This window comes from Paenibacillus chitinolyticus NBRC 15660, assembly GCF_000739915.1.
GTDB lineage: Bacteria > Bacillota > Bacilli > Paenibacillales > NBRC-103111 > Paenibacillus_F > Paenibacillus_F chitinolyticus.
Genome location: NZ_BBJT01000004.1, coordinates 1 through 57,671, shown reverse-complemented (window position 1 = coordinate 57,671; position 57,671 = coordinate 1). Strand labels below are relative to the sequence as shown.

Genomic DNA, 57,671 nt, shown 5'->3' with positions numbered 1-57,671 from the left:
TTCGTCGCCGCCGAGTTCGCGCTTGTGAAAGTGCGTCAATCGAAACTGCAGCAGCTCGTGAATGAAGGGAACAAGAAAGCGAAATTCGCTTTTACCGTCACTAAGAAACTGGACGCTTATTTGTCCGCCACCCAGCTCGGGATTACGCTGGCGTCCCTCGGACTCGGCTGGGTCGGGGAAAAAGCGATTGCGGAACTCATTATCGAACCGCTTTTCCATGCGCTCAACTGGCATTCGACTTTCCTGTCGGGGACGATTTCGCTGGTGTTATCTTTCTCTATTGTGACGTTTCTTCACATCGTGCTGGGGGAACTTGCGCCCAAATCGCTGGCGATCCAGAAACCCGATGCGGTTTCTTTGTGGACCTCGGCCCCGCTGATGTATTTCTATAAAATTTTTCTTCCCGCTATCTGGGTTCTCAACGGAGCGGCACGGCTGCTTCTTAAAATGTTCGGCGTCCAGCCGGCCAATGAACACGATGCCGCGCATACGGAGGAAGAAATCCGCATATTGATGAATCAGAGCGCCAAAAGCGGACACATCGACCGCGACGAAATGCTTCTGTTCGATAATATTTTCGAATTTTCCGACCGTATCGCTCGCGAGGTAATGCTGCCCCGCACGGACATGGACTGCCTGTTCATCGACCAGCCTTACGACGAAATTTTGCAGCATATCTACGAGACGAAGCATACGCGCTACCCGGTGGCCTTGGGGGACAAGGACCAGATTATCGGCTTTGTCCACATTACCGATCTGCTGACCGCGGACGCGACGGTTCAGGTCGAGCTGCAGCAGTTCGTGCGGCCGATTCTCAGCGTACCGGAATCCATGGAGATCAGCCAGGTGCTCAAGCTTATGCAAAAAAAGCATTCCCAGCTTGCCATCGTAGTGGACGAGTACGGCGGAACGGCGGGGATGCTGGCGCTCGAAGACATCATGGAGGAAATCGTCGGCGAGCTTCATGACGAATTCGATGAGGATGAGAGACCGAGCATCGAAGTTAAAGGAAACATCACTTCCGTCGAAGGACGGACACTGATTGAAGATTTAAACGTGCTGCTTCATCTCGAAATTGAGGATGAGGAAGTCGACACGATCGGCGGCTGGGTGTTCAAGACGCTTGAAGGCTCCCCGATCAAAGGGAAAAAAGTGGTCTTCGGCGGACACACGTTTGAAGTCGCCGAGGTGGACCGGCTTCGTATTACCCGTGTCAATATCACGAAGAACGAAAGCGAAACGCCCAAAGATCCTGCAGCCGGACTGGAGGAATAAAGGGGGAATTCTTTCACGTGTCGTGGAAAACCCTGCTTATACTGGCTTTCGGGCTTCTGCTGCTGTACGGTCTCTTCACCGTGGGAATGCCGTTTCTGCTGGCGATCGTGACCGCAATGCTGCTGGAGCCCGTGGTGACAGTGGGAATGCGGCTGCTTAAACTGCGCAGGTTTGCAGCCGTTTCTCTTGTCAGCACCCTGTTTACGCTGCTGACCCTGGGCCTTTTTTCCATGATCGGCGTCAAAGTCGTAACGGAATTTATGAACTTTTGGGGCAAAATCCCCGTTTATCTGGAGGAAACCGGCACTTATGTGGAGGATGCGGCCGCAAGGGCGAGACTCATGTACGAGTCCCTTTTCCCGGGCGATAACTCCCAAATGCAAGTCTGGCTGCAGAACGGACTGGCTTCCGCCGCCCAAGCGCTGGAACGTTTTATCCTGCTTTTGTCCGACTCGTTTCTGGGAGCGGCCGCGGCCATCCCGAATCTTCTGATTTTGTTCATCGTCTACTTGTTCTCCCTCTATCTCTTCTCCTACTCGCTGCCCGTATTGAAGCAATCCTTCCTGAATATGTTCGATGACCGTTCCCGTGAAAAAGTCGAAAAACTGATCCTTTCCCTCCGTCAGGCTTTGTTCGGATTTATGTATGCCCAAGTCATGATGTCGATGCTCACTTATGTGCTTACCTTGATCGGCCTTTTGTTTATCCGGACGGACTATCCGCTTGCGATCGCCCTGCTTGTCATGTTTATGGAATTTGTGCCGGTAATCGGAACGGGACTTGTCTTTCTGCCATGGGCGATTTACAGGCTGCTGCTTGGCGATCCGGGCATGGCTATGCAGATCATGCTGCTGTTTATCGTCATCACGCTGGCCCGCCGTGTCATCGAGCCGAAAATCCTTAGCAATTCGGTCGGGATTAGTGCGCTCGCGGCCATGGTTTCCTTATACATCGGCTTCGAGCTGATGGGAGTGGCCGGCATGTTCCTGGGACCGCTGCTTGTCATTCTCTTTCAAACGATGCGGCAGGTCGGACTGCTTCAATTCAAGATTAACCTGGATTAGAAGGTCTGTTTGGTGTACAAAAAGCCTGTCGCCCCGAGCCTTGCGCTCCGGTCGACAGGCTTTTTTTGGATGACGAGCTGAGCCGGCAGCAGCAACGGACCGTAGAGATCATCGAACCATCCGAACCATCTGAACCATCTGAACCACCCGAACCAATGAACCCTCCGAACCATCCTTGGCGAAGCTTTGACGAAATACGGATTCCGCTCTTGATCAGTTCGCTGCCTGATCGCGTTCCGCCGTGACGTCGAACTCACGGACCATGACCCACTCGGTCTGGACCGCGCTGCTTTTCAGCCGGACAAAGTGAGCGCGGAAGGGGGCGGCGGGAGTGAAATCAATCTCCCTCTGCTCCGTGAACTCCGCCAGCTTCGTCCAACTGAGGCCGTTCAGCGAAGCTTCCAGAGAAGCGCTGCGGATGAGGTCGCCTGCCTGCGGAGCTGCCGGATCGGGATGACCCAGGCTGATGCGGACCCGGCGCACTTGTGCCGTCTGCCCGAGGTTTACGCCCACGTAATCCCCGGATTGCGGAGCTCTGCCGCTCCAGAAATACGTATCCGCCCTGCCGTCGGTCATGTTCTTGAGCACATTGTTCTCCCAGGCCGGAAGTGTGCTGATCGGATCGGTGAATCCGCGATTCTCACGCCACCGGACATACATCTCGTAGGCTGACGAGACCCGCTGCAGGAAAGGCTCCATAACTCCGTCGGCCGAAACTTTTTTGTTGGGAACCGGGTAAGTTCCCTTCTCGACTGAAATCGTTACACGCCCGTCACGGATGTCCACTTTAGCGCCGACTATCGTCATGCTTTTCAGCCATTCTCTGTCTTGGCCCGAGTGAAGGCTGAGTACGTAGCCGTCGGCGGGAATAACTGAATTGTTGCCGCCTTCCCGGATGATGCGCCCGTTCACGACCGTCACCTCGTAGCCCCACTCGTTTGTCCCGGTCCTTGCCCCATACACCGGTGTATACCGGATAAGCTCGGATTCACCCCGCTCGCGATTTTCGCCGTCGATACGGCGCGAGCCTGTTCTCGGTTCCGACACCTCGATGTCGACGGTATCCTGCGCAAGAACGGTGGCGTAGGCGGAGTACCGGGCATCGGCCTCTTCACCGCTGTCCCGCATCATCGCCAGGAGCAGGGAGACGGCGGATTCTCCGGCTTTTCCGTAAAAGCCGATTTTTTTCAGCCAGTCCGCCGTTTCCCTCACGAAATCGGGATTGTGCATTTGAGTCAATCGTGAGGCTGCCCTGCGCATAGAACCGAAGTAAGCGGTCAAACGAGCGGCGGCTTTCTCCGGTGCACCCTTCTCGAAATCTTCCCAGAAAGCCGCAAGAAGAGCTGCGAGATTCGGAGATTCACCGGTATGGACGGCGGAAGACAAATGGTTCTCCGCCAAAATCCGCAGCTCCTTATGCAGGGAGCCTCCGAATTCTTTGAGCGATCTTTCCCACGATTCCCAAGGCCGGTAAGCCTCCGGCTTCCAGGCATACTCGGCTGCCGTGAACAACGCGATCAAAGAAGCTTGCAAATGCTCCATCGGATTGGACAAGTAACCGAATTGGCCGTGCTTGTGCAGCTCGGGGTCGCGGCCCTCCAGAGGCCCGAGAAACAGCTTCTCGCGCACATAATCCGTCACCGGGTAGTTATCCCACAAGAGCATATCGTGATTGAACACCTTGTGAATCCGTTCGGCTTCCCCGGAGGTGATAACCGCCGGAGCGATGCCGATCCCCGTCCAGCAGACGAGGATGCCCGGATCTACCAATTCGGCAAAGCGTTTCCGGTAAGGGCTGGAGCCGTCCTGGTAATATTCGGTCGGTGCCGTAATGAGCCTGGAGGCACCGGGATGCGCTTGCACGAACTCGCGGTTGAACCGGTTCAGCAAATAGGCCTGCGCTGCCGCAGCGGGGCTCTCGTCCCCGCCGAACTTCTGTACATCGTCCGCACAGTTCGGGTTCTGGAAAATATCATCCATAAGCAGAGAGAAATGGCGGACTCCGAGCGTCCACATCTGGCTCGCTTTGGCAGCCAGCTTTTGAAATTCCTCGTTCGAAGAGAAACAGATATCGAGCCCGGGCGAGAGCGCATAAACGAAGCGGACACCGGCTTTTTCGGCTGCATCCACATACCTGCGGATATGGCGGAGCTCACCCTCCGGGTACGGCTCCCGCCAGCGCCCGCGCAGGTACGGATCGTCTTTGGGGGCGTATAGGTACGTGTTCATTTTATGATCGCCGAGGAAAGCGATCAGATTGACCCGGTCGTCCGGAGACCACGGACCGCCGTAGAACCCTTCCACAACGCCCCTTACGGGGAACGCGGGGAAGTCCCGGATCGTGACTGCCGGCACGTTGGCCATCATCGGGCCTTTGCGAATGAGCTGCTTGAGCGTGCGGACGGCATAGAGTGTGCCGGTATGATCCGCGCCCGCCAGCACGATCATGCTGCCGCCGTGTTTGCTGCGCCGCGCCGCAAGGGTGTAGCCCTCCTCGGGTATTCCGAGGGGATCGCCGCTGCGCCGGCTCCGGAATTCCTGCTGTACGGCGGGATCGGCCGGCAGCTTGCCGATATAGACGGACAGAGGCATTTTGGCGGCGGAATGCCAGTCCTTGCACGGAACGACGCGCTTGACGCCGGCTCCGATAAGCAGACCCCGCAGCTCCAGCAGAGCTTCGGGGGACGTACCCGTACCTGCCAATATCCCGGTGGTTGCATACAAAGGGACGGTGTACCCGGCGTATTCCACCTGCTGCGGGGGCGGGGTCAGAAGGGGAGCTTTCAGATGATGTGTCATGCCATCTCACTCCTTTTAAAGGGGAAAAAGCTTCCCGGATCGTCTCTCTTTCTATCATAGGATATTCATAGAGACGGTAGAGATGACAATCTTGCGGATTATTCCGCGTTTATTTCGTAAATCTGGGCGGCTGCCCATACCGCTCCTGGGCGGATGCCATATGGTATTGCAGAGCACACCATTACCGGTTACAAGGAGGAAGCGCATTGAATCCTGAAGTTCGCATGTATCATCCTTTCGTGGGACCGTTCGACCCCTGTCCGCCGAAGCTCGTCAAAACGTATGTAACTCCGCCGAACCTGTTCATCCAGTTCCAGCCCATGTGCCTGCCGCAGTTTAGCCCTTACGAGGCTTTGAGGCTGGGTACCCTTTGGCCGGAGCTGTACAGCAGCTACGAACCCAAGTGTTAATCCGGACCGAAAGCGAAAGAGAGGGGAACGACAACCGTATGCATAAACAACTGGATGAAAATTATTACCGGCTTCTGCACGACCTGCAGGCGGCCGATTTCGTACTGGTCGAACTGACCTTGTACCTGGACACCCATCCCGAAGATGCCCATGCTCTGCAGCAGTTCAACGAATTTTCCCAAAAACGAAGGCAAATCGCGCTGGAATACGAGTGTTTGTACGGACCGCTTCTGCAATACGGGCAAAATGCGCTGCCGCAGCAGACTTGGGAATGGGCCGAAACTCCTTGGCCTTGGCAGGTGTGACATGTGTAGAGGAAACTGTATGAACGGCCTGGACAGAAAAACAAGCACGGCTGTGCTTAAGGAGACGGGGGATTCCGATGTGGATTTACGAGAAAAAATTGCAGTATCCGGTGCGTGTAAGCAAATGCGATCCGCACATGGCCAAACTTCTGATCGAGCAGTACGGGGGTGCGGACGGGGAACTTGCTGCCGCGCTGCGTTACTTGAACCAGCGGTACACCATTCCGGACAAAGTGATCGGGGTATTGAATGACATAGGTACCGAAGAATTCGCCCACCTGGAAATGATTGCCACGATGATCTACAAGCTCACGAAAGACGCTACCCCCGACCAGCTGAAAGCCGCGGGCCTGGGCGACTATTACGTCAACCACGATTCGGCTTTGTATTATCAAAATGCGGCCGGCGTACCGTGGACGGCAGCTTACATTCAAGCCAAGGGCGATCCCATTGCCGACCTGTACGAAGATATCGCGGCGGAAGAAAAGGCCCGTGCTACCTATCAGTGGCTCATTGATATGACGGACGACGTCGATCTCCAAGATGGGCTGAAGTTCCTGCGTGAACGTGAGATCGTCCATTCGATGCGTTTCCGCGAAGCGGTCGAAATACTTAAAGACGAAAGGGCGGCACAGAAAATTTTCTAGCGCCCTGGACAAAAAGACGGGGAAACCCGTCTTTTTTCTGGGATTTTTTGAGATACCCGAGCCGGTGATTTCAGTAGATATGGAAAAATTGAATAAGATTACTAATTTTTCCGGAACATTTCCCCTTCTGAAGGTGTCTTACTTATATAAAGGTTACAAGTAAACAGTCCGTTTTAAATGGTGCAGGCTTTATAGGAGCAGTTGTTAGGAGCTGGGTATTGGCAAAAATTATGTCGTACTTACGAAATACCTTAAAAAGTTCGTCAGCTTTTCGCGAAAAATACCACATTTTTCCTATAAACATGATAAAATGGAATAAGTTAGCAAGAAACTGAGAGCGAACTTATATTTTTGAATAAGGAGGAGGCTGCTATTATGGGAATCACATTAAGTCTGTTGATCGGCATGTTAGTTCTTTTGGCGGCATCATTAGGGCTGCGCAAACCGAAGGAATTCGATCGGTCCGATAACTTGCCGTTTCGTCCTTTCGATGATATTTACGAGGGGAAAAAGAGGCCGACTGTAGAATCGGTACAAAGCCAGGCAGTGGTCAAAATAGAAGAAAAGCCGAGAGAAAGGAAACGAATCGCCAAATAAAGGTTTCCTCCTATGGGATGAATTACCTGGACATATGGTGAAGAAACCGTGTCTTTTATGAGAAACAAATGAGAATTACATAAGCGTTTTGTGAGAACGGAGTTAATTTTCTCTCTCTCGTTTGTCCGGCCGAAAGAGCGGGCAGGATTCAGATAGGCTTGACGGAGCCGCTTTTTACAGTGGGTTCACCTTTGGATTAAAAAAATGAAAAGGTTGTTTTTTGCCAATTTGTGTGTGTTTGTTTCTAAAGATGTATGTGATAGCTTGTGTAGAGAGCCGAAACTTCTTCCGTTTCCCGGATTTTCCAGGAGAGGATGAGGTGCGGGGGATGATTTATTTCGGAACCGTATGTGTATGATTGCGGCGTCCGATAGGGGTGAATCGCTGTCATCAGCGTGGGCGACTTCTCAGTCCGAACCCGACAACTAACCTCGTAGGCAATACCGAGAAGGAGCGTACATCAACTATGGCTTTAAGGCATCATTGGAAAAAAACATGCGCTACTCTGCTGCTGGGTGCAGTGGTGGCGGCATCTTCCGCATTCCAGTCGCAGGCGGCTGAAACGGAAACGGCTAAAAACGACGGCTTGTTGTATTGGAAACTGGCCAAATCTTATCAGGAGCTTGCAGCCGGAGTTACCGATACGGCAGGACAAGCGGCCGGTTCGGAACTTACGCAATCTTTCGTGACACCGGAAAATCAAATCCTGGTACTATCCGAGCCCAATTCCATGTGGAACTTCGCTTCCCAAATGAATATGGACGTTCTTGACCTCTTATCGTTAAATCCCGATGCGGATCCGCTTAGCCTGCCGGCAGGCAGCGAGTTGAAAATTGTGGGGGAAGCGGCCCTTGAGCAGCTTAAAGCTTTAAAAGCGACGGTAAAAGTCCCGGTCCAGGCACCGGCCAAAGTTCAGCTTGCATCTGCCACGCCAAGTCAGACGATTAACATAAAACCTTCGGAGGCTCTTCAAAAGACCGGCAAGCCGCAGGCTCCCGAGCCGAAGAAAAGCGCGGAGAAGAAGGCAGTTAAGAAACCGGCTGTCCAAGCGGCAGCGGCTTCCGCAAAATCCGGCCAGACGCTGACAACCGCGGCGGGCAAACAGATTCAATACAAAAAAGTGCTGAATATCAAGGCATCGGCCTATTCAGCTGACCCGAGCGAGAACGGCGGATATGCCGGCATCGACTATTACGGCAACAAATTGACCGTCGGCACGATCGCGGTCGATCCGGCCGTAATTCCGCTCGGCTCCACCGTATATGTAACGGGTTATGCTTTCCCGGGCCTTCCGGCCAAGGGAATGATCGCCAAAGCTACGGACATCGGCGGCGCGATCAAAGGCAACCGGATCGATATCTTCGTTCCGGGCTCCAAAGATAAAGTAAACAACTTTGGCTATCAAAGTGTGAAAGTATACATTCTTAAATAACCATTAGCCGAAAAGAAGGCGGGAGCGAATGCTCCCGTCTTTTGTGCGTTATAAATCCTGGGGAATTCCCATTAGTTCGGGAACCGTGACCAGCTTGTATCCGCTCGATTTCAAGGAACGGATCAAATCGGGAAGGGCCGTGACCGTGCCGCTGAGATCGTGCTTGTCGTTTCCTCCAGCGCTGTGCTGCAGAATGATTGAACCGGCCCGGGCGTTGTCCACAATATTGTGGTATACCTGCTTGCTCGACAGTCCTTTCCAGTCGAGAGAATCCACGTCCCAGTTCACGGCCAGCAGGTGATGGTCGGACATCCAGCGCACCTGCTCTTCGTTGATGGCTCCGTAAGGAGGCCGCACCAGTCTGGGCGTATAACCGGTCAACGGTTTAATGACCTCTTGGGTACGCATAATTTGCGAAGAAAATTCCGAGGCGGTCAGTTTGGGCATAAAAGGATGGCTGTACGAGTGGTTGCCCACGACATGACCCTCCCGCACCATCCGTCGGATAATCTCGGGGTGTGATTGAGCGCGGCTTCCGATCACGAAAAAGGTCGCTTTCACCTGATGCTTTTTCAGAATATCGAGCACTTGCGGGGTATAGTTGAGATCAGGCCCGTCGTCAAACGTGAGCGCGACTTTTTTTCCTTGGGAGGTTCCTCTCATCCGGAAAACCGTCGGGTATTTGTGATGAATCTCGGCTAAGCTCAGCTTCCGCTGTTCCGTTTTCTGAACGGCGTTTGCCTCCTGATGATTCTTCTGAACGGGGACGTCTTTCTTTTTCGGCTCCGGTTTGGGAATGGATGCGTTGTTAAGCTTTTTTGCGGGCACGGAAGGCGTAGGAAGCGGAGCTGCCGATGATACCGAAGGAGCCGCAGCGGTTTTTTCCTTGATCGCCGGAACTTTCACGGGCTGGAATTTGGCCGGACCGGGTGCGGATGACGGACCTGGATCTTCGCTTAGAGTGTGCGGGATAAAACGGTTTTCGTCCAGCCGGGAAGAGGCCGAGCCCTCGTCGGGCAGCTTTGCCGGAGAGCATGCGGAGACGAAGGCCAGCAAAATGGCGGATGAGACAGCCAGGGCTGCACGTTTCATGGAGAACCCTCCTCTAATGGCGTTTTCACTAGTTTTGTTTAGAGGGAGGAATTTTATCCGGGATTTGTTACAAAATAGACACAACAAAAAGGGTTGTCCGATTATGTAAATTATGTTAACCTTTCTAGGAGTGTCTTTGACACAATTTATACAAAAGCCGAATCCGGTGAATCAAAGCACCTGTACGGGGGACTTATTTCTGGGGTGAATGCCTGTTATTCTTCAAGCTAGGGAACCTCTTTCCCGAACCCGTCAACTAACCTCGGAGGCCCAAGGAGGAAAATCGTTTTGAAGATTTGGGTACAAAGCGTTGTCGTTTCATGCGCCGTACTGACGGCCGGTCTATTCGCGGCCTCGGATGCTCATGCCAATGCCGCTCGTTCCGCTAAAGTGCAGGTCAACGACCAACTGGTGAATACCGAAGGTACCGCACCTTTTATCGATTCCAGCAATAACCTGATGATTCCGCTTCGTCCTGTTGCGGAGAAATTGGGAACTCAAATTGGATGGGAACGTGCAGGGACTCAAATGAGTATCTCGGTGACCGGGAACGGCCACAAGATTACGTTTACTACGGGGGAGAATCAAGCTCTCGTGGACGGCAAGAAGATCGACTTGCCAAGCAAAGCGCAGTTTTTGAACAATACGGTCTATGTTCCGATGAGATTTCTTGCGGATTCACTGTCTGTCCGTGTGCAATGGGATAATGTGAATACGATTGCAATTTTCGATGCCGATGGACAGTACCATGCCCCGGCTTGGTATGCAACCGTGCCTCAGAAGTCGCAGAAGGAAAATACGATTGTAGCAACAGCCAATCAATACAAAGGCGTTCGTTACGTGTATGGCGGATCTTCGCCATCTGGATTTGACTGCTCCGGGTTTGTGCAATATGTGTACGATAAGAACGGGGTAGACCTGCCTAGATCTTCTGCAAGTATGTATGCCAGCGCAGGGGTTAAAGTATCCAACCCGCAGCCGGGCGATCTTGTATTCTTCGCAAGCAATTCCAAAATGCAGCATGTGGGTATTTACGTAGGGGCTGACAAATTCATTTCCGCGACAGATGATGGAGTGAAAGTGGACAGCTTGGGCAGCGCTTACTGGGGCTCTCGTTATGTTGGAGCTAAACGCGTCATGTAATCATACAAATTGTAATTTTTATGCCGTCCGGGTGTCACCGGGCGGTTTTTTATTTTATTTGTAAGCACTAGCCAAGCGTCGTTCCTTTCTACTGCCAGATTCATAGAGTGGTAGAGAAAGGAGGGATTAAGATGAACCAAACGATTTTCGGAAGTTTGGCGGCTTTCGGCGCCTCGCTCGTTACGTATGCGTTTGGAGGATGGTCTGAATTGCTTGGATTCTTCCTCGTGGCTATCGCAATCGACTATGTAACCGGAGTTGCGGCCTCTCTGAAAGAAAAGTCCGGGTTGAACAGCAATATCGGCTTCTGGGGTCTCGCCAAGAAAGGGCTCATACTGCTCATCATTTTGTTGGGCCACCGGATGGACATGCTCATTGGGAGCGACGTCGTAATGAATGCCGCTATTTATTTCTATCTGGTCAATGAGCTAATTTCCATTACGGAAAATTATGGCCGGCTCGGTCTGCCTCTTCCCGATAAAATCAGGGGAGTCATCGCTCAACTGAAAAATTCGAAGCAAGATTAAGAATTAATACCCGCTCCAAGCCGCTGTGAAACTCTTCCATTAGAAAAAGTTTCCGTTTGTTATTAAATTTACGATCGGACAAGGCTCTCGCGCAGGCGGGAGCTTTTTTTTATGACTTGGTCCTAATTCCTATTGTATGCGTTAGTGAGGAAAGAAGGGTAACAAATTGATGACAAAATGAAATAATTGTAATAAAAACGAAATATATAGTCGCTTGAAATAAGTAAGTAAAAGGGGTATGATAAAGCAAAGAATGCGTAAAAAATAAGATCAAGAATTTAGCGCGATTGTACTTCGCAATCAACTATCGTAACAGGGATATCCCGATGGCTCGAAAATCCATAAACGGCAGGACAAGCTTATATTGAAAGGTGTGTATGACAATGATCAAGATCTATCCCGCTTCATCCCGGTATTCCACGGATCACGGCTGGCTGGTCAGCCATTTTAGCTTTTCGTTCGCGGATTATTACGATCCGGACAATACCCGTTTCGGTCCCATGAGAGTGCTGAATGACGACACGGTGCAGGGCGGACGGGGGTTCGGGGCCCATCCCCATCGTGAGATGGAAATCGTGACTATCGTTCTGGAAGGGCAGCTTCAGCACGAAGACAGCTCCGGCCACCGTGCGGTTACGACCTATGGAGGCGTTCAGCGGATGACTGCGGGAACCGGCATTATTCATTCGGAAATGAATCCGGGACAAGACGACGTTACGCTTTTGCAGATGTGGTTCGATCCGGAAGAGCGCGGTCTGGAACCTTCCTATGAGACGACCGAGTTCCAGGTACAAGCGCTGAAAAACAATCTGCTGCCGGTGGTGTCTAAACCAAAGGCCGGTCCCGGGGTCGCCGGCATCCATCAGGATATGAGCATTTACTTATCCGAATTGGACGGTGGAAAATCGGTTACGTTCGAACAGCCGGAAGGCAGAAGGATTTTCTTCATGGTCTTGGATGGCGAGGCCGCGCTTAACAGCGGGACGATTTTGGGTAAAAGAGATTCGGCACGGATCACGGAAACTCCGTCGCTCACGATCAGCAGCGAGGCAGGCGCGCGTTTTATGCTGATTGATCTGCCTTGATACGCGGCAAAGAGGGGGAATACCTATGAGTGAAGCTCACCGTTTATATGTGAAGCATGCAGTTGGCAGCCGGACGCTGCTGGATACGAAGGAACTAGGCGGATTTCTGCATCTGTCCAAAGTTCCGGGAGGCTGGCGCTTTGAAATAAGCGGAGTCGATCTGGACGCGGCACGCGAAATCGCGGATTTCAGAGAGGAGCTTAACCTCTTTTACCTGGAGGAAGGAGAAGGGGAAGAACGCCAAAAGTGGTGGTATTACGGCCATAAAACGCCGGAGATCGACTATGAGGCCAACGGCCGAGTCCTCCACATTACTGTGGATACGCGAAAGGGTTACAGCAACCGGCACGTCTGAGGACGTCCGGTTATTTTTGTTGCGGATTTTTGGGATTGGCAAAAGAAGGCCGATTGCATTTTTACTTTCCGGGAATTATAATAAGAACAAATGTTCCTATTTTAGTTCGGAAAATGTGATGACTCTAAAGGAGGCTGGCCGTTTATGTCAACGTTGGAGCGATACCTGGGAAGGAAAGTAGAGATTATCTATATGGACCGGAAAGGAGCGATCAGCCAACGCGACATTCGGCCGCTAGCTATAGCCGGCGATAAGGTCAAAGCTTATTGCTACGCGCAGCAGGGGCTCCGCTTCTTCCGCAGCGGCCATATTCTGGCCTGGGTACCGCAGCCCGAGGAAGAAACTTCAGGCAAACCGGAGTTCTACCCCCGCAGAAAAAAAACGCCGGGAAATCCCCGTCTTTATGGTTGACATCGTCACAAAGACGGTTTAACATTTAAATCAAAGTGAACATGATTTCACTTTTTTCTTTAATTAATTAGTTTTTCCGCTGGAATAATTAATTCTCAGGAGGACTTACTCATGAAAGTATCAGTAGGCGGATTTTCTTTCAACCAGGCTTTTCTGAACGGAACGATGGATGTATTCGGCTACCTGGAAACGGTCCGGTACCGTTACGGGCTTAGCACCGTCGATTTATGGAACGGACAATTCGCGGACCGCTCTCATCCGCTGCTTAAACTGCCGGACCGGGAGTATTTAAAGAAAATCCGCCAGGCGATGGATGAGAAAGAAATGACGCTCGTGAACATTGCCATTGACGGAGCTCATCTGTGGGACCCCGATGCGGACAAAAGGGAAGCGCTTCACAAAAATGCGCTGGAATACCTGGACGCCTCCATTTTACTGGGCGCGAAAACGGTCCGGATCGATACGGGTGGCCGCGGACAATCCACTTTCTCGGACGAGGAACTGGATTATGTGGCGGGCCGCTACCGCGAATATTGTCAAATCGCGCAAGAAAACGGATTTACGATAGGTCCCGAGAATCATATGGGCCCGTCTCTCGTGCCGGGTGAAATGAAACGTCTAGCCGAAGCCGTGAATCATCCTTCCTACGGATTTCTGCTTCATATGCACCGCTGGGATCAAGACAGGGAGCAGGGGGACGCTATCGTGGCCCCGTGGACCGTACACACGCATTTCGACGCTCAGACGGCCGGAGCGGACGATGCGGTTGAAACCATACGCATGCTGAAAAAAGCCGGCTACGACGGTTACTGGGGCGTTGAGCATCATGCTCACAAACAGCCTTATCTGGAAGTCGAATGGATGCTGACTACGGTCAAGCATCTGTTGCTCATGAGCGAAGACGACAACAACGGGGAGGAACAGGTTTAACATGAACGCAATTCGGATCGGCATTATCGGAGTTGGACAAATCGGCAAAATTCATCTCGATCAATATAAATTAATTCCGGACGCGGAAATCGTGGCGGTCTGTGACGTGAATGAGGCGGAAGCGCGCCGTGTAGCGGACCTGTACGGAATTCCGGAGGTTTACACGGACTATAACGAGCTGTTAAAGCGCGACGACCTGGATGCGGTGGATGTTTGCCTTCACAACAACTTCCATGCCCCTATCTCGATTGCCGCGATGAAGGCAGGCAAGCATGTTTACTGCGAGAAACCGATAGCGGGCACCTACGCGGACGGCAGAGCGATGGTAGACGCTTCCCGCGAATTCGGCAGGCTGCTGCACATCCAGCTCGGCACGCTATACCGCAAGGAGACCAAAGCGGCCAAAGCGCTGATCGAAGGCGGCGAACTGGGCCGCGTGTTCCATGCGCGTTCTACGGGCTACCGCAGACGGAACCGGCCATTTGTGGACGGCTACGGCACTCCGGCTTTTACGCGCAAGGAGACGGCTGCGGGCGGTGCGCTTTTCGATATGGGCGTCTACCATATCTCGCAGATGCTGTACCTGCTCGATTTACCTAAAGTCGAACGGATCTCCGGCAAGCTCTACCAGGAGACGGACATGGACCCCGGTCGCCGGGAATCCAGCGGTTTCGATGTGGAAGAGCTGGCGATCGGGCTGGTGCGCTTCGAGAAAGGCATCACGATGGACATCATCGAATCGTGGGCCGTTCATATGAATCCGTTCGAAGGAAGCTCCGTTCTTGGGTCCAAAGGCGGCTTGCGCCTGCCGGTTAACGGGCCGGACGGCAACAAGCTGACGCATTACTCGACAAGATGCGACATGGATATGGACACGACGATCGATCTGGACGCGGCCGATTTGCGCTGGCATCGTCTGCGCGCCGACGAAGAAGCTTACGACTCTTCCCAGCATCACTGGATCGCAGCTCTTCAGGGGAGAGTGAAGCTTCTGCCGACGGCAGAGATCGCTCTGCAGACCATGCTGATCAGCGAAGGCATGTACCTCTCCGACGCCCAAGGCCGCGAGGTTTCCGCGGATGAAGTGGAGAACGGGCTTAAAGCTTAAGCGAAGCATCGGCCAACCGGACAGCAGCTCTTCCGGCTGAGCATACAAAGAAGCGGGGCAGCGGGAGACTCGGCAGGATGCCGTTATCCCGTACAGCCTAAGCCGAAGCAGGGAGGCTCGGTATACGGCGGCAGCAAAGGAACCTCGTTTCCTGCCTGCCGCCGTTCCTTCCGCTTGGCGGAGGCATGCTTGTTTACCTGCAACCGAATCGCAAAGGAGTTTGCTCATCATGACAACCGGAGCCGCCGAACGGCGCTCATTTACGATGTTTAAGCTGTATATTCTTTTTTTGTACGGCGCTTTTTCACTCCTGTTCACCTATGTGCCGCTTCTGTTTCTGGAACACGGCTTGACCCGGTTTCAGATCGGCATGCTGATGGCGGGTGGTCCTTTCGTCTCCATTCTGGCCAATCCGTTCTGGGGCTATTGGAGCGACCGGATGCAAAATGTGCGGCGTACGCTCATTATTTTGGTCATTTGCAACCTCGTCGTGGTTCAGCCTGTTTTTCACCTGCATTCGTTCTCCTGGCTTTATCTGGTCCTGCTTCTGTACTTTTTCTTTCAAAGCCCGACCTTTTCCCAGAGCAATAGTCTCATTCTAAGCACAATTGAAAATACTCCTTACAAGTTCGGCACGTTCCGCCTCTGGGGCTCGCTCGGTTGGGCGATTGCCGCCGTTGCGGCGGGACCTGTGCTGACTGCGGTTGGCATAGAACAGCTTTGGTGGCTGTACAGCGGTGTTCTGATGATCTCGCTTTTGTTCGTTTTCAGCATTCCGCAGCCGAAACCCGCTGCTGCGAGCGATGCGCTGCCGGGAGGCGGATTCAAGCAGCTTCTGGGCAACCGTCCGTTTGTGATGCTGCTTTTGCTGGGAGTTCTGATTTCGGTCCCGAACTCCATTAATTCGACCTTCGTGTCTATCTACCTGACGGATATGGGCGGGTCTGCGACATGGATCGGCTGGGCCGCTTTTCTTTCTTCCGTTTTCGAGGCACCGGTATTTCTTTTGCTGGACCGTTATCTGAAACGCGACTCCAGAACGATGTTTGTTTGTCTCGCCTTGGTGAGTCTGCTTTTCAGTATTCGCTGGCTGCTCATGATGCTTGTGGACAGCCCCATGCAGCTGATTTTTATTCAGCTTTTGCACTGCATTACATATGGAGGCTACTATTATATCGGAACGAACCTGACAGGTCATTTGATTCCGGCCCGTATGCGGGCGTCCGGCCAAGCGGCGTTTGCGCTTACTTGGGGTGGAGTGTCCGGAATTTTCGCGGGATTCGCGGGAGGCTGGATGTACGATACGCTCGGAGCCGGTAAAATGTACGGGATCGGAGCGGGAGTATCCTTGATCGGAATGGTCGGATTTCTGCTGATCTGGCGCGGAATGCGGCAGTCGGCGGCTGACCAGGGAACGGATGCGGCTGCAGGCGTTTGACAAATCCGGAAACATTTTAACAGAAATGGACCTGACACGGATTCGTAAGGAAAACGGGAAGCTTCCGGCATTGCGGGAAATCTGAAGCCCGTGGCACAATGATAGTGGATGAAATAAGGTTTGCAGGGAGTAGAGGATGATGAATCAGATTGGAAATCAACAAATGCTGCGGGAGATTAACAAGTCTCTGCTGCTGAACAATATTTATGAGCAGGGTCCGATTTCGAGAGTGGATTTGGCCCGGAAAACAAGACTAAGCCCGACGACGGTTTCCGTCCTGATGGAAGAAGCGATCCGCGAAGGGCTTGTGCGCGAGACAGGCACGGCCGGTTCGGGTGTCGGCAGGCGCATGACGCTTCTCGACATCAACGCCGCCGGCGGCTGTGTGCTTGGCGTAGATCTGTCCAACGCCCCGGCCCGCTGCGTTCTGCTGGACCTGCGGGGCAATTTGCTCGCATCGCAGCCTCTGCAGCCGGCGCAGCCTCTCTTTGGGCCGGAAGCGATGTGCAGCGAGCTTCCCCAGCTCATCCGCGCCTTCCTGGAGGAGCAGGAGACGCCGCTTGCCACCATCCGGTGGATGGGCGTATCGATTCCGGGGCGGATTGACGAGAAGCGCGAGAACGTCGTAAATTCGACCGTACTGGGCCTGGAGAACTTCCCGCTGAGAACGAAGCTTTACGAGGAGTTCAACATCCCGATGCATCTGGTGAACGATCTGGATGCCGCGGGTTTCGCCGAACGTTTTAACGGAACGGCCAAAGGTCTCCAGACGATCGTCTACATCCTCATCGATTATGGAATCGGCGCGGGTCTTGTGCTGAACAACCAGATCTACCGCGGCCGCCATGATCGTGCGGGACGTATCCGCGAGTTCAGCCGGTTCAGCACGGCGAATCTGTCCAAACGTCTGCTGGAGACGTACCCGGACACCTTCGGCGATGTGAGAGACGAAGAGCCGCTCGTCGTCCGCCGTTTCGTGGACTTGGGAATGCAGGGAGCGGAGCCCTTCGCGGGAGAGCTGGAGGAGATCATCGAGACGATCGCCTCCTACTGCGGGCACGTCCTGCAGCTGCTCAGCCCCGAACAGCTCATTCTGGGCGGCTGGATAGGCGAGAGCGAGCCGTTCTTCACGCGGCTTGCGGAGCGCATCCAAAGCCGCGAGCAGGCGAGCGTGCCGACGCCTGTCCATTCGCCCCGGTGGAAAGAGTACGGCGCCTCCATCGGCGCCGCTACGATCGGCCTCCACCGGATGTTCAAGTCGCGGACCATGAGCTGACCGCGATGCGCATAAAAAAAACCTCGTGCGGAACGAACGTAACGTTCCGCACGAGGTTTTTTGGTTTGAGGACGGAAGGCCTAAGCTTCCGTCACGAGGGAAAGTTCGCGTCCGAGTACCCAGGCGCGTTCGAGATCCAGCGACGGGCTGACGAGCAGGAAGTCCGCTTGTTTGCCGCGTGCGATGGAGCCCATGCGGTCCGCGACGCCCATCTGGCGGGCAGGGTTGCCGCTGGCGTATTCGCTCGCTTGCTGTACGCTGACTCCGATTTTGTTGACCATGAATTTGAAAGCGTCGATCATGGTCAGCGTGCTTCCGGCGAGACTTCCGCCTTCTTTCAGGCGGCAGATGCCGTCCTTCATGATCACATCGAGTCCGCCCAGCTTGTAATCGCCGTCTTCCAGACCCGCGGCGGAAATCGCATCGGTGATCATGATGAGGTTATGCTGCTTCTTCGTCTGCGTCAGCAGCTGGACGCCGGCCGGATGCACATGAACGCCGTCGGCGATAATTTCCGCATGAATCCGCGGATCGGTCAGCACGGCGCCGGCCGTGCCGGGATTCCGGTGATGCAGGGGAGTCATGGCGTTGAACGTATGAACGGCATGGCTCAAGCCGTGTTCAACCGCGCGCTGTATCGTCTCGTAGTCGGCATCCGTATGGCCTGCGGCCGCAACGATTCCGTGATCGCTGAGCCACTGGATGACGTCCATCGCTCCTTCCCGTTCGGGCGCGAGCGTCATCATTTTGACCAGGCCGGGGAAGCGGGTCTGCCAATCTTCAAGCCACTCGGATGTCGGCAGGGAGATGAATTCCGGGTTCTGGGCGCCGCTCCATTTCGGAGAAATGAACGGACCTTCCAGATGAACCCCGATCAACTGGGCATACGGCATTCCGCCGCGAATATAAGCGTCTGTGGAGGTGATAACCGCATCCAGCGCTTCGCGGGAGGCCGTGACGGATGTGGCGAGCATCGCCGTCGTACCTTTGGTGCTGTGGAAACGGGTGATCGTTTCCAGGGACTTCGCGGAAGCGTCCATGAAATCGGCCCCGTAGCCGCCGTGTACGTGAACGTCGATAAAGCCCGGCAGCAGCCAGCTTCCTTGGGCGTCTACGGCGCCGGTCAAATCAAGCTCCGCGAGTTCATGCGCCTTGTAGATGCGTTCGATACGGCCGTCTACGGCGAGCAGTGCGCCGTTGTCGACGATCGTATTTTCCGTCACAATCCGGGCGTTAACGATTAATATGCGCTCCTGCGCGGAAGTGGACCGGCTCATACGAAATTCCTCCCTGCTTCGGAATCGAGCAGAACGATCAGATGCGGGTGTGTCTGCAGCAGGCTTGCCGGACACTGGGTCGTAATCGGGCCGGTCAGCGCGCGGTGTACGATATCCGCTTTGTCGGCGCCGCGGACAACGAGAAGAATCGTTTTGGCTTTAAGAATCGTTCCTACCCCCATCGTGAGAGCATGCGTCGGAACGTCATTAATGGAAGGGAAGAAGCGTGCGTTGGCTTCGCGTGTTTTGTGGTCGAGCTCGACCAGATGAGTGCCGCTGTGGAGCTCGTCCGCCGGCTCATTGAAGCCGATGTGGCCGTTGTGGCCGAGTCCGAGAATTTGCAGGTCCACTTGTTTGATCTCGTCCAGCTCGCGATTGTAACGTGCGCACTCCTCCTGCGGGTCGGAGGCGTTGCCGTTCGGGATGCGGGTGCGCTCCGGCTGCACATCGATATGGCGGAACAAATGCTCGTTCATGTACGTACGGTAGCTTTCGGCATGACCGTCGGGAAGTCCCACATACTCGTCCAGATTGTACGTGCGTACGTTTTTAAAGCTCACGCGTCCCTTGTTGTAAGCCTTTACGATTTCTTCGTAAATGCCGATCGGGGTGCTTCCCGTAGCGAGACCGAGAACCGCATCGGGCTTCGTCTGTACAAGAGCGGTAATAATCCCCGCGCCCGCCTCGTTTAATTCCTGCTGATTTTCAAACTTGTGAATAATCATGGTTTACTCTCTCCCTTTGCTCCGGTATTTGCGGACCATGTGGTAGGTCCGTTCCAAACGGGTGACATGCTCGTCGAACCGGTCGCTGACCAGGCTCGTAAACAAAATGTCTATCACATGAAGCTGTGCGATCCGGGACGCCATATCTCCGCGGCGCATGCCTTCCTCCAAGGTAGAGGCGAACAGCTTGATGTCCGAAAGATCCGCCAGCGGATTGGAGCCGTATTTGGTCAGGCTGATCGTCGTGGCCCCCCGCTCCTTGGCGCAAAGCAGCGCCTGAATCGTTTCAGGCGTATCGCCGGAGTAGGAAACCGCGAAGGCGACGTCGCCCGGCTGAAGGTTGGAAGCGGACGTGATCTGCATGTGAGGATCCGACCATGCGGTCGCGTACCTCCCGATCCGCACCAGCTTCTGGTGGAAGTCGAGCGCTACGACGCCCGAAGTGGCGACGCCGTAAAGGTCGATCTGCCTGGCGCTCTGAAGCGCGTCGACCGCCGACTGAACCTGCCTAAGGTCCAGCAGACGGGTTGTATCGGCAATAGAGCGCAAATGGTTGGCTTCCATAGCCGACACGATTTCCTCCAGCGGATTCCCGGCGACGATATCTTGATAAGACTGGCCGGCAGGTTGAGTGGCGAGCTCCGCGCCGAGCTGGAACTTGAAATCGGTGTATCCCTGGAAGTGAAACGTTTTGCAAAAGCGGGAAATCGTAGCGGGACTCGTCTTCGACTGTTCCGCCAATTCCGTTATTCCCATGCGCACCACTTGACTGGAATGCTCGAGAATATAAATGGCAAGAACCTGTTCCTGGCGGTTCAGCCCGTGCTTCCGTTCTTCAATAGCCCGAAGAATGCTGGACATAGGTTTCCGCACCTTTTTTGAAAAAAATTTTAGTGGAATTGCAGTTTATAAAGAAAAACATTTTCATATTCATTCTAAAATATTTTAACATTAACATCAATAGGAAGTCCTAGTGAAAAGCGGACGAACAGCGGAAAAATTTTCCGCGGGACAAGTTGACAAGCCCGGCACGGTTTGCCATCCTTAAAAGAAAACCTTTAGGATGTGGAGTCCAGCTATGAATCAGTCCCCTGCACCGCAAGCGATGCTTTTTGATTTGGATGGAACGCTCTTCAAAACGGAAACGCTTCTTCTGCCGGCCTATCATGCGGCTTTCGACGCGCTTCGCCGCGAAGGGGTTTATGAAGGTCCTACGCCGTCTGACGAACGTATTCTCGGTGGGCTCGGCATGCTTCTCGAAGAAATTTGGGAGCGGGTTCTGCCCGATGTCCCGGCCGCGGTTCGCAGCCGCGCGGACGAGCTTCTGCTCGCCGAACAGATGGACCGGCTGCTTCGGGGAGAAGGCATGCTCTACGATGGCGTCGAGGAAACGCTGCAGGCGCTTCATGCCCGAGGGATCCAGCTTTTCGTCGCGAGCAACGGGCTGGAGGATTATGTCCGGGAAGTGATCCGGATGAAGGGGCTGGCGCCTCTTTTTACCGGGTTGTACAGTGCGGGCGAATACGCAACGAAGTCCAAAGTGGATCTTGTCAAACTGCTTCTGGAGCAGCACGGCTTACAAAGCGCCTGGATGGTAGGGGACCGCTCTTCCGATGTGGAAGCGGGTCACCGCAACGGGCTTAAGGTGATCGGCTGCGATTATGCGGGTTTCCGTTCCGAGCGTGAGCTTGACGAAGCCGATGTCCGGATTACGGCATTTCCGGAGCTGCTCGGCCTTCTTCCACGCGTGGAAAACTGATCAGACGATCCGACTTTTATGAATGAGCTGAATAAAGAAAATCCCCGGCGGGACAAGTTTTTATCCATCTGCCGGGGATTTTTGTTTCTAGGCGAAAGTGATTTCGGTATATATAGGATAGACCGTCCCGCGTTCCCGTATTTATTTTTTACGTAAAATTGACCGGACGCAGCATGGCCGTTGACGTTTCTCGGTTATGCTGGTACGACGGAAAGCGCAGCGGCGCTTTGAATGGAGTTTCTTATCAATTTTTAAGAAATGAAACCTTTTTAATCCAGCCTGCGTTATAGGGACAGGAAGAATACGGTAATTGGGGAGAGGGAGAAGAGCGTGGGTGCATCCCGGTTGTGGAAAAAAATGCTGATTGTGTTCATCCTGGCTTTGGCGCTCGGCCTGAGGCTATTTTACATACTGGGAGAACAATACGAGCCTGTGGAATACGATCAAAAGAACTATACGACGATGGCGGTACAAATGCTTGAAAAAGGGATTTACGGCTATAACGAGGCCAAGTCCAACACGTTAGTGACTCCCGGATTTCCCGTATTTCTGGCGGCGATTCTGGCCGTATTCGGATACACGGATATTGAACGCACGTTTATGGTGGTACGGGTTTTGCAGGTTTTTATCTCGCTCGGGGCCATTTGGTATATCTACAAGATCGGGCTGAGGCTTTTCAACCGGACGACCGGTCTGATTGCGGCGTTCTTCGCTTCCGTATACGGGACCTTCATTGTCGTGAATTCGTTGATCCTGACGGAGGTTATATTCCTGACGTCGTTTATGGCGCTCATTTATTATCAGGTCAAAATCGTACAGGAAAACCGCACCAGGGATCATCTCCTTGCCGGACTGCTCCTTGCCCTGGCCGTTCTGATCCGCCCGAATACGCTGGTGGTGGCGCCGGTTCCTTATATTTTCCTGTGGTTTCAGCACAAGAAGCCTTATTTTAAAGAAATCAGCTTCGGGGTCCTCGCTTTTGCGCTGGGGATGCTTCCTTGGTGGATACGCAATGCGATCACCTTTCATGAAATTATTTTCATTTCCAAAGGAGGAGCGGGAAATCCGCTGCTGGGCGGAACCGATCCTTACTACCGGGGAACGCTGGACTGGAGCAAAATCGACTTCAGCAACCAGCAGGGAGAGGCGATAAAACGCATCAAAGAAGGGCTGCAGACCGATCCGGCTCTCTGGATCCGCTGGTTTACGGTGGGCAAAATGAAAGAGATGTTTCTGAACAAACTGTACATAGGAGATTACGGCTCTTCGGTGCCTGCCTGGTATGCGCCTTGGATTCCAAGGTTTCACAAGTTTCTGGTCTATGCGGGAATGGGAGGCTCCCTGATCGCCTTCTTTATCCATAAAAGCTACCGGTACCTGATCACCGTATTTCTTATCCTGCTGGGGACGCAGCTTATGTTTATCCCGGAAGCACGTTACACGATCGGCATGATGCCGTTTCTTATGCTGATTATTTCCGCGCTGCTGGTTCAGGCGGTTTCCTATGCGGCAGGGATGGTCCGCGGCCGTAACAAGACGGGAAGCGGGGTCCGGAAAGATGTCCGCTCGGAAACGGACAGAAGTAAGGCCGTCTGAGGCGGTGCTGCCGCAAGGACTCTGCTCTGTTAAGCGAAAAGCCAAGGCCGGCGAACTTCGGAGGGGGCATGCCGGGATTCCTGTTCGCGCCTTCTGCCGGAAAAAGAAAATAAAAAAGCACTCGCATGGAGTGCTTTTTCATTACGTGGGGAGGGCGGCAGCTCTCCGCCCCCATGTCGGTTGATTCCGGCCGGGGACGATCAGCCCTGGTCCGTTTCGTCTTCCTTGGCGGCGGCGATTGCCCCAACTGCGGCTGCGGCTGCGGGTGCGGGCTCCAGCTCCGCGGTCAGGGGCGCGGGCTTCGCTGCCGGCTTGGCGCTCCTCGACGTCAGGCCTTTGATAAGCCCCTCGACGTCGATTCCGGAGACGTTCTTGAGCATCTCGGGCGCGGTAGCCATCAGCGAGGTGACGTAGTTGCTGATGCGCGCGGCTCCTTCGCCGTGGCCCGTATCGACAACGGTCAGCTTGTCGATGCCTTTGATCGGTTCGGCGACCTTGCCGGCCAGCTCCGGAAGCATCTTGACGATGATGTCCAGCACGGCCGCTTCGCCGAACTTCTCGAACGCCTCGGCGAGCCGCTGCTTCGCTTCGGCCTCGGCCAGACCGCGCAGCCGGATGACGTCGGCTTCGGCCGTACCGCGAGCCCGCTCGGCATCCGCAAGGGCCAGACCGTCAAGCCGCTTCTGCTCGGCCATCGCCTTGGCTTCCGCTTCGATGCGGAACTGGAGCGCTTCCGCTTCGAGCATTTTGCGCGACTTCTCGGCTTCGGCGGCCTGCACGACCGAATACCGGTCCGCGTCGGCTTTCTTCTTCACCTCGGCGTCGTACTGCTTCTCGCGGCGTAGAATCTCTTTGGATTCGAGGTCGATCTCGCGCTCTTTCCGGACGAGTTCCACGCGCATCTGCTCCTCTACTACGCTTTGCTTGGAGCGAGCTTCTTGGATGTGGTAAGCCTGGTCGGCTTCGGCCTTGGCCATATCTTGGTCTTTCTTGAAGGCCGCGACCTTCAGTTCTTTCTCCTTGCTGGCCTCGGCGATGTTCGTATCCCGCAGAAGCTCGGCCTTCTGCCCTTCTTCTTCGGCTTTCGCCTTCTGGATACGGGCGTCACGGTTGGCTTCCGCTTCGGCGATATCCGCATCGCGCTTAACGGCCGCGATTCTCGGCTTCCCGAGGGCATCGAGGTAACCGTGCTTGTCGCGGACGTCTTTGATCGTGAAGGAGACGATCTGCAGGCCCATTTTTTTGAGGTCCCGCGCCGCAACGCCCTGAACTTCCTGGGCAAACCGGTCCCGGTTGCGGTATACTTCCTCGACCGTCATGGAGCCGAGGATAGCCCGCAGGTGGCCTTCGAGAACCTCCTGGGCTTCGCTTTTCAGCGCTTCGGTCGGTTTTCCGAGAAACTGTTCGGCCGCGGTCGCCACATCTTCGACGGAACCGCCGATTTTAATGATGGCAACGGCGTCCGTCATAACCGGCACTCCCTGCTCGGTGTACACTTCCGGTGTCATGACGTCCAGCTTGTGGGAGAGCAGGGAAAGGAACTGGGCCTGCTGGAAGATCGGCAGAATAAACGCCCCGCCGCCGCGCACGATTTTCATTTTGCGGCCGGAATCGTCGATGCTGACGTTTTTGCTCCCCAGAAAGGAGCCTGTGACGATCATCGCCTCATCGGGGCTGACCGTTTTGTAACGGGCCCAGAAGGCAATACCGAGAATAAGGATGACGCCGACTATGATACCGGGGATGAGCAGTACATCTGTGTTTGGCACGGGCAAAACTCCTTTGCTTGGTTAGTTGAGAGGATCGGAATCCAGCGGAGAGACGAGCAGCACGCTGTTCTTTACCTCCACGACGACGACACGGAGGTGGCTCGGGATGCTCCGTCCGTCTAAGCTTTCCGCGATCTGATTGGTCACGCCGACGCCGGTCCGCACCATGACTTCGCCGTAACCGGAGGCGGGCACGGGCACGGTGACTTCACCGATTTTGCCGACCAGCTCCTGCAGCGAGAAGGCAACCGAATTTTCGCTGTTTTCCATCGGTTTGACGTAGACGAGGTACACCAAGACGGATAAAACGGCGGCTATCAGCAGAGAAAGCCCTCCGCTCTGCCAGGAAGTGAGTTCCGTGTACCTGGAGAGCAGAATGCCGGCCCCTCCGAAGGTTGTAATTCCCCCAACGAGAACCGCCGGCTGTAGGAATGGCAGGTGGTGTCCGGAGGCGGAGTCGAGCATACCCGAGAGATGGCCGAGAACTTCGCCGAAAATGAGGGTAGCCAAGGCAAAAAGAATGCCGGCTATAAAAAGGCCCCAATACCAGGATTCCATGTCGTCCCTCCCTTATCAAATACTGGATATTGGATATAGGATTCTATACGGGCGAGACGGAGAAGGGTTTCGGTCCGGAATTAACGGGGTTAATGATTCAGGGGTTGTTCTTTCCAGCAGGAGGGATATCCTTTATACTGAATAAAGCTGATTTTGAACAAAATGATCGGGATTTTAAATCGTAGAGATTTCAATTTAACCGACTGCATAAGATAAATGAACAGCTGGACAAGGTGATTGAAAAGCAATGAAGGAGGAAGCAAGAAGGTTATGTCCAGACAAAGTGATGTACTCATTATTATTCCGGCTTATAATGAAGAAGACGCCATCGAACAGACCGTCGATCATTTGCGGGAACACGTTGAGTACGATTATCTGATCGTGGATGACGGCTCCAAAGACCGTACGGCGGCGATTATCCGGGAGCGGGGCTACAACGGTGTACGTCTGCCCGTCAATCTCGGCATCGGCGGAGCCATGCAGACCGGGTACCGTTATGCCGCGAGACACGGCTATAAATATGCGATCCAGCTTGATGCGGACGGGCAGCACGACGCCCGGGACATAGACAAGCTGGTGCGGGAGATCCGCGAGTCCGGCAACGATATGGTGATCGGATCCCGTTTTGTCGAGAAGAGTTCTTACAAAAGCAGCCTGCCCAGACGGATCGGCATCTACTATTTCTACATGTTGATCCGCATTCTTACAGGGAACCGGATCTTCGACCCGACGTCGGGATACCGGATCGTCAACAGCAAGATCATTAGGGAATTCGCCACCTATTATCCGGTTGATTACCCGGAAGTGGAAATTCTCGTCTCTATGGCCCGCAGCAAATACCGGATCAAAGAAATCAGCGTGGAAATGAAAAAACGGCAGGGCGGCGTTTCGTCCATTAATCCGGTCCGTTCCGTGTATTACATGCTGAAGGTAACCATGTTTTCGATCATCCGGAGAAGCTTCTAGGGAGGGCAATTATTTTGATTCAGGCTATTACGATCGGGGTTACGGTCATTTTCTTGTTTCAGATTCTTTTCTACACCAGCAAGCATAAATTAAGAGACCGCCATGCGTTCACTTGGATTATGATCGCCCTGGCGGGACTTGTCACGGGCATTTGTATCCCGCTGCTCAACCGTTTCGCTCTCTGGATCGGCGTGTCATACATGCCGTCGCTGATCTTCCTGATCGTGATCGTGGTCACCTTGAGTCTGCTCGTCCATCAGACGATTCTGCTGTCCAAGCAGCAGGAGCAGATCAAGACGCTCGCACAAGAGCACGCGTATCTGGAGAACGAAGTGATGCGGCTTAAGGAACAAAGTCGAAACCAAGATAGTTACACAGGAACGGAGAGACGGGAAACGCCATGAATCCGTTACATATCGGACTGATTTTGCTGAATACGCTTATGCTGGTAAGCGGTCAATTTTTGTGGAAATTCGGGCTTTCGCGTAAAGCGGACCCTTTCGAAAGCCTGCAAAGTATCATTCATCTTATGTTTTCCCCGTTTATTCTGGGGGGGCTTTTCATCTACGGGCTTGCAACGGTTTTATGGCTGTTTATCCTGAATAAAGTGGACATCAGCATCGCCTACCCGATGCAGAGCATCGCTTATCTGATCACAGTCATCGGGGCGTATTATATTTTCAACGAACAAATGTCGTTACTTAAAATCGCCGGATGCGTGGTGATCCTGATCGGCGTGGGAATGATCGGTTTATCGGCGCGTTATTCGTAACGCGCTTTTGATTTTTTACGGAAAGCGGGGAATGCATCATGCCGCACAGGCTTCGATCTATACCGGTCCGGGGCTGGCTCTGGATGGTTGTGCTGCTCACTACACTGTTGAAGCTGGTGGTGGTGTTTAAATACGGCTCCTCCTACAACTTGGGATCGGATGACCAGTCTTATCTGGAAACCGCGCGGATCTGGCTGGAAAAAGGAATGTTTACCTACAATGACTCGTCGAAGCCGACGGTGTTTATTACGCCTGCTCTTCCGGCTTTTATCGCCCTGTTTATGAGCGGACTTGGAACGGGGTACGTGCTGGAACAGACGATCCGGGTCGTTCAGGTCCTCATGGTTTCTTTCTCGATGATTCTTTTGTTCAAAATCGGAATCCGGCTGTTTAACGAGAGAACCGCGCTGATCGCCGTCGTTTTGACAGCCGTTTATCCGCCAATGTGGAACATTTCGTTTTATATTTTGACGGAAGCTTTGTTTGTGCTCGCTCTGATGCTTCTGGTGCATGGCGCGCTGAAAGCGATGGACAAGCCGACCGCGGGAAATGCCGTCTGGTTCGGGCTGATGTGGGCGTTTGCCGTTTACGTAAGGCCGACGATCGCGCTTTGGCCGGGATTTTTTCTGCTGCTGCTCATTTACTGGCGGGCGATCCCGTGGAAAAAACTGGCGGTTTGCCTGGCGGTCTCCGCTCTGGTATTTGTCCTCTGCCTCATGCCATGGTGGGTCCGCAACTACGAAGTGTCCGGAGGGCAGTTTATTCCGCTGACGAAATCCAGCGGTAATCCGCTGCTCCTCGGCACGTTTCCTTACGGGCCTCCGCCTGTAGCCGAACAGCGGACGTGGCACGCATCAAGCGATCTGTGGGTCAATGACGCGTTTGACACGCAGTGGGCCAAGGAGCGGATCCGGACGGGTTTTGCGAAGCAGCCGCTGTATTACCTCCAGTGGTACACGATCGGGAAGTTTGCGACCTTCTGGGGGGACGTGTACTATTGGAACGCCGTAAATTGGGTTAGTCTCATTCTGCCCGTAGGGATTCACTATACCATTCTCGGGTTCGGCATTCGGGGAATCTGGCTGGCGAGAGGGAAGCGGCTGACGTACCTTCTGACCGTGCTGTTCGCTTACATGTCCTTGCTTCACATGATTTATTTGGCGCATTCGCGGTATTCGGCTCCGTTGATGCCGTTTATGGCTCTTTTTGCCGGCTATGCGATTCTTCAGGCGTGGGAACGCAGAGGAAGAACAGGCGCGGCAGCCGGCCGCAAACATCAAAAACCATCCCTGCCGTAAAGCCGGGATGGTTTTTTTTATGGGTTCATTTGGTCTTGTTTTTGTTTGCCAGATATACGCTGTAACCGATAATGCGCGTCAGCGATTTTTTGCGGATGTGGGGTTCGTCGAATTTCATCGGTTTGGAATTGGCTTCGAAAAACCAGATGCGTCCGTCGAGGTCGACGCCCAGATCCATCGACATCTCCCCGAGCTTCTGCTTGGAGGTTTGTTCCACGCTGTTTGCCATAAGCAGTGCGGTGCTGCGCGTCCGCTGGAGAATCCGCTTGGCCTTGAGCGGACCGAATGATTTCTCCAGCAGCCTTGCCGGATCGTCGATGGAGCCTCCCCGAGGCACATGTGTCGTAATGCTCCGTTTGCCGGCGACTCTGGCTCCGATTCCGGTTACGCTCCACGTGCCTTTCGACGTCTTCTGAAGAAGCGCGCGCAGATCGAAAGGACGTTTGTTAAAGTTTGAAAGGAGGATTCCCTGTTGAATGATATAGTTTTCATCCTTTTTGTTCTCGGCGATCCGGTTCCAGACATCGGATAAGTTCGTGAATAACTCGTAATGCGAGTCCGCAGTTTCCTGCATGGTCAGCTTGTAAGTTTGCGCTCCGCTTTTCTTCGTGATCCGTTCCAGGCGCATGATCCCTTTGCCGGCTTTCCCTTCAACGGGTTTGAGGTAGATGAAAGGGAACCTTTTGAGCATCGACTCCAGGACGGCCTGGCTGCTCAACTGTTTCGTAACCGGCACGTATTTGCGGATTTCGGGAGACTGATCGAGCCATTCGAAGAGCGTCCATTTGTCGAAAAAGAACGGGTTGAACAAATGGACCTGCTTGCTGCGGATGCAGGCCTGGATCGTCCGCTGCACGTCGCTCTGGATTTCGAGCCGGCGTGTCGGGATCCGGTTGTAAATGACATCGGGAAGAGGCATCAGCTGTTTGTTCCATTTTTTTGAGGCAAGCTGATAACAGTAGGCCTGAACCTGCTTGCCGCTCAATTTCAGATCGGATGTAGTGACTACATAAACGAGAGCACCCTGTTCGTAGCCGGCTTTGATCAAATCAATGAAATTTTCACGATTTCCCGAGAATTGGCGTTTTGGATCGGGTGTTGTTAATATTCCGATGCACAGAGGCTGCTGCTTTTTATGGGCGCTAACGTCCACTAACCATCCCTCCCCGCACGAAAGCGGCTTAAATAGACGCAGTGCTCATAGATATAGTTAAGGGAAGCTTTATCCTGGGATTTCAACCCCGGGTGTTTGAAGATGGAACGTCCCGGCTTCGCGTTCGCTTCGAACATCCACGTCTTCTCGTTCTGGTCGATGCCGAGATCGAAGCCGAGTTCCCCCAGACGGTGGTTGTAGTTTGTTTCGATCGCTTCCGCAAGCTCGATGGACGTCTCTTTCATGCGGGTCAAGACGGCGTCGCTTCTGTTGCCGTACACCTGCTTCAAGGCCTGCTCCGCCGTCATCAGCTGGCCGCCGTTGCGCAGATGGGTCGTAACGCTTCCCTTGCCCGCCTTTTTAGCGCCGATGGCGGCAACGACCCACTGATTGCTTCCGTTTTTGGTCAGATGGAAGCGGAAATCGATGGGGCAGCCGTCGATCTCGATCAGCCGGATTCCCTGCTGGGTTACATAGCTGTTCAGCTTGCCGCGGTTGATGCCGAGCATTTTGACGAGCCCTTCGTATTTGTTGAAGCGCAGCAGCACATTTTTGCCGTTGCGGCGGTAGCGTACGAAATACCCGCGGTCGGTTGAATACGTGATGCGGTAAATGCCGATGCCGAGACTTCCCGCCGTCGGTTTCAAATAAATGAATTTGTGGCGGGTGAGAAGATCTTGCAGCTGTTCCGCCGTAGGGTCCAGGACCGATTCCGGCACGTATTTAAAGGCCGGATCGTTTTCAAGCAGCCGGTACACATCCCATTTATCGAAGAAAGCCCAGTTGAATAAAGGGATATTTCGTCTGACGAAGCGCTGCTTGAAGTCCTCCATGGAGAGCAATTTCTCCGCTTTACGGCTGGGAAGCCGGTTGTAAACCACATCCGGAAGCGGAACGGTTTTACGGACCCAGCCTCCCTGCGGTTGAAGCATATAGCCGTTTACAGTGCCCTGCTGCCAGTTGACATCCTTAGGCGAAAAGGCGATGTGGAACGATTTGCGTTCCCCCGGCTGCATCAGCGAACGGATAAACGGTGTTCTCGTTCCGAAAGGACCGGCCGTGGTGCTGGACACATTCGTGAGAATTCCGATTACGGGACCGAGCCGGATATCTCTGCCGCTTCCGCTCGCTGCCAGGCACGGACCGATCCGCGGAAGTTTCACGGAAGTAATGACGGACTGGGGCAGATAGAGGTGGAGTCCGCTTTTTTTGATATACCGGGCCGGGAGTGTAATGGATTTGGAGCCGACCTGGAGCTGCAGCGTCTTGTTTTTTGACAAGCGCAGCGCCTTGGCCAGTTCACCGGATACCAAAATATTTTTTTCCTGTTTGGAATTTACGTGAACCGTGCACGTCGTCAAACTCATTGGGTTACCCTCCTAAACTTGTTGCCCCTGCCGGTTCCCGCTGCGTTCTCAGCAAATAGGCGGCGTACCGGACCGGATTAGAGGCGGCTGAGCGGGCGGTTTTCCCGCCGTCAATGCTCTGGAAGGCTGCTCTGCCGGGCTTGGAATTAACCTCCAGAATGTGGATGCGTCCATCCCGGCAAACGCCGAAATCGATGCCCAGCTCGGCCAGACGCCCATGCGACGATTCCAGAATAAGCGCAATTCGATGGGATAAAACGGACAGTGTCTTCATTAGCCTGCCGGACGCCCCGCCGGGAAAATGTTCCCTCAGAAAAGCTTCGGCCTCGCAGGGGATGCCGCCGCCGTGGAGATTGGACGTCACGCTTCCCGGGCGGCCCGAGCGCACAACCATTCCGGTCAACTTCCAAAGGCCGCGTCCGTCTTTTTGCATAAGAGAACGGATATCGTAAGCCGTACCGTCCGGTGTAGTCAGCGGCAGGTACTGCTGGAGCAAATAGCGGCGTTTGCCTATGAAATCGCGGACCCAGCGCCGCATTTCCAGCGTCGTGCCGAAATCCTGCCGCACCGGACGGTTCGCCCGGTCGCGGCCGCGTACGCTCCACGAAAAGTCCGTTCCGGGACTGCAGTAAATATGCAGGGTGCCTTTGCCGTGCATGCCTGCTTCGGGCTTCAGAAAAGCGGCCCCGTGCAGCTCAAGCCACGGTTCAAGCTGGTGCGGGTCAGTCAGGCGCCGGGTAAGCGGCAAATGCGGGGCGAGGGCCGGGTCGGCCGCCAGCAGGCGCTGGACGTCCCATTTGCCCCGGAGGCCTCCGCCCAGAAACCGGATACCGGGCAGCCGGTGAAGCCGGTTCAACTGCCGGCGGTAAAGACGCTGCTCTGCGGAATTGGAGCAAAAGCAGCGGTCATAAAGGACGGCGGGAAGAGGGAAGGTGCCTTCTCTCCAAGCGGAATCCGAGGGACTGTACAGGAAGCCGTCTACCGTCTCATATTCGAAAGAGATTCCGTCCGGGCTGAACACGATGACCTCGATTCCTTCGGCCGCCCCGTTCTGGCTCAGCCTCCGGAAAAAGGATTCGGAACCTCCGGCGGGCGCCGTTTTGCCCGGCGAGGCCAGAACGCCCAGACACCGATTCACTGTATGATCCATACGACCCACCGCCTTCTTGTTCTACATAAAGCCGGCCAAATAAACGGCGTAGTCAAGGAGACGCCGGACGGACGGCCGCACAAGCGTTTCCTCAGCCGGGGAGGGAAGGGAGAATTCCTCACGGGAAGGCTTGGAGTTCACTTCCAGCAGTTTTACCTGCCCGGCGGTGTCCAGAGCCAGGTCCACGCCGAGCTCCCCGAACGTTCCCTTCACGTTTCTGCTGATGGCCTGAGCGACTATCAGCGCCGTACTTTTTAAAGTACGCTGAATGCTCCCTTTGCGTGAGGCCAACGAAGTCCCGGCCAGCGCTTCCGGGACGGCTGTCATCGTTCCGCCTCTCGCAAGGTTGGATACGAAGTGCTGCTCCGCCGCGATCCGGGCCACGATGGAGCTCAGAACCCATTCTCCTCCGCCGTCTCTCTGAACGAGGGCACGGAAATCGACGGGGCGGCCGCCGATTGTCAGCAGGTCCAGGCCTTCCTGGATCTGATAAGCCTGTGTCCGGATTTTTCCCGCCATATGGAAGTAAGCCTCGAATAGATCGGGATAGGGAAGGACGACGGTCCCGCTGAGCGCGGAGAACCGGACTTCACAGCTGCCGTCCTCCCGGACGTGCAGGCGGAAAATTCCTTTGCCGAGACTGCCGGAGGCCGGTTTTATAAATAAGGTCCGGTGCCGGGCGGACATGGCCTTCAGCATGTGGTAGTTGGAGAACGGATGAGACTCCGGCAGGCAGTTCTGAAGAGCGGTCTCACTGCCCAGGGCGGAGAATACGGCGTTCTTATCGAGGTATTTATCGTTGAAAATATGCGTCTGGTGACGCAGTTGAACGGCTTTGAGGAAATGCTGGACTTCCGGTTTGTTTTCGTATTTGCGTGAAGTCAGCCGGTTGTAAATAACGTGCGGGACGGGAAAAATTCCTTTTTTCCATTTCTCGTCGTAATACAGGCCTCCCAGATCGGGAAAAGTGTGTATTTCTTCGGGAGAGAAAAAGAACAGGCTGACCCCGGCTTCCTCGCCTGCTTTGGTCAGCTCCCGGCAGAAGGTTGTCATGGAGCCGAACGGCATTTCCTGAGACGAGTAGAGCCTGCTGAGCAGAACCCCGACGAGCGGACCCGCGTAAAGCGTGGCGGCGGAAGGCTGATAAACGAGCGAGAGCCTGCACCCGCCGTGAATGCCGAGCCGGCGCCTCAGCGCCGGATGAAGGCATAGCTCTTCGTCCGGACTCGCGCCCGGTTCTGCAGCCGGCCGGACCACCGCTTCGCAGGACGCGGAACCGAAGCGGAGCTTGACGGCGCTGTCCGGGGCCAAGCGGCATGCCCGGATCATTTCCGGGCTCAGCAGGACGGTCCGTTCGTCTTCGTAGAGAGCGGGATCGAGGCTGCGGACATGGAAGATGCGGGTCATGGGAAAACTCCTTCGCTTCGCGGTATAAGCGGTGCCGGCGGCTGCAACTAAAGAATTACTTCATCATATGAGGACATATATCCCTTGGTGCAAGGGCGAATGCGGGGTTTCGGCCTTACGCCCGCCATGCCTTAGCGGCAGGAGGATACCGGCACAAGATGACAAATATGGACAAAGTGTTAACAAAAGGATTGACGAGAGACAAAAGTCCTTGTAAGATGTAAGTAATTTCAATATTATCTTCATCCCGACAATTACATACCCAAACTTTAACATGTTACCGAAAGGGCATTAGTTAAAGAAGTGATTTTGCTTCTTTGACTATGCCCTTTTTTTGTTCTCTCGGGATCGCTAAGGAGGTGAGGAACTCCCGGTAAGAAGGCGTTGGTTGACAAAGCATCAGGGGGACCGCTTCAGTTTGTAACCGATTACAAAAGAACCTTTAAGGAGTGTTTGTACACATGAAAAGAAACAAATGGCTCAACATGGGAATTTCTTTGATGATGGTAACCGCAATCGCGGCAGGGTGCAGCAAAACGAACACAACGACTACGCCGGCAGCTACTCCGGGAGCGTCCTCGAACGCGAATTCGGGAGAAGCGGGCGGCAAAAAACTGACCGGCGAGTTCGAGATCCAATATTTTGTCGGCGGCTACGGCGACACCTGGTGGAAGGCGGCCATCGACGAGTTCCAAAAGGCTAACCCGGACCTTAAGATCAAACAGTCCGCAGGGGCCAAAATCAACGATCAAATGAAACCCCGCTGGATTCAAGGCAATCCGCCGGATGTGGTTTATATCGACGGAGCGGGCGCCAACGCGAGAACCATGTATCAGGACGGCCAGCTCATGGACATTACCGACTGGTTGAAAACCGCCAAAAACGCGGACGGCAAAAACATTATGGACATGTTCATTTCCAAGCCGGAAGAGTACGAAGCAGGCAAATACTACGATGTTCCGCTCGTCTTCGGATCGTGGGGAACGTTCTGGGACCGCGCCGAATTCAAGAAAAACAACTGGGAAGAGCCGAAAGACTGGGAGAGCTTCTTGGCTGTAGGCGACAAGATCAAGGCTTCCGGCAAGATGAGCGTCTACATTCATACCGGCGTATATCCTTATTACATTAACGGCGCGTTCCTGGATTCCGCAACCGTGGTGGCGAACAACTACGATACGTCCATCATCAAAAAAATCAACAACATGGAAGAAGGCGTATTCAAAAGCGAACCGGTTATGAAAGCGCTTGACAAGATCATTGAAATGCGTGATAAGGGCTTCATCGACAAGGGCTCCGTCGCTTTGAACCACACGGACTCCCAAACGCAGTTCCTCCAGCATAAAGCGGCCTTTATCCCGAACGGACTCTGGGTTGAGAACGAAATGAAGAAGGACGTTCCGCAAGGTTTCGACTTCGGATTCATTCCGTCCGTTACTCAGGAAAAAGGCGGCAAAAACGTAGCGATTCCGACTACGGCCACGATGGGTATCGCCAAAAAAGCGAAAAACCCGGAAGCGGCAAAAGCGTTCATCCAGTTTATCTTTACCGAAAAACAAGCGGGAAAATGGGCGGAAGCGACAGGCGCTCTGCTTAACGTAAAAACGAACCTCGACAACACGTCCGCAAGCAACCTGGCAAAAACGGCCATCAAATCCTACAGCTCTCCGGAAACGGTTGTAGCACCCGAGCCGGTTATTCCGGAAGACCTCAAAAAAGTGCGTAACGATTCCACGCTGGCTCTGACTCAAGGCACGATCACCAAAGAAGAGTGGGCGAAACGTATGGAAGACGAAGCAGCCAAACAGCGCGCCAAATTGAAAAAATAAGCACCCATATCTCCGGAGTGATAATAAGGGAATGCGAATTCCCTTATTGTCGTTCCCAGGAAAGCGGAGGTTCACGCATGAAAGGAACACCTGTCACTAATCCGGCCGGAGTCATTACGGCGAAAAAGCCAAAGAGCGGACGCTCCAAGGTAAGGCGCAATCTGTTTATTGCGACCTTTATTCTTCCGACCCTGCTGCTCTATCTCGTATTCACCGTCTATCCGATGCTCAAAGGCATCTACCTCAGCTTGTTCGACTGGTCCGGCGGCTCCATGGATTACAATTTTATCGGGCTGGACAATTTTAAAGAAATGTTCAAGGACCCCATTATTCCGAAGGCCCTGCTGAATGATTATTTCCTGGTGGCGGGCAAAGTGATCGGCTTTATGGTGCTCGCCCTGTTTTTTGCGGTGGCGCTCACCCGTCTTAAGATCAAAGGCTCGGGGTTTTACCGGGCGATCTTTTTTCTTCCGAACGTAATCTCCGTCGTAGTCGTCGGCGTGCTGTGGCGTTACGTGTACAACCCTAACCTGGGCTTCCTGAACTCTCTGATCGGCAAGATCAAAGGCGAGCCGTTCATATTTCCATGGCTGGGCGATGCGGCAACGGCGATGTGGTCGCTGCTTCCCCCTTCGATCTGGGCCGGCGTCGGTTTCTGTACCCTCCTTCTCATCGCGGGAATCTTGAGCATTCCGGACTCTCTGTACGAAGCGGCAGGGCTTGACGGCGCCACCCAATGGCAGCAGTTCTGGCACGTTACGCTTCCGCTCACATGGGAGCAGATTCAGACTTCCGTCATCTGGATCGTGATGACTACGCTCAACGGCTCCTTTATCATCGTCTCGATTATGACCGAGGGCGGACCGGACAATGCGACCCAGGTACTGGGCTCCTACTTGTACCAGCAGGGCTTCAGGCAGTATCACCTGAGCTATGCGGCCGCGATCGGCGTATTGACGCTCGTTGTATCTCTGGTAACGACGGTTGCCTTGCAGCGGATTATGAAAAGAGAACCGTTAGAAATTTCGTAGAGGGGTTATATGCATGAGTGATGGACTGAAAAACCCGTTTTGGCGCATAGTCGTCAACCTGCTTTTAATCGTGTGGGCGATCATGGTGCTTTACCCGCTCGTCTGGACCGTCCTCGGTTCCCTGAAGGATAACCAGCAGTTTTTCCAAGGTAATCCGTGGGATCTTCCCCAATTTCCGCTGTTGTTCTCCAACTTCAGCTACGTTTGGGATAAATACCAGTTCGGCGGCTATTTTATGAACTCGATCATTGTTACGGTTGTCAGTGTCTTGGCCGGTCTCGTGCTTTCCTCAATGACGGCTTACATTCTGGCCCGGTTTGCCTTCAAGGGAAGCGGCGTCCTCTATTACGTGTATATCGCTTCGATGATGATTCCCATGTTCCTCGGAATGATTCCCCTGTTCTTCCTGATGAGCGATATGGGATTGACCAATTCCCTTCTTGGGCTTATCATCGTATACACAGTTTCTACCATTCCGTTCAGCGTGTTCGTCCTGGTCGGATTCTTCAAAACCTTGCCGTCCGAAATCGAGGAAGCGGCCATGATGGATGGCGCCTCTTACTACGGCATTTTCTTCCGCATTATGATGCCTCTCGCCAAACCGGGACTCATTTCCGTCAGCATCATCAACGTGCTGAACACGTGGAATGAATACATTCTCGGCGTCGTACTCAATAGTGAACCTTCCAAATACACCCTTCCTGTGGGCATTGCCGTTATGCAGGGGGAGATGCAGTACCGGACGGAATGGGGTCCGCTGTTTGCGGCGCTTCTCATTTCCATGGTGCCGGTCATGATTTTCTATCTCATTTTTCAGCGTCAAATTGCCAGCGGAATTACAGCGGGTGCGGTTAAATAACGGCCCGCCGCTTTTTTCCGCAAGATGAAAAAGGTGAGCAAACATGCTGCATACGCTTCAAAAAATCGGCCGGTCTCTCATGATACCGATTGCCGTCCTGCCGGCCGCCGCAATTTTGCAGCGGCTCGGCGCTTTTACTTTCCAGGATCCGTTTCTGATCTTCATCTCGAAAATATTCAGCACCGGCGGCAATGCCATTGTGGATAACCTTCCTCTGCTGTTTGCGATCGGCATCGCGATCGGCATGACGTCCGGTCAAGGAGTGGCGGCGCTCGCGGCTACGGTAGGATACATCGTGTTTGTGAGAGCGCTTGCGACTTTTGAAAGCGTACCCGTAGAGCAGACGACGCCTGGAGCCCATTTGGATATGGGCGTCCTCGGAGGGATGATGACGGGGCTTATCACCGTGATGCTGTTCAACCGGTTTCATAATATCAAGCTTCCGGATTACCTCATGTTTTTCGGGGGCCGGCGTTTTGTGCCCATCATTACCTCGCTCGTTATGGCAGGAATGGGAGGAATTATGGGCCTGATCTGGCCTCCTGTACAGGATGTGATCCGGGATGCGGGCCTCTGGATCGTAGATGCGGGGGGAATCGGCGTATTCATGTACGGGTTTCTGAACCGGCTTCTTCTGGTTACGGGGCTGCACCACATTCTGAACAGTATCGTGTGGTTTCAGGTGGGCGAGTTTATGACAAATACCGGAACTTATGTTCATGGCGATATGACCCGCTACAACGCCGGCGATCCGAGCGCGGGCATGTTTATGAGCGGCTTTTTCCCGACGATGATGTTCGGCTTGCCTGCAGCCGCTTTGGCGATGATCAAATGCGCGCTGCCGGAGAAGCGGAAAAAAGTGGCCGCTCTGCTTTACAGCGCCGCACTTACCTCGATGCTCACCGGGGTGACCGAACCGCTTGAATTTTCGTTTATGTTTGCGGCACCGCTGCTGTACGGAGTTCATGCGGTTCTGAACGGACTTGCGATGCTGTTTATGCATCTGTTTAATATTAAACTCGGTTTCAGTTTCTCGGGAGGATTTATCGATTTGTTGTTGAATTGGAAATTAAAGGAATTCCCTTTCGCGTTTCTGATCATAGGAGTTGTCTATTTTGTCGTCTACTACGGATTGTTCCTGTTTCTGATTAAAGTTTTTAAATTGAAAACCCCGGGCAGGGAAGAAGACTTTCCCGGTTTGACCGCGGCGATCGTATCTTCGGCTCTGCCCCCGGAGGAAGAACGGATTACGGCTATCGTGAACAGCGTGGGCGGCATCGACAATATCGTCAAAGTGGACTCCTGCATAACCCGGTTGAGGCTGTGGCTTAAAGAGGCTGAGGAAGTGGAGGAAGAAAAACTGAAGGAACTGGGTGCATTCGGAATTATGAACATGGGAAAGGGACACGTGCACGTTATTTTCGGGACGGACTCGGAGCTGATTAAGGAATCCATTGCCAAACGTTTAGCTGCATAGATGGAGGAGAACCTTTATGATTCAAAGAAAAATCATTCACGTGCTTTCCCATAATGTAGTCATGACGAAGCTTTCGACCGGCAAAAATTCAATTGCCTTCGGCAAAGGAATCGGATTCAAAAAACAACCGGGCATGATTATAGAGGACGCCGATATTTCGCAGGAATTTCTGCTGCATACTTCGGAAGTGCTGGAACATTACGAGCACATTCTTCATGCCGTCGACGTCAAAATTATCGGGATTACGGAAGAAGTGATCGCTTACGCGCAGGGGCATCTGGAAGGGGAGTTTTCCGAAACGATCCACGCCGCGCTGGTCGATCACATCAACTTTGCCGTGGAACGCTGCAAGCGGGGGGTTCATATCCTCAATCCGTTCGCTTACGAAATCAAGCACTTGTACGAGGAAGAGTACCGGATAGCCAGCAAGGCGATCGATTTTCTGAATCAGCATCTGGATGTGAAGCTGCCGGACGATGAAATCGCGTTTCTCGCGATGCATTTCCATACCGCCCGGACCAAGGTGGAAAAAGGAACGGCGCTTGCGGTGGTCAGACTGGTCGCCCAGGTAATCGAGAGAGCCAAGGAGCTCGGTCTGGATTTTGACAATTCGTTTTCGACCGTCCGTTTTATTTCTCATTTAAAAGCGCTTATCGACCGGATCATGGAACAAAAAACGATACGGAATCCCCTGCTGGGTAAAATCAGCGAGGAATATCCCCTCGCTTTTCAAAAAGCGGTCCTTTTGGCGGAGCTGCTCAAGGCGAATCTCCAAAAACCGATTCCGATGGATGAAATCGGCTTTCTGGCTCTTCATCTTGAACGGCAGATGCAGCGCTCGGGGATGGACTAAACGCCTTCTCTGCTGCCGTAGGGAAAGTGGCGGGCTCCGGTCGGAAGCGGCACCCCCGCATTTTCTCGACGGCAGCAATCGTGATAAGATCGGAATGAGGAGGGATGATCATGACAGATTCCGCATTCCGCGCTTTGCAGGTCGATAAGACCGGGCAGGGCGTTTCACTGGGTATACGCGAAATGACGGTGGAGGAGCTCCCTGAAGGCGAGCTGCTGGTGAAGGTTGCCTACTCCGGCGTCAACTTCAAGGACGGGCTTGCCTCCATGCCGGAGAGTAAGACCGTCCGTTCTTATCCGATGGTACTCGGCATCGACTTGTCCGGCACCGTCGTTTCATCGGCAGATCCGCGCTATAAGGAAGGGGACGAAATCCTCGTCACCGGCTACGCGCTCGGGACCGGCCATTTCGGCGGCTACAGCGAGCTGGCCCGGGTGCCGGCGGACTGGGCGGTGCCCGTGCCGGAAGGCCTGACGCCGAAGGACGTCATGGCGCTCGGCACCGCGGGCTTCACGGCCGCTCTCTCCATCCAGCGGCTGGAAGACAACGGCCTGCGCCCGGGCCAGGGTCCCGTGCTTGTCACGGGAGCTACCGGCGGCGTGGGCACCGCCGCCGTCTCCATGCTGGCGGGTCTCGGCTACGAGGTAGCCGCCAGCACGGGCAAAAGCTCCGAGCACGCGTACCTGCGCGGACTCGGAGCAAGCGAGGTGCTGCCGCGCGAAGCGCTTGCGGCAGAAGACGGCAAGCCGCTCCGCCGCGAGCAGTGGAGCGCGGCGGTAGATCCTGTGGGCGGCGCGTCGCTTCCGTACGTGCTCGGCACGGTACGGTACGGCGGCTCCGTCGCCCTCAGCGGGCTCACCGGCGGCGGGGCGTTTCCCGCCACCGTGTACCCGTTCATCCTGCGCGGCGTGAACCTTCTGGGCATAGACTCCGTCTACTGCCCGGAAGGTTTGCGCAGGAAGCTGTGGGAGCGGCTTGCCGGCGACCTTAAGCCGCGCAGCCTGGGGGACATGATCCAGCGGGAAATCACGCTGGAGGAAGTGCCCGCGGCGCTGGGAGACATCCTGGCGGGCCGCATGCGCGGACGCGTCGTGGTGCGCCTGTAGCGCACACGAGCCGGTGCGGCGATGCCCGCCGCGTAACATTTTCAGGGTCGTGTGTTCCTAAACGCTCCGCCCAAAAGCGGACGCTTATTAAAAAAGCAGTCAGATGCGGATTCCCGCGGCTGACTGCTTTTTTTTGCGTACTATCTTCCTTGCACGTGGCGCTGGTCTCGTCCGGCGCTGTTAGGGACTCCATGCCATCACAAGCACATAGCTCCCTTGGGATAAAAATGCACTACCCGGCGCTGCTTCTCTTCCTGAGCTCATCGTCTTTTTTACGGCCGTTCGTCTGCGGAATCCGGGACCCGGAGGCCGCTCCCGTCAACGGTTCTATCTCCCTCGTCAAGCGCTTCCTCGCCGCCTCTCTCTCTTAAGAAAAGATGACGGTAATCGACCCATCCCTGGCGATCTGCACGAACGCCACCGATCGAGGAGTGAGCGGCGACCTGGAACGTTTTTTTTAATAAAAAAAGCAGAGCCGTTTCCGCGTGGAGCATGTCCTCGATCTTCAGCAGCTCCGCTGCCTGCCGTTCAAGGGAGGACTCGCGCTGGATTTGTCCCACCGCGTTTTGTATGCGGCTTTGGAGAGCGGAGCTCATATGCCTGTGGATATAGTTAGTCGTTTGAAGGAGATAACCGAGAAAACCTAGCGGAGAAGATGAAACCGGCATGAACATGCACATGTCCGCCTGATGGACATAGTCCCCGTCTGTAAAAGCGGCGATAGGCATCGTTTCGACTTTCACGCTTAGGCCCGCTTCCGTAAGTTTTCCGGCTATCCAGCGGGCATCTTCACCGTGCTGGGCGTACGCAAGGAGCCGCAGCGTCTCACCATCGTATCCCGATGTCCGGATCAGCTCGTCCACGGACAAAGACGTGCTGTCACGCGCATATCCGGCGTTCAAATCGGGTACTTCCGGAAGCCGGGAACCTTGCTTCAACTGAAAATCCCGCATAATGCCGGACGAAGGCCCGATCCGGTTATATCCGAGCTCCCGTGCCATGGCTTCACGGTCGATAAGCCGGTCGATAGCCTGACGGAGGAGCAGGCTGCGGCACGGACCGCGTCTGGTGTTGAATGTGAGCACAGTGCTTCCGTCGAATACATGGTCCTCTTTGGCAAGAAAGCCTTGATCTTTATACGTCTCCGCAGGCATCGGGACATCCCCGTGGGAGACGATGAGCTTATCTTTCCCTTTCGGACGGTAGGAGGCAAGCTGTTCCGGTAAAATCCACATCTCGATCACATCCAGATGAGGCCGTACGCCGTAATAGCCGTCGAAGGCATGAAGCCGGCAAATATATTTGTCATAAAACTCCATCCGGAAAGGTCCAGTACCTATAGGGGAACGGCCGAAAAGGGAGGGACTGTCCCGGACGATATCTTCCGGCACGATAGAAGCTGCCGGAAACGTCAGGAAGAAAGGCAGCAGATGATTGGGCCGTTTGAGCCCGATCCGAAGAATATAAGGGGTTCTGGGAGTGAGAGACACCACATCTTGGATGAACCAGGACCAACTGGAGCCGGTCGCGGAATCGGCAAGCCGTTCCAGCGAGTATTTCACATCCCCCGCATCCATTTCCCGGCCGTGGTGGAAATACACTTTTTTGCGCAGATAAAAAGTCCACTCGGTGCCGTCCGCACTGCATTCCCAATAATGGGCAAGCTGGGGGAGCAGATTTCCCGTTGCGGGATCGAGTTCGAGCAGCGTCGAGAACACATGGCTGATAAGCTGGCAGTCCGTGGCATAAATGGCGTGGGCGGGGTCGAGCGAAACGGGATGCCGGAACAAGGGCAGGCGCAGTGTATCCAGGACGGCTCCCTCGGAGGAGGCGGCGGTAAAGCCGAAATATCCGGACATCCAGTCCAGAAAACTGTCCTTAAGGGCGTAGTGGCGCCCGTAGGTGTGGATCAGTTCGACGGCAGCTTTGAAGTCGCCTTTGCGGGTTAAGTCCATCGCGGTCCGGGAGATGAGATCCGGAGCCGGGATCACGAAAGTAAGCAGCGAAGAACGGCCGCGTCCGCAGCCCGGCTGCCAGCGGATCCAGTCCAGCTGGGCCATTTTCTTAAGCAACAGCTTTACATTTCGTACGGTGCAGAACCAGTGGCCGGCCAGCAGATCCAGGGTGATCGGAACCGGCTCGCCTTCGCGCGCATGCGGCTGGCTGACGCGCAGCTGCAAATAATAATCGTAAAGCTGCATAAAGTCCGGTCTCCTTTTAGTTGTAAAAAAGGGGAAAATATTAAAGGTAATTATACTCTTTTTGTTCCTCTTATTCCATCTATAATCGAAGATAGCCGGCCGCTTCACACAAAGAAAGGGGTTTGACGCATGTATCCGCAACCGTATTATTTGGAAAAAGAAATGGAACAGCACAACCGGGACCTGGATCGCAGACTCCGGGACTATACCAAGTTCGGACGTTTTCTCCACTCGAAACTTATGAACAGCAAGAACGGAACGAAGAACACCAGTACAACCGCTAAATCCGCCGTATAAAACGTACTCATAAAGCTCCTGAGCCTGTCATAGGATGTAGTACAGGGCGGCATGTCCTTCAAGCTGCTGAGGGCAGAGGCTCGAAGGCGGGATGCCGTCACTTCAGGGGGAGCGTGAACAGTCGTGAAAGGTTTCAAAAACGTGATTTTTATGAGCCTCGCGCTTGGAATGCTGTTGTACTCCGTACCGCAGCTTGATATTGGGGGAGGCTTTACCCTGCCGACGGTGTTCGGCGCGCTTTGGATCTGTTTCGCCCTGCTTATCATCGCGGCTCATCTGCACGAACTGCTCGGTGTCGACGAGGAGACCCGGCAGGAAATCGTCCGCGTCAAGCGGATGAAGCGCTGGCGGATGGAGCAGCGGCTCCAGGGCAAGAAAATACTGGGCCTGCGCAAGTAGAGTATCCGGCGGGCACGGCGAGTGCCGGGGTACCGCGAATACTGCAGACACCCCAGACGCCGTAAGTCCCGCACGCGGAGATGATACAGGCAGCGAAGAAAAACCAGACGGACGGCGCCTTCCGCGCTTTTCGTTTGGTTTTTCTTCGTCTATAATAAACTTAACAGACTAATACAGCGAATCGGACGGGGGTAGTACAGTTGGATGAAACGGGAACAGAGTCGTTAACGAAGCACGAGCAGATTCTCCGCCATATCGAAAGCCTGAAGATCGGAAGCAAGATCAGCGTTCGCAAAATTGCGGATCAGCTCGAAGTGAGCGAAGGCACCGCTTACCGCGCTATCAAAGAAGCGGAGAACCAGGGCCTTGTTTCCACGAAGGAAAGGGTCGGCACGGTCAGGGTCGGCAAGCGGGAACGCCGCAATATCGATAAGCTGACCTTTGAAGAAGTCGTGAACATCGTGGACGGCGAAGTGCTCGGCGGCATGAACGGTCTGGAGAAGACGCTGCACAAGTTTGTGATCGGGGCCATGGAACTCGATGCGATGATGCGGTATGTGGAGGCAGGCTCGCTTCTTATCGTGGGCAACCGGGAGGAAGTGCACAGGCTGGCTCTGGAGCAGGGGTCCGGTGTTCTGATAACGGGCGGTTTTCATACGAGCCCCGAGATGACGAAGCTGGCGGATAAGCTGGAGCTTCCCATCATATCGAGCAGCTACGACTCCTTCACCGTGGCTTCAATGATTAACCGCGCCATTTACGACCGGCTGATCAAGAAAAAAATTCTGCTCGTCGAGGATATCCTGACGACGAACCCGCATGTTTTCGCTTTGAAAGCGAACAGCTCGGTCAAGGAATGGCGCGCGCTGGTCGAAGAGACGGGGCACAGCCGGTTTCCCGTCACGGACGAGTGGAACCGCGTTATCGGACTTGTGGCCCCCAAAGATATGCTGGGCGCCGATGCCGGCCAGACCGTCGACCGCCTGATGACGCGGAATCCTCTGACGGTCAGCCCGCAGACCTCCGTCGCTTCCGCCGCCCATATGATGGTGTGGGAAGGGATCGAGCTGCTGCCGGTCGTGGACGGCAACCGCAAAATGCTCGGCGTAATCAACCGCAATGACGTGCTCAAGGCGATGCAGTATATCCAGAAGCAGCCGCAGAACGGGGAGACGTTTGAGGATCTCATTTGGGGAAGGTTCGAGGAGTTCCGGGACGAACAAGGGAACGTGGTGTTCCGCGGAACGATAACGCCCCAGATGACGAATCACCTGGGGACGGTTTCGGAAGGGGTCCTGACCACTCTCATGACGGAAGCGGCGTACCGCGTCGTGCAGACCGTCAAGAAGGGGGACCTCGTGATGGATAACATGTCGACGTACTTTATCAAACCGGTGCAGATCGAAAGCGAAATCCAGATCCGGCCCAACATTCTGGAAGTGAGCCGTAAATTCGGCAAAATCGATGTGCAGATTTACCATGCGGGCACTTTGGTGTGCCGGGCGATGTTGACGGCCCAGTTTATCGACGGCGTCTGATCAGCGGGACATGCGGGAGAAGTACAAATAATTGCGGATTCCCGCAAACAGGTTAAACAGTCCGAGCAGCAGGCAGACCGTCCCGAATATTCGGCGCACCGGCGTGTCCGAGAGGAAGAACAGCTGCGTTACGGCAATAAGAATAAGCATCAGCCCCATACTGATATTCATCAGGGCGGCGTTGGTGCCTCTTTGCTTTGGATCGGTTTTCCGGCGGGAGCGGAAGCTGAAGACGACCGAGAAGAGCAGGGTAATAAAAATAAGCGTAGACAGTACGATTTGAACCGTTTCTAACATGTACGGAAAGCCCCCTACAGATTGTTTTGCCTTAACTGTACCGATTTTTCCTGGAAAAAGCAACGAAGCCGGGGCCTCTAAGGGCAACCGGCTGTCAAGAGTAAAGAAGGGATTCAATTCTTTCTGTCGAATAGATGTCTAATCATTAAAGAAGACACAACACGGGTTAGTTGCTTATCTCTAATTTTTGCTGCAGTTTCTCCCAGGAGGATTCCAGCTGCAGCCGTGGTACTTCCACAGTTTCGAACTTTTCGATCAGCGTATCTTTGAGAAGATCTTCAAAAAAGTTATCGAATTGGTACTGGGTCATAAATAACACTCCTAAGTTCTGGTCTATGGATAAAAATGTATACTTTTATATTATCTTTAAAACCTTACAGAATCAGCGCAATTTTGTTTCGCAAGGATGCAAAATAATTTTCACTGATGCGCAAGAAAAGAAGGATAATAATGGAAAAATTAGGTCCTGGATTAAAGACGTACCCGGGAACGGATGTCCTAAAATCGTGTTCTGTGGTGCAATCAGCCCTGTTCCGTGAACAAGTACGCAACCAAGCTTGCGCATATATGCAGTCTAGTGCATATGAACTATAAAAAAAGATTGCTTACCAGCAGTGGGCTGATAGGCAATCTTTTTGTTTTTTGCTATGATGTGGATAGGTTTACCACATCATATATCTAACTTCCGGTTTCTCGCTGGAAACCGCTTTTTGCAGTGATTCTACTTCGAGTTCGGACAAGGATGCGGAGGATACGGGAGCCGCTTTGGAACTTACAGCTTCTTTAACAGCTTGCTTCAGTTCACGGGACCATAGTACTGCCGTTTGCATGACAGACACCTCACTTTGAAATTAATATAAAACTTATTTCCTATATTACCTTAAAAACTTGTACTCGAAAAGGTGGATTTTATGAATTCCAAAAAAAAATGGATGATATTGTTTTTTATAGGTATCATCTTCCTTCAGTTCTGGTGCTTAAGGGTAGCTTACCGGTATCCGTATCTGGGTATTATCGTCGATCAGAACCCCAAGCAGGAATGGGTAATCACCCAACTGGAGCGGGTCAGCATAGGCTCCAAAATCGGATTCAAGCCGGATGACAAGATCCTCAGCGTAGACGGGAAAAGGCCGGAAGAGCATCTGACGGTCAAAAAATATTACAGTATCGAGCAGGCGGACGTCATTACCGTGCTTCGCGGAGACAAGGAACTGACCTTTACGACGCGGGACCACGCCACGTCCATGACGGTCGATATTTTATCCCTGCTGGGCGAGATCATTGCTTTTGTTTTCGCGTTTCTGATTTACAGCCGGCTTTCCAAATCCCGCTCGGCCCTTATGCTATCCGCCGTCTTTCTGAATATCGGGCTTATCTTCATGTGTCTCGGCGCGTCGACCCGAACCGATATTCTCGCCAAGGGGATGACGACAAGCCTGGTAGCGTGCCTGCCTTTTCTGTTCCTGCAGTTTCTGATTATGTTTTTCCAGGAACGATCCAATTTCATTTTCTCGACGCGTTACATGAAATACGTGTACGCCGCCATCGGGTTCTCTTCGCTGCTGCAGCTCAGCATGTTTTTCCCGGAGGCTAACTTCAAGTTCTACAAAATCATTTATTACGGCACGATGAGTTTCTTCATAGCCGGCTTTATTATGAATATTTATTTGCTGGCCCATTTATACAAGAAATACAGAAAATCGAACGATTATTTATTTACCATCATTAAAACGATTATATTTTGTTTGGGCTTGTCTTTCTGTACGCTGGCGTTCCTGAACTTTATCCCGAGGATTCTGTTCCAGACGGAACTGGCATTTTCCTATTACAGCGGCTGGTTCATTCTCTTCTTCCCCGTCACCTTCGGCTATCTCATTATGTCCAAGCAGCTTTACGATCTGGACATTATTTTGCGGCGGGTTTTTTACACGGCTGTGATCTCCGTTCTGCCAAGCGCCGTGCTCGTAGCCGTCAATTATTTTATTTTCCAGAAAGACGCGACGCTGAAACATATGGTGATCAGTTTTACGACCACAATGGTTGTGCTGACGTTCGTCACCTACTCCTTGGAGTATTTCGCGACTCGTCTGGAGAAGATCATGTTTCCCAGGAAATATTACCTGCAGCAGGCGCTCAAAAAAATCGCCAGCGCCCTCGGCAGCATTACGAATTTCCGCGAGCTTAGGGATATCGTGCTGGTGGATATCGTGGATATTTTACAAGTATACGGCGGGGCCATCGTGATCCAGTATGCGTCCGGAACCCTGGAAATCATCAGCGAAGGAAATATTGACGAGCAGGATGTGAAAAGGCGGTTCCTTACCGGCGACTGGTTCGACTCTGAATATACGCGAACGCTGATCAAAGGGCACGAGGAATACGTAAGCTACCTGGTCATGGCCAAAAAGAAAACCAATACGTTTATGAACCGGGAAGAAACCCAGTGGCTGAGCCTCATTATCTCGTATTTATCCGTCAGCCTGGAGAACCTGTATCTGATCCGCAAGCTGAACATGAAGCTGCTGGAGCTGGCCTCTGAGCTTCCCAACCAGGAAGGCAGCGAGGAATATGTCTGGTTCCGAAAAACGATGTTCGACCTTCAGGAGAAGGAACGGACGCGGATCGCGACCGATCTGCACGATACGACGATGCAGGATATTTTCTTCGTTCAACGGAAATTGAAGAATCTTCAGAAGCAGATGCTTAATCCCGATGAACACCGGCAGCTTAAAGATATTTTGAATCACCTGGAACTGATCAATATGAATTTGCGGCAGTGCTGCTTCGAGCTGAACCCTTATCTGCTTAAAAATATCGGGCTTGTCCGGGCCCTGCAGAACCTCGTGGATACCGAATCGAGTCTCGGCGATTACGAAATTCAGTTCGTGACGGAAGGAAAGACGACGGCGATGGAGAATCTCGATTATGAGGCGAAACGCCATATTTTCCGCGTCATTCAAGAATTGATTACAAATGCGAAGAAACATTCGCAGGCCAGCAGGCTTTTCATCCGGCTTGTCGCAAGCGGAAACGAAGTTACCATTCACTATGAGGACGATGGTATCGGATTTAAACCGAATTCGTCGTCAGGCAAGACAGTCGGCCGTTCCGGTATGGGCCTGGAGCAGATGAAAGGCCGGGTCCTGCATCTAAACGGGCAGTTCACAATGGAATCCATGACGGGTAAAGGCGTTGAAGTCAGAATTCAGATCCCTATAAAGGAAGGCATACCGACATGAACAAAATACAACATATCCTAATAGTTGATGACCACCCCGCCATGGCTTACGGCACAAAGTTTATTCTGGAGCAGGAGGAGAATATTCAAGTGGTCGGCGTCGCGACGACCGGGGAAATGGGCGTCGAAATGATGGTGGAGCTCAATCCTTCCATCATTTTTCTCGATTTTCACCTTCCGGATTTAACGGGCATGGAAGTCGCGGTCAAGATGAGGGAATTGAACAAGGACGTTCAGATCGTGATTTTCACGGGCATCGATTATATGCCGATTCTGAACAATCTTCTGGAGCTCGGCGTTTGCGGCATCATGTCCAAAGACTCGAGCGAGGACCAGATCCGCAACATGATGCGGGCCTTGAAGGAAGGCCAGTCCGTCATACCGATCTCTCTTCTGCATCAGATGAGGCTCAGCCACCCGGACGATGATTTGTCGAGTCTGACCGACGAGGAAATCAACATCATGAACCAGATCGTCAAAGGCGCCACCAATGAGCAGATTGCCGACGAGATTCATATGAGCAAGCGGTCGGTGGATAACTACGTGCGCAAGATCTACGACAAGTTCGGGGTGAAATCCCGGGCTCAGGCTATCGAGAAGTTTTTACAAATCAAGCGTTGACCAATCCCGAAAAGGCGGTGCAGTATGAAGGCTGAAGTTTGGAGCGATATTCAGGATCTCATTGAAACTTATTTTACCGTACCTTCCTTGAAAGAATTGCTGTTAAAAAGCGTGGCGGACAAGAAAGAAGAGCATTCCATCTGGGGGGAACTCACCTGGAGTGTTCACGATCTGCTCGGCGGAAGCAATCCGGCCATTCACCGGGCCGCCGCATTGACCGAGCTTATGCTGCTTGCGCTGGATATCATGGACGATATCCAGGATCAGGACAATACGGAGAAGCCGTGGATGACCGTGCCCCAGGAGCAGGCGCTGAACGTATACACGGGACTCGTGACGGCGTCCGTCTCCGAACTCGGAGCCTTGCGCCGCCAATACCCGGCCGCCCCTCTGCCCGATCCCGCCAAAGTGTGCGAATTTATTACGGAGGCGATTAACGGCCAGCACCTGGACGTGACGAATGCCGTGCAGACGGAAGAAGATTATGTGGGAATGGTTCAGCGCAAATCCGGTACCCTGGTTCAACTGGCTCTGTACATGGGCTATGCCTGCACGGATGCGAACGCCGATGAAGATACCGTCGGCAAGCTGAACCGTCTGGCCGTCTATATGGGACTGATGGCTCAGCTTGACAACGATTTGAGCGATCTGCTCCGCTTCGATTACAAGAACGATCTCGTGCAGAAGAAGAAAACCATTCCGGTCCTGTTCCTTCTGGACGAGGAAGACACGGAATTCCCGGTTATCCAGCAGTATTACAACGGTGAAATCGACCAGCCTCAATTTTTAAAACATAAGCCGCAGTGCGTCCAGTATGTCGTGGACTCCGGCTGTATCGAATACACGCGTACGATTCAGAACTTGTATCTGCACCATGCGGACGAGCTGTTTGCCGAAATTCCGGCCGCTTCCGCGAATAAAGAGGCTTTCCGGGAGATCGCTCTGGCCCGTTTCGAGCTGTAACGCCCGTTTGCAGCCTGTCCTGCCTATTTTAATAGGAAAGGCTAGTAAGAGCCGTTAAAGGCGTCGTGATCCGGCACGATCGTTCCTTTGTCGGGAAGAGCCTGCTTCTTCGGTTCGTCCGCCGTAATCCACACGGTCAGCTCCGATTGTACGAGCGCCATCGCTTTGACATTGACGATGTAGTCTTTATCGATTACGCCGTAATACGTTTTGTTCGCGATAAGGCGTTCGTACAATTGGGGCGAATCCCGGATTTCCCCCAGCTTCTGCCCTTCGACGATTTTCAGATCCCTTTTGACCCGGTCTTCCAGCGCTTTCTGAACATGGCTTTCCAGCGGATGCTGAATATCATTGTACAAATGGACGGTCACACGCGTGATCAGTCCTTGTTTGTTTTTGAATTTGTTTAGAGTCTCGATATCCAGTTGAAGTCCGTTGTTTTCTTTTTTCAGGTTCCAGTTCTCGATCACGAGCACGTTGTAGGTATGATGATACAAGCTTAGAAACACGGCGCTGCCCACAATCCCCCCCGCTAAAAAAAGCCCGATACCCGCGAGAAAGCGGGGGTAACGGTCGAAGCTGGGCATTTTCAAGACTGCCCGCCTCCCTTGCAGATCAGCTGGATGAGCGATGTGCCCATATGCGCCCCGATATAGGCGCTGATGATCAGCAGAATTTGCTTGAAGGCGGGAGAAAGCTGCCCGTCCTGAAAGTTGTCCTGGATCATCCGGATGGGGTCGATCGTGCCCCCGATTGCGGCGACCATCGCCCAAATTTTAATGTTCTCGGCGATAAGCAGCATCTTATAGGTCGGGGGCTGGAGCGACAGAACCGAGCCGATTCCCGCCAGCATGCTGCCTCCCATAACGACGCCGAAAGCTACGAAGAAATTGAGTATCGCGGAAGTGACAAAGCCCGTCACCTGATTTCCTTCTTTCTTTTTTGGACTTCTGTGCGGTTTTATTAGGGTCCCTTTGGTAAAGTCTATGAAGTTCTTTGAACGTTTATGATAGAGAAAAGAGACAAAGCCCGCGATTCTTGCAGAACGGCTGCGGTCTCTATTTTTTTGCTAGAATCTCCGGGAAATTGCGTTATACTGATTAAAAAGAAATTTTACCGGAGATCGCGAGGAGCAAAGGAGGCAGGTTTCTTGTACGCCAAAGCCCACATTCACAGTATGGCTCCCTACATACCCGGCTTTCAGCCGGAAGCGGAGCAGCAGGTTATCAAGCTCAACTCCAACGAAAATCCTTATCCGCCCTCACCCGATGTGAGGAAGGCACTGGCAGGTTTCGATTACGCTTTGCTGAGGCGCTATCCCAATGCGACGGCCGAGCCCGTAAGGGAAGTGCTGGCGGAGATTTACGGGGTAAACCGCAATCAGGTGTTCTGCGGCAACGGTTCCGATGAGATCATTTCCCTCCTGTTCAAAGCATTTCTGGAGGAGGGAAGCACTATCGCCCTGCCGTATCCGACCTATTCACTCTACCGGACCGCGGCGGACATCCACCGGGTACACTGCGAATTCGTACCGACCCGGGATGATTTCAGCATCGATACGGAAGCTCTGCTCGCCGTGCCTTCCCAGGCCATCATTCTCGTGAATCCCAATGCCCCTACGGGATTGCTAGTGTCCGTGGATGTGATTGAAGAGCTTGCCGGCCGTTACAATGGGCTTCTGATCGTAGATGAAGCTTATATCGATTTTGCCGATGGAGAAGCGAGCGCCTTGAGGCTGATCGGACGCTGTCCGAACCTGCTGATTCTGCGCACGTTATCTAAATCGTATTCGCTTTGCGGAATTCGCTTCGGCTATGCGTTTGCGGACGAGGCTCTGATCGAGGCGCTCGACAAATGCAAAGATTCCTACAATGTAAGCATGCTCACGCAAACAATCGCGGCCGCCGCGCTGAGGGACCGGTCCTATTTCGACGAAACCGTCGGCCGCATCCGCGCGTCCAGAGGCAGTTTGGGCGGCAGTCTCCGCAGACTCGGTTTTGCCGTTCCCGATTCGGAGACGAATTTCCTGCTCTGCACGCCTCCGGCCGGATCGGGATTATCCGCAAGAAGGATTACGGAGTGGCTCGCGGAGCGGCACGTGTACATCCGGCATTTCGATTCCCCGCTGCTTGAGGACAAAATCCGAATCAGCATAGGCACGGAGGAGGAAAACAGCAAGCTGCTGACACTCCTTGAAGACCTGCTTAACAGGCCGGAGGATGAAACGGTACCATCGGGAGATTAAATTTTCTTTTCGTTTACAAAAATAAAATGTATTAAAGGAGCAACGTTATGACATCTCCAGCGAAAGGCGCAATTTCCGAAAAACTCGCAGGCCAGCTTGAAAAAGGCTCCTGGATCCGTAAGCTCTTCGACGAAGGGAAGCGGCTGATCGACATTTACGGAGCCGACGAAGTGTATGATTTCTCGCTTGGAAATCCGATAGTCGAGCCGCCCGAGGCTTTCCTGAAAGCGCTGGCCGATACGGTAAACAGCGGCGAGCTGGGCAAGCACCAGTACATTCCGAACCAGGGGCTGCCTCCGGCAAGACAGAAAGTGGCGGACTATCTTAACGGCCGTTACGGAGGCAGCGTCAAGCCCGAACATATCGTCATGACGGTCGGTGCGGGCGGAGGGCTGAACGTGGTTCTGAAAAGCATCCTGAATCCGGGCGATGAAGTGATTCTGCTGACGCCTTACTTCGTGGAATACGACTACTATGCCGACAATCACGGCGGCGTCGCGGTTCATGTTCCCCTCGCGGACGATTTTAGCGTCGATACGGAACGTGTCGCCGGGGCGATCACGGAGAGAACACGCGCGATCATTATCAACACACCGGGTAATCCGACCGGCACGCTTCTTACGCAGGACAATTTGAACGAACTGGGAAAAGTGCTCGCCGAGGGCGAGAAAAAACACGGCGGCCTGATCTATATGGTGTACGACGATCCGTACAGCCAACTGGTCTACGACGCGGTTCCGCCGAACCCGTTTGCCGCATACGGGCGTACGATTCTCGTCAGCTCGTTCAGCAAAGACCTCGGAATCGCCGGAGAGCGTCTCGGTTATGTCGCGGTAGACGCTTCGGCAGACGATGCGCAGCTGCTCGCCCAGGCGTTCGTTTTCAGCAACCGCACGCTCGGATTTGTCAACGCGCCGGTTATGATGCAGCGTGTCATTACGCGTATGGATACGCTCGCCGTCGAGCAGCAGGAATACCGCAAGCGGCGCGATCTTATGGTCGGCGTGCTGCAGGAGGCCGGTTATGAATTCACCGTGCCGCAGGGAGGCTTCTTCATCTTCCCGAAGACGCCGATTGCCGACGACGTCGAGTTCTGCCTGAAAGCGGTGCAGGAGCATCGCCTTCTGATTGTGCCGGGAAGCGGCTTCGGACGAGGCGGGCATTTCCGGCTGTCTTACAGCGTGCCCATCAAGCAGATCGAGCGCTCCGGCAAAGTATTTAAGGCGCTTCTGGATTCTTACCGGTAATCAAGCAGCGAGAGTGAGGCATCGAGAAAGCAGGAAAGGCAGGCTGCTTGCCGTTTCCGGCGTGGCGCGGCCGTGGTTGACCACCGTCATGTGACGCCGAGCACCATCGCGCTGGGGTCTTCGCGCGGAGCGGAAAACTCCGGGTGCGCATTCCGGCGCCGAGTGCCGAACTGTCAAACCCGGAACAAAGAGAAGCTCCCGCTGCTGCCGTATGGGAGCAAAATGACAACCAAAACCGTCTGCCCTTTCGGGTGCAGGCGGTTTTTTCAAGATAAAAACGGGCCGGAGGCTAAATTTTTCCGGGGCGAACGCATTTTCGCCTTTTTGAAAATTGTGATAGAATAGAAGAAAGGAAGTTTCGGAGGAGTAATGGCCATGAATTCGTTTGTACATCTGCATGTTCACAGTGAATACAGCCTGCTTGACGGGGCCGCCCGCATCCAGGACCTCGTGGAAACCGCCTCGCAGTTGGGCATGAAGTCACTTGCGCTGACGGATCATGGCGTCATGTATGGGGCGGTACCGTTTTATAAGGCATGCCGGGCCAAGGGCATCAAGCCTATTCTGGGCTGCGAAGCTTATTTTACGGAAGGGACGATCCGCACCAAGGGAACGCGGCAGGAGCAGCCGATCTATCATCTCATTCTGCTGGCCAAAAACATGCAGGGCTATCAGAACCTGATGAAGCTGTGCTCGGTCGGTCATCTGGAAGGATTCCACTATAAACCGCGCATTGATCACGACCACCTCGCCCGCTATTCGGAAGGGCTTGTTTGTCTGAGCGCATGCCTGGGGGGAGAGGTGTCCCAGCATCTGCTGCACGACCGCAAGGAACAGGCGAAAGCGGCCGCCGAGCGGTATCGTTCTATTTTCGGCGAAGATTTTTATCTGGAAATTCAGGATCACGGGTCCATCGAGCAGAAAAAAGTCATGCAAGGCATGATCGAGCTGAGCCGAGAGACGGGCATTCCGCTTGTCGCCACCAACGACGTGCATTACGTCAGGGAACAGGATCATGTGGTGCAGGATGTGCTTCTGTGCATCGGAACCGGCAAGACGGTGGACGATCCCCAGCGCCTCAAGTTCGAAACGAGCCAGCTTTACCTGAAAAGCGAAGACGACATGCGCAAACTGTTCGCACATGTACCCGAGGCGCTCGACAATACGCTGCTTGTGGCGGAGAAGTGCGAACTGGTTTTGAATTTCGACCAGTCCATCCTGCCGAAATTCAAACCGATCCCCGAGGGGCTCAGCGCGGGAGAATACCTCAAGGAGCTGTGCACGGAGGGGCTTGCCCGGCGCTACGAAAATCAGCCGGGCTGGAATGACCTGCAGGGGGAATACCGTCAGACGCTGGAGACGAGGCTTTCGTACGAGCTTGGCGTTATCGAGAGCATGGGCTTCTCGGATTATTTTCTTATCGTCTGGGATTTTATCCGCTTCTCGCACGAGCACGGTATTATGACGGGACCCGGAAGGGGGTCTTCGGCAGGAAGTCTCGTTGCGTACGTGCTCCGGATTACCGATGTGGACCCTATTCGGTATAAGCTGCTCTTTGAGCGTTTTCTGAACCAGGAGCGGATCACGATGCCGGATATCGATATCGATTTTAACGACGAGCGGCGGGACGAAGTTATCGATTATGTCGTGGCGAAGTACGGGCAGGAACACGTCGCTCAGATCATCACGTTCGGGACGATGGCCGCCAAGGCCGCCGTACGCGATGTGGGCCGGGTGCTGAACGTTCCGTACAACGAAGTGGACCGTGCCGCGAAAATGATTCCGGGGCAGCTCGGCATGACGCTGGAAGCGGCCCTGAAGGTGAACCCGGATCTGAAAGATCTGGCCGAGAAGCAGCCTAAAACCGCGGAACTGCTGAATATGGCGAAACGTGTCGAGGGCATGCCCCGTCATGCTTCGACACATGCCGCGGGAGTTGTCATTTCGCGCGAACCGCTGACTCATTATGTTCCCTTGCAGGAGGGAACCGGCCAAACACCGCTGACCCAATATTCGATGGAGCATCTGGAAGCCATCGGTCTGCTGAAGATGGATTTTCTCGGTCTGCGGACCTTGTCCATCATCGAACGGACCTTGAAATCCATTGAGGAGCAGGAAGGCATCAAACTGGATTTGGCGAAGCTGGACATGGATAACGACCCTCTGACGTACGAGCTTCTCGGGAAAGGGGAGACAACCGGTATTTTCCAACTGGAGTCTCCGGGAATACGCAAGGTGCTTCGGGATCTGAAGCCGTCGGGATTTGAAGATATCATTTCCGTTAACGCCTTGTACCGTCCGGGTCCGATGGAGTTTATCCCCCGGTACATCGAATGCAAGCACGGACTGACGGAGCCGCAGATTCCGCATGAAGCGCTGGTGCCGATCCTTAAGGATACGTACGGCATTATCGTCTATCAGGAGCAGATCATGCAGATCGCTTCGGTCATGGCGGGATTTTCGCTCGGCGAAGCGGACCTGCTCCGGCGTGCCGTTTCCAAGAAGAAGCGCGAAGTGTTGGATGAGCAGCGCGCACACTTCGTGGAAGGCAGCGTCGGGTTAGGCTATAAGGAGGAAGAGGCGAACGGCGTCTACGACATGATCGTGCGGTTCGCGGATTACGGGTACCCGCGTGCGCATGCAACCGCTTATGGCGTACTGGCTTTCCAGACGGCGTACTTGAAGGCACATTATCCGCGGCATTTTATGGCTTCCATGCTGACGGCCGTCGTCGGTAATCACCGGAAAACGGCCGAGTATGTCGACGAATGCAGACGGATGAAGCTTGAAGTGCTTCCGCCGGATGTGAATGAGAGCGGCGTTAATTTTACGCCTGTCGCTCCTAAAGCAACCTTGCAGGTTGAGGAAGGGACAGACGAAGGGCATGCAGGGACGGACAACGGAGATAAGGACCGCGAGGAAGCCGCCGTTACGGCCGAAAGCATTCGTTCTAAGGGAGAAGACCGGATAATCGGGGATTCCGGGGAATCTGCCAAGAACGATGCCGGCGCTTCTCCCGGCGGTAAGGGTGCCATCCGCTTCGGTCTGGCCGCGATCAAAAACGTCGGCACGAACGCTATCGAAGCGATCCTCAAGGAGCGGCGGGAGAAACCTTACGAGAGTCTGCTCGATTTCTGCCGGAGAGTGGATCTGCGCGTCTGCAACAAACGCGTGATCGAATCGCTCATTCAGGGAGGGGCGCTTGACGGCTTTCCCGGTCACCGCGCCCAATTTGTCGCTATGCTGGACGATACGGTGGAGGCGGCGGTGAAATGGCGGAAAGAGCGGGATGATCTGCAGCTTCACTTATTCGGCTTCGTTGAGGAACCGAACTGGGAAGTGGAGATTCCGCAGGTTGCCAAGCTTTCCCGCACACAGCAGCTGGAGTATGAACGTGAACTGCTGGGACTTTATATATCCGGTCATCCGCTTGATGACCATCAAGAGCTGCTGCAGGAGCTGGAAGCGGACCCGCTGCATTATTTGCAGGATTATGCCGATAACAGCGAAGTTATCGTGGCGGGTATGGTTGTCTCCAGCAAAACGATCGTCACGAAGAAAGGCCAGCCTATGGCCTTCATGGATCTGGAAGACCGGATTGCGCGGGTCGAAGTGGTCTTGTTCCCGGAAGCGTGGAAAAAACATGCTCCGCTCGTGCAGAAAGGCAGCGTCGTCCTTGTCAAAGCGAAGCTTCAACTGCAGGACGAAGACCCGCCGAAGCTGCTGGCGGAGGCAGTGGCCGCGCCGGACGATCCGGCCGTCCGCCGCTGGCAGCGCCGCCC

The 57,671-nt window shown here is 53.9% G+C and carries 54 protein-coding genes and 2 riboswitches (1 of these 56 running past the window's edge); of the genes, 37 read left to right on the top strand and 17 right to left on the bottom strand.

Annotated features, from left to right (window positions below; all coding sequences use genetic code 11):
* Positions 1-1,275, top strand: partial view of a hemolysin family protein gene (locus PCH01S_RS10190; RefSeq protein ID WP_174446803.1) — the 3' portion only. 39 nt of this gene lie to the left of the window's left edge; the window shows 1,275 of its 1,314 coding nt (coding positions 40-1,314); its start codon lies beyond the left edge, outside the window; it ends in the stop codon at positions 1,273-1,275.
* 17 nt (positions 1,276-1,292) lie between these two features.
* Positions 1,293-2,339 (top strand): sporulation integral membrane protein YtvI, encoded by a 1,047-nt coding sequence (gene ytvI, locus PCH01S_RS10185; RefSeq protein ID WP_042229016.1) that lies wholly within the window; start codon positions 1,293-1,295, stop codon positions 2,337-2,339.
* Positions 2,340-2,552: 213 nt separating this feature from the next.
* On the opposite strand, the gene PCH01S_RS10180 is transcribed toward ytvI, so the two are convergent.
* Entirely contained in the window at positions 2,553-5,138 is a 2,586-nt protein-coding gene (locus PCH01S_RS10180; protein ID WP_042229015.1) for a beta-N-acetylglucosaminidase domain-containing protein, read from the bottom strand.
* 224 nt (positions 5,139-5,362) lie between these two features.
* Between PCH01S_RS10180 and PCH01S_RS10175 the strand changes: the two genes are divergently transcribed.
* The 5 genes from PCH01S_RS10175 (at position 5,363) to PCH01S_RS10155 (ending at position 8,529) form a co-directional block, all read left to right on the top strand.
* Complete coding sequence (locus PCH01S_RS10175; protein WP_174446802.1) at positions 5,363-5,548, top strand: spore coat associated protein CotJA; 186 nt, start codon at positions 5,363-5,365, stop codon at positions 5,546-5,548.
* A gap of 38 nt (positions 5,549-5,586) precedes the next feature.
* Complete coding sequence (locus PCH01S_RS10170; RefSeq protein ID WP_042229011.1) at positions 5,587-5,853, top strand: spore coat protein CotJB; 267 nt, start codon at positions 5,587-5,589, stop codon at positions 5,851-5,853.
* 77 nt (positions 5,854-5,930) lie between these two features.
* Positions 5,931-6,500, top strand: a complete 570-nt coding sequence (locus PCH01S_RS10165; protein ID WP_042229009.1) for a manganese catalase family protein — start codon at positions 5,931-5,933, stop codon at positions 6,498-6,500.
* A 375-nt stretch (positions 6,501-6,875) separates the two neighbouring features.
* Entirely contained in the window at positions 6,876-7,097 is a 222-nt protein-coding gene (locus tag PCH01S_RS10160; RefSeq protein ID WP_042229007.1) for a hypothetical protein, read from the top strand.
* A 264-nt stretch (positions 7,098-7,361) separates the two neighbouring features.
* Positions 7,362-7,552, top strand: a riboswitch (cyclic di-AMP (ydaO/yuaA leader).
* An 11-nt stretch (positions 7,553-7,563) separates the two neighbouring features.
* Positions 7,564-8,529, top strand: a complete 966-nt coding sequence (locus PCH01S_RS10155) for a 3D domain-containing protein (protein ID WP_042229005.1) — start codon at positions 7,564-7,566, stop codon at positions 8,527-8,529.
* Positions 8,530-8,577: 48 nt separating this feature from the next.
* On the opposite strand, the gene PCH01S_RS10150 is transcribed toward PCH01S_RS10155, so the two are convergent.
* Entirely contained in the window at positions 8,578-9,621 is a 1,044-nt protein-coding gene (locus PCH01S_RS10150) for a polysaccharide deacetylase family protein (RefSeq protein WP_042229004.1), read from the bottom strand.
* Positions 9,622-9,766: 145 nt separating this feature from the next.
* Positions 9,767-9,907, top strand: a riboswitch (cyclic di-AMP (ydaO/yuaA leader).
* Positions 9,908-9,909: 2 nt separating this feature from the next.
* On the opposite strand from PCH01S_RS10150, the gene PCH01S_RS10145 reads away from it, so the two are divergent.
* The 9 genes from PCH01S_RS10145 to PCH01S_RS10105 all read left to right on the top strand — a co-directional run bounded on the left by PCH01S_RS10145 (position 9,910) and on the right by PCH01S_RS10105 (position 17,894).
* On the top strand, positions 9,910-10,764 hold the full coding sequence (locus PCH01S_RS10145; RefSeq protein ID WP_042229003.1) for a C40 family peptidase: 855 nt from the start codon (positions 9,910-9,912) through the stop codon (positions 10,762-10,764).
* Positions 10,765-10,895: 131 nt separating this feature from the next.
* Positions 10,896-11,291, top strand: a complete 396-nt coding sequence (locus PCH01S_RS10140; RefSeq protein ID WP_042229001.1) for a phage holin family protein — start codon at positions 10,896-10,898, stop codon at positions 11,289-11,291.
* A gap of 383 nt (positions 11,292-11,674) precedes the next feature.
* Positions 11,675-12,376, top strand: coding sequence for a pirin family protein (locus tag PCH01S_RS10135; protein WP_042228999.1), 702 nt, complete (start codon positions 11,675-11,677; stop codon positions 12,374-12,376).
* 25 nt (positions 12,377-12,401) lie between these two features.
* Positions 12,402-12,731: a hypothetical protein gene (locus tag PCH01S_RS10130; protein ID WP_042228998.1), complete on the top strand. Its 330-nt coding sequence runs from the start codon at positions 12,402-12,404 to the stop codon at positions 12,729-12,731.
* Between the two features lie 144 nt (positions 12,732-12,875).
* On the top strand, positions 12,876-13,142 hold the full coding sequence (locus tag PCH01S_RS10125; protein WP_042228996.1) for a hypothetical protein: 267 nt from the start codon (positions 12,876-12,878) through the stop codon (positions 13,140-13,142).
* 111 nt (positions 13,143-13,253) lie between these two features.
* Positions 13,254-14,072 (top strand): sugar phosphate isomerase/epimerase family protein, encoded by an 819-nt coding sequence (locus PCH01S_RS10120; protein ID WP_042228994.1) that lies wholly within the window; start codon positions 13,254-13,256, stop codon positions 14,070-14,072.
* 1 nt (position 14,073) lies between these two features.
* On the top strand, positions 14,074-15,180 hold the full coding sequence (locus PCH01S_RS10115) for a Gfo/Idh/MocA family protein (protein WP_042228992.1): 1,107 nt from the start codon (positions 14,074-14,076) through the stop codon (positions 15,178-15,180).
* A 229-nt stretch (positions 15,181-15,409) separates the two neighbouring features.
* Positions 15,410-16,618 (top strand): MFS transporter, encoded by a 1,209-nt coding sequence (locus tag PCH01S_RS10110; protein WP_042228991.1) that lies wholly within the window; start codon positions 15,410-15,412, stop codon positions 16,616-16,618.
* A gap of 139 nt (positions 16,619-16,757) precedes the next feature.
* Positions 16,758-17,894 carry an ROK family transcriptional regulator gene (locus PCH01S_RS10105; protein ID WP_042228990.1) on the top strand — a complete coding sequence of 379 codons (1,137 nt, stop codon included), beginning with the start codon at positions 16,758-16,760 and terminating at the stop codon, positions 17,892-17,894.
* 80 nt (positions 17,895-17,974) lie between these two features.
* Here PCH01S_RS10105 and nagA read toward each other — a convergent pair whose 3' ends face one another.
* Genes nagA through PCH01S_RS10090 form a run of 3 tightly spaced genes read right to left on the bottom strand, consistent with a single transcriptional unit; the run spans position 17,975 to position 20,757 of the window.
* Complete coding sequence (gene nagA / locus PCH01S_RS10100) at positions 17,975-19,171, bottom strand: N-acetylglucosamine-6-phosphate deacetylase (protein ID WP_042228988.1); 1,197 nt, start codon at positions 19,169-19,171, stop codon at positions 17,975-17,977.
* Positions 19,168-19,896, bottom strand: a complete 729-nt coding sequence (nagB, locus tag PCH01S_RS10095) for a glucosamine-6-phosphate deaminase (protein WP_042228987.1) — start codon at positions 19,894-19,896, stop codon at positions 19,168-19,170. Before nagB ends, nagA begins: the two co-directional genes overlap by 4 nt.
* A gap of 3 nt (positions 19,897-19,899) precedes the next feature.
* Entirely contained in the window at positions 19,900-20,757 is an 858-nt protein-coding gene (locus PCH01S_RS10090; protein ID WP_042228985.1) for a MurR/RpiR family transcriptional regulator, read from the bottom strand.
* A gap of 217 nt (positions 20,758-20,974) precedes the next feature.
* Here PCH01S_RS10090 and PCH01S_RS10085 point away from each other — a divergent pair, with 217 nt between their 5' ends.
* Together PCH01S_RS10085 and PCH01S_RS10080 are read left to right on the top strand one after the other, a co-directional pair.
* Positions 20,975-21,655 carry an HAD family hydrolase gene (locus PCH01S_RS10085; RefSeq protein ID WP_042228984.1) on the top strand — a complete coding sequence of 227 codons (681 nt, stop codon included), beginning with the start codon at positions 20,975-20,977 and terminating at the stop codon, positions 21,653-21,655.
* A 330-nt stretch (positions 21,656-21,985) separates the two neighbouring features.
* A complete protein-coding gene (locus PCH01S_RS10080) occupies positions 21,986-23,251 on the top strand; it encodes an ArnT family glycosyltransferase (protein WP_042228983.1) in 1,266 nt (421 codons plus the stop codon).
* A gap of 200 nt (positions 23,252-23,451) precedes the next feature.
* Here the strand turns inward: PCH01S_RS10080 and PCH01S_RS10075 are convergent, their stop codons facing one another.
* Positions 23,452-25,020, bottom strand: a complete 1,569-nt coding sequence (locus PCH01S_RS10075; RefSeq protein WP_042228981.1) for a flotillin family protein — start codon at positions 25,018-25,020, stop codon at positions 23,452-23,454.
* Positions 25,021-25,041: 21 nt separating this feature from the next.
* Positions 25,042-25,578: an LptF/LptG permease family protein gene (locus tag PCH01S_RS10070; protein WP_042228979.1), complete on the bottom strand. Its 537-nt coding sequence runs from the start codon at positions 25,576-25,578 to the stop codon at positions 25,042-25,044.
* A 270-nt stretch (positions 25,579-25,848) separates the two neighbouring features.
* On the opposite strand from PCH01S_RS10070, the gene PCH01S_RS10065 reads away from it, so the two are divergent.
* The 4 genes from PCH01S_RS10065 to PCH01S_RS10050 are packed head-to-tail and all read left to right on the top strand — an operon-like array spanning position 25,849 to position 28,614.
* Positions 25,849-26,544, top strand: a complete 696-nt coding sequence (locus PCH01S_RS10065; RefSeq protein WP_042228978.1) for a glycosyltransferase family 2 protein — start codon at positions 25,849-25,851, stop codon at positions 26,542-26,544.
* Positions 26,545-26,558: 14 nt separating this feature from the next.
* Positions 26,559-26,948: a DUF2304 domain-containing protein gene (locus tag PCH01S_RS10060; protein WP_042228976.1), complete on the top strand. Its 390-nt coding sequence runs from the start codon at positions 26,559-26,561 to the stop codon at positions 26,946-26,948.
* On the top strand, positions 26,945-27,316 hold the full coding sequence (locus tag PCH01S_RS10055; RefSeq protein ID WP_042228973.1) for an EamA family transporter: 372 nt from the start codon (positions 26,945-26,947) through the stop codon (positions 27,314-27,316). Before PCH01S_RS10060 ends, PCH01S_RS10055 begins: the two co-directional genes overlap by 4 nt.
* Before the next feature lie 38 nt (positions 27,317-27,354).
* The gene (locus PCH01S_RS10050) at positions 27,355-28,614 is read left to right on the top strand and encodes an ArnT family glycosyltransferase (protein ID WP_042228972.1); all 1,260 of its coding nucleotides are present in this window, start codon (positions 27,355-27,357) and stop codon (positions 28,612-28,614) included.
* A gap of 25 nt (positions 28,615-28,639) precedes the next feature.
* Here PCH01S_RS10050 and PCH01S_RS10045 read toward each other — a convergent pair whose 3' ends face one another.
* From PCH01S_RS10045 to PCH01S_RS10030, 4 genes are read right to left on the bottom strand one after another with little or no spacing between them, the layout of a single operon-like run.
* Positions 28,640-29,767, bottom strand: a complete 1,128-nt coding sequence (locus tag PCH01S_RS10045; protein WP_042228971.1) for a YheC/YheD family endospore coat-associated protein — start codon at positions 29,765-29,767, stop codon at positions 28,640-28,642.
* Complete coding sequence (locus PCH01S_RS10040; protein ID WP_042228970.1) at positions 29,767-31,134, bottom strand: YheC/YheD family endospore coat-associated protein; 1,368 nt, start codon at positions 31,132-31,134, stop codon at positions 29,767-29,769. Before PCH01S_RS10040 ends, PCH01S_RS10045 begins: the two co-directional genes overlap by 1 nt.
* A gap of 4 nt (positions 31,135-31,138) precedes the next feature.
* Positions 31,139-32,284, bottom strand: coding sequence for a YheC/YheD family endospore coat-associated protein (locus PCH01S_RS10035; protein WP_042228968.1), 1,146 nt, complete (start codon positions 32,282-32,284; stop codon positions 31,139-31,141).
* Positions 32,285-32,305: 21 nt separating this feature from the next.
* Positions 32,306-33,691: a YheC/YheD family endospore coat-associated protein gene (locus PCH01S_RS10030; RefSeq protein WP_042228967.1), complete on the bottom strand. Its 1,386-nt coding sequence runs from the start codon at positions 33,689-33,691 to the stop codon at positions 32,306-32,308.
* Between the two features lie 461 nt (positions 33,692-34,152).
* Between PCH01S_RS10030 and PCH01S_RS10025 the strand changes: the two genes are divergently transcribed.
* The 6 genes from PCH01S_RS10025 (at position 34,153) to PCH01S_RS10000 (ending at position 40,843) form a co-directional block, all read left to right on the top strand.
* The gene (locus tag PCH01S_RS10025) at positions 34,153-35,517 is read left to right on the top strand and encodes an ABC transporter substrate-binding protein (RefSeq protein ID WP_042228966.1); all 1,365 of its coding nucleotides are present in this window, start codon (positions 34,153-34,155) and stop codon (positions 35,515-35,517) included.
* Positions 35,518-35,594: 77 nt separating this feature from the next.
* Positions 35,595-36,548: a carbohydrate ABC transporter permease gene (locus PCH01S_RS10020; RefSeq protein ID WP_042228965.1), complete on the top strand. Its 954-nt coding sequence runs from the start codon at positions 35,595-35,597 to the stop codon at positions 36,546-36,548.
* 13 nt (positions 36,549-36,561) lie between these two features.
* Complete coding sequence (locus PCH01S_RS10015; protein ID WP_042228963.1) at positions 36,562-37,407, top strand: carbohydrate ABC transporter permease; 846 nt, start codon at positions 36,562-36,564, stop codon at positions 37,405-37,407.
* A 43-nt stretch (positions 37,408-37,450) separates the two neighbouring features.
* Positions 37,451-38,884: a PTS transporter subunit EIIC gene (locus PCH01S_RS10010; protein ID WP_042228959.1), complete on the top strand. Its 1,434-nt coding sequence runs from the start codon at positions 37,451-37,453 to the stop codon at positions 38,882-38,884.
* 16 nt (positions 38,885-38,900) lie between these two features.
* Positions 38,901-39,737 (top strand): PRD domain-containing protein, encoded by an 837-nt coding sequence (locus PCH01S_RS10005; RefSeq protein WP_042228957.1) that lies wholly within the window; start codon positions 38,901-38,903, stop codon positions 39,735-39,737.
* A 110-nt stretch (positions 39,738-39,847) separates the two neighbouring features.
* Positions 39,848-40,843 (top strand): acrylyl-CoA reductase family protein, encoded by a 996-nt coding sequence (locus tag PCH01S_RS10000; protein WP_042228955.1) that lies wholly within the window; start codon positions 39,848-39,850, stop codon positions 40,841-40,843.
* A gap of 272 nt (positions 40,844-41,115) precedes the next feature.
* Here the strand turns inward: PCH01S_RS10000 and PCH01S_RS09995 are convergent, their stop codons facing one another.
* Positions 41,116-43,044, bottom strand: a complete 1,929-nt coding sequence (locus PCH01S_RS09995) for an ABC transporter substrate-binding protein (RefSeq protein ID WP_042228953.1) — start codon at positions 43,042-43,044, stop codon at positions 41,116-41,118.
* Between the two features lie 129 nt (positions 43,045-43,173).
* Here PCH01S_RS09995 and PCH01S_RS30860 point away from each other — a divergent pair, with 129 nt between their 5' ends.
* The 3 genes from PCH01S_RS30860 to PCH01S_RS09985 all read left to right on the top strand — a co-directional run bounded on the left by PCH01S_RS30860 (position 43,174) and on the right by PCH01S_RS09985 (position 45,278).
* On the top strand, positions 43,174-43,341 hold the full coding sequence (locus PCH01S_RS30860) for a hypothetical protein (protein ID WP_164977113.1): 168 nt from the start codon (positions 43,174-43,176) through the stop codon (positions 43,339-43,341).
* Between the two features lie 123 nt (positions 43,342-43,464).
* Positions 43,465-43,740 carry a hypothetical protein gene (locus tag PCH01S_RS09990; RefSeq protein ID WP_042228952.1) on the top strand — a complete coding sequence of 92 codons (276 nt, stop codon included), beginning with the start codon at positions 43,465-43,467 and terminating at the stop codon, positions 43,738-43,740.
* Positions 43,741-43,940: 200 nt separating this feature from the next.
* Positions 43,941-45,278 (top strand): DRTGG domain-containing protein, encoded by a 1,338-nt coding sequence (locus PCH01S_RS09985; protein WP_009674567.1) that lies wholly within the window; start codon positions 43,941-43,943, stop codon positions 45,276-45,278.
* On the opposite strand, the gene PCH01S_RS09980 is transcribed toward PCH01S_RS09985, so the two are convergent.
* From PCH01S_RS09980 to PCH01S_RS30850, 3 genes are all read right to left on the bottom strand, one after another.
* Positions 45,279-45,575, bottom strand: coding sequence for a YtpI family protein (locus tag PCH01S_RS09980; RefSeq protein WP_042228950.1), 297 nt, complete (start codon positions 45,573-45,575; stop codon positions 45,279-45,281). It abuts the gene before it with no gap.
* Positions 45,576-45,741: 166 nt separating this feature from the next.
* Positions 45,742-45,885, bottom strand: coding sequence for a hypothetical protein (locus PCH01S_RS30855; RefSeq protein WP_009674608.1), 144 nt, complete (start codon positions 45,883-45,885; stop codon positions 45,742-45,744).
* Between the two features lie 352 nt (positions 45,886-46,237).
* Complete coding sequence (locus PCH01S_RS30850; protein WP_164977114.1) at positions 46,238-46,405, bottom strand: hypothetical protein; 168 nt, start codon at positions 46,403-46,405, stop codon at positions 46,238-46,240.
* Positions 46,406-46,486: 81 nt separating this feature from the next.
* Between PCH01S_RS30850 and PCH01S_RS09975 the strand changes: the two genes are divergently transcribed.
* The 3 genes from PCH01S_RS09975 to PCH01S_RS09965 are packed head-to-tail and all read left to right on the top strand — an operon-like array spanning position 46,487 to position 50,397.
* Positions 46,487-48,814, top strand: a complete 2,328-nt coding sequence (locus PCH01S_RS09975; RefSeq protein WP_042228949.1) for an ATP-binding protein — start codon at positions 46,487-46,489, stop codon at positions 48,812-48,814.
* Positions 48,811-49,434, top strand: a complete 624-nt coding sequence (locus PCH01S_RS09970; RefSeq protein ID WP_042228946.1) for a response regulator — start codon at positions 48,811-48,813, stop codon at positions 49,432-49,434. The genes PCH01S_RS09975 and PCH01S_RS09970 overlap by 4 nt, the downstream gene beginning before the upstream one ends.
* Positions 49,435-49,458: 24 nt before the next feature.
* On the top strand, positions 49,459-50,397 hold the full coding sequence (locus PCH01S_RS09965) for a polyprenyl synthetase family protein (protein WP_042228944.1): 939 nt from the start codon (positions 49,459-49,461) through the stop codon (positions 50,395-50,397).
* A gap of 41 nt (positions 50,398-50,438) precedes the next feature.
* On the opposite strand, the gene PCH01S_RS09960 is transcribed toward PCH01S_RS09965, so the two are convergent.
* Complete coding sequence (locus PCH01S_RS09960) at positions 50,439-50,984, bottom strand: hypothetical protein (RefSeq protein WP_241688885.1); 546 nt, start codon at positions 50,982-50,984, stop codon at positions 50,439-50,441.
* 2 nt (positions 50,985-50,986) lie between these two features.
* Positions 50,987-51,319, bottom strand: coding sequence for a YtrH family sporulation protein (locus PCH01S_RS09955; RefSeq protein WP_009674587.1), 333 nt, complete (start codon positions 51,317-51,319; stop codon positions 50,987-50,989).
* A gap of 228 nt (positions 51,320-51,547) precedes the next feature.
* Here PCH01S_RS09955 and hisC point away from each other — a divergent pair, with 228 nt between their 5' ends.
* From hisC to PCH01S_RS09935, 3 genes are all read left to right on the top strand, one after another.
* Positions 51,548-52,642 (top strand): histidinol-phosphate transaminase, encoded by a 1,095-nt coding sequence (gene hisC / locus PCH01S_RS09950; protein ID WP_053228690.1) that lies wholly within the window; start codon positions 51,548-51,550, stop codon positions 52,640-52,642.
* A gap of 47 nt (positions 52,643-52,689) precedes the next feature.
* Positions 52,690-53,889 carry a pyridoxal phosphate-dependent aminotransferase gene (locus PCH01S_RS09945; RefSeq protein WP_042228940.1) on the top strand — a complete coding sequence of 400 codons (1,200 nt, stop codon included), beginning with the start codon at positions 52,690-52,692 and terminating at the stop codon, positions 53,887-53,889.
* A 375-nt stretch (positions 53,890-54,264) separates the two neighbouring features.
* Positions 54,265-57,671: DNA polymerase III subunit alpha (locus PCH01S_RS09935; RefSeq protein WP_042228937.1), on the top strand; the 3,407-nt coding region annotated here is incomplete at its 3' end.

Coding starts and splice junctions, on each gene's coding strand:
- PCH01S_RS10180 (WP_042229015.1), bottom strand. CDS start 5,138: ATGACACATCATCTGAAAGCTCCCCTTCTGACCCCGCCCCCGCAGCAG.
- PCH01S_RS10175 (WP_174446802.1), top strand. CDS start 5,363: ATGTATCATCCTTTCGTGGGACCGTTCGACCCCTGTCCGCCGAAGCTC.
- PCH01S_RS10170 (WP_042229011.1), top strand. CDS start 5,587: ATGCATAAACAACTGGATGAAAATTATTACCGGCTTCTGCACGACCTG.
- PCH01S_RS10165 (WP_042229009.1), top strand. CDS start 5,931: ATGTGGATTTACGAGAAAAAATTGCAGTATCCGGTGCGTGTAAGCAAA.
- PCH01S_RS10160 (WP_042229007.1), top strand. CDS start 6,876: ATGGGAATCACATTAAGTCTGTTGATCGGCATGTTAGTTCTTTTGGCG.
- PCH01S_RS10155 (WP_042229005.1), top strand. CDS start 7,564: ATGGCTTTAAGGCATCATTGGAAAAAAACATGCGCTACTCTGCTGCTG.
- PCH01S_RS10150 (WP_042229004.1), bottom strand. CDS start 9,621: ATGAAACGTGCAGCCCTGGCTGTCTCATCCGCCATTTTGCTGGCCTTC.
- PCH01S_RS10140 (WP_042229001.1), top strand. CDS start 10,896: ATGAACCAAACGATTTTCGGAAGTTTGGCGGCTTTCGGCGCCTCGCTC.
- PCH01S_RS10135 (WP_042228999.1), top strand. CDS start 11,675: ATGATCAAGATCTATCCCGCTTCATCCCGGTATTCCACGGATCACGGC.
- PCH01S_RS10130 (WP_042228998.1), top strand. CDS start 12,402: ATGAGTGAAGCTCACCGTTTATATGTGAAGCATGCAGTTGGCAGCCGG.
- PCH01S_RS10125 (WP_042228996.1), top strand. CDS start 12,876: ATGTCAACGTTGGAGCGATACCTGGGAAGGAAAGTAGAGATTATCTAT.
- PCH01S_RS10120 (WP_042228994.1), top strand. CDS start 13,254: ATGAAAGTATCAGTAGGCGGATTTTCTTTCAACCAGGCTTTTCTGAAC.
- PCH01S_RS10115 (WP_042228992.1), top strand. CDS start 14,074: ATGAACGCAATTCGGATCGGCATTATCGGAGTTGGACAAATCGGCAAA.
- PCH01S_RS10110 (WP_042228991.1), top strand. CDS start 15,410: ATGACAACCGGAGCCGCCGAACGGCGCTCATTTACGATGTTTAAGCTG.
- PCH01S_RS10105 (WP_042228990.1), top strand. CDS start 16,758: ATGAATCAGATTGGAAATCAACAAATGCTGCGGGAGATTAACAAGTCT.
- nagA (WP_042228988.1), bottom strand. CDS start 19,171: ATGAGCCGGTCCACTTCCGCGCAGGAGCGCATATTAATCGTTAACGCC.
- nagB (WP_042228987.1), bottom strand. CDS start 19,896: ATGATTATTCACAAGTTTGAAAATCAGCAGGAATTAAACGAGGCGGGC.
- PCH01S_RS10090 (WP_042228985.1), bottom strand. CDS start 20,757: ATGTCCAGCATTCTTCGGGCTATTGAAGAACGGAAGCACGGGCTGAAC.
- PCH01S_RS10085 (WP_042228984.1), top strand. CDS start 20,975: ATGAATCAGTCCCCTGCACCGCAAGCGATGCTTTTTGATTTGGATGGA.
- PCH01S_RS10070 (WP_042228979.1), bottom strand. CDS start 25,578: ATGGAATCCTGGTATTGGGGCCTTTTTATAGCCGGCATTCTTTTTGCC.
- PCH01S_RS10065 (WP_042228978.1), top strand. CDS start 25,849: ATGTCCAGACAAAGTGATGTACTCATTATTATTCCGGCTTATAATGAA.
- PCH01S_RS10055 (WP_042228973.1), top strand. CDS start 26,945: ATGAATCCGTTACATATCGGACTGATTTTGCTGAATACGCTTATGCTG.
- PCH01S_RS10050 (WP_042228972.1), top strand. CDS start 27,355: ATGCCGCACAGGCTTCGATCTATACCGGTCCGGGGCTGGCTCTGGATG.
- PCH01S_RS10040 (WP_042228970.1), bottom strand. CDS start 31,134: ATGAGTTTGACGACGTGCACGGTTCACGTAAATTCCAAACAGGAAAAA.
- PCH01S_RS10035 (WP_042228968.1), bottom strand. CDS start 32,284: ATGGATCATACAGTGAATCGGTGTCTGGGCGTTCTGGCCTCGCCGGGC.
- PCH01S_RS10030 (WP_042228967.1), bottom strand. CDS start 33,691: ATGACCCGCATCTTCCATGTCCGCAGCCTCGATCCCGCTCTCTACGAA.
- PCH01S_RS10025 (WP_042228966.1), top strand. CDS start 34,153: ATGAAAAGAAACAAATGGCTCAACATGGGAATTTCTTTGATGATGGTA.
- PCH01S_RS10020 (WP_042228965.1), top strand. CDS start 35,595: ATGAAAGGAACACCTGTCACTAATCCGGCCGGAGTCATTACGGCGAAA.
- PCH01S_RS10015 (WP_042228963.1), top strand. CDS start 36,562: ATGAGTGATGGACTGAAAAACCCGTTTTGGCGCATAGTCGTCAACCTG.
- PCH01S_RS10010 (WP_042228959.1), top strand. CDS start 37,451: ATGCTGCATACGCTTCAAAAAATCGGCCGGTCTCTCATGATACCGATT.
- PCH01S_RS10005 (WP_042228957.1), top strand. CDS start 38,901: ATGATTCAAAGAAAAATCATTCACGTGCTTTCCCATAATGTAGTCATG.
- PCH01S_RS10000 (WP_042228955.1), top strand. CDS start 39,848: ATGACAGATTCCGCATTCCGCGCTTTGCAGGTCGATAAGACCGGGCAG.
- PCH01S_RS09995 (WP_042228953.1), bottom strand. CDS start 43,044: ATGCAGCTTTACGATTATTATTTGCAGCTGCGCGTCAGCCAGCCGCAT.
- PCH01S_RS30860 (WP_164977113.1), top strand. CDS start 43,174: ATGTATCCGCAACCGTATTATTTGGAAAAAGAAATGGAACAGCACAAC.
- PCH01S_RS09980 (WP_042228950.1), bottom strand. CDS start 45,575: ATGTTAGAAACGGTTCAAATCGTACTGTCTACGCTTATTTTTATTACC.
- PCH01S_RS30855 (WP_009674608.1), bottom strand. CDS start 45,885: ATGACCCAGTACCAATTCGATAACTTTTTTGAAGATCTTCTCAAAGAT.
- PCH01S_RS30850 (WP_164977114.1), bottom strand. CDS start 46,405: ATGCAAACGGCAGTACTATGGTCCCGTGAACTGAAGCAAGCTGTTAAA.
- PCH01S_RS09975 (WP_042228949.1), top strand. CDS start 46,487: ATGAATTCCAAAAAAAAATGGATGATATTGTTTTTTATAGGTATCATC.
- PCH01S_RS09970 (WP_042228946.1), top strand. CDS start 48,811: ATGAACAAAATACAACATATCCTAATAGTTGATGACCACCCCGCCATG.
- PCH01S_RS09965 (WP_042228944.1), top strand. CDS start 49,459: ATGAAGGCTGAAGTTTGGAGCGATATTCAGGATCTCATTGAAACTTAT.
- PCH01S_RS09960 (WP_241688885.1), bottom strand. CDS start 50,984: ATGCCCAGCTTCGACCGTTACCCCCGCTTTCTCGCGGGTATCGGGCTT.
- PCH01S_RS09945 (WP_042228940.1), top strand. CDS start 52,690: ATGACATCTCCAGCGAAAGGCGCAATTTCCGAAAAACTCGCAGGCCAG.